This window comes from Segniliparus rotundus DSM 44985 (assembly GCF_000092825.1).
Classification (GTDB): Bacteria; Actinomycetota; Actinomycetes; order Mycobacteriales; family Mycobacteriaceae; genus Segniliparus; species Segniliparus rotundus.
The window spans coordinates 2,986,909-3,042,279 of sequence record NC_014168.1; the positions used below are offsets into that span (position 1 = coordinate 2,986,909).

Here is a 55,371-nt window from a genome sequence, read left to right on the forward strand (position 1 = left end):
CGGACGACTGCAGCAAGGCGAGGGCGATGGCCAAGTACCTCGTGTACTGGGTCATCTTGGTCTGGCCGGTCTGCCCCTCTTTGCGCAACTGCTCGAACCGGGGGATGACCACGGTGAGCAGCTGGACGATGATGCTCGCCGTGATGTAGGGGACCACGCCGATGGCGAACACCGACAACTGCAGCAGGGCGCCGCCGGAGAACAGGTTGATGAGGGAGTAGACGCCTTGGCTGTCGCCCTTGGACACCTGGTCGAGGCATTCGTGGACGTTCTTGTAGTTCACGCCGGGCGACGGGAGGGTCGCGCCGAGCCGGTACAGCACGACTATGCCGATGGAGACAAAAATCTTCCGCCTCAAATCAGGCGTTCGGAGTGCCGAAACGAAGGCGGAAAACAACAATACTCCTGTGTCGTGGTCTTACTGGTCTTCTGGATCAGGCCACGACAATGCTTTGCCATGGCCGGACGGGGGTATTGCCCCGATCCTATCCTAGAACCCAGCCTGTCCTAGATTAGCGCTCGGTGACAGTGCCGCCGGCAGCGAGGATCTTCTCCTTCGCCGAACCGGAGAACTTGTCGGCAGTCACCTGGACGGCGACCGAAAGCTCGCCGTCGCCGAGCACCTTGACCAGCTGGCCCTTGCGCACCGCGCCAGCGGCCACGAATTCCTCGGGGCCGATCTGCCCGCCCTTGGGGAAGAGCTCCGCGATGTCGCCGACATTGACGATCTGGTACTCCACCCGGAACGGGTTCTTGAAGCCCTTGAGCTTCGGCATGCGCATGTGCAGCGGGACGCCGCCGCCTTCGAGCCACTGCGGAACCTGGTACCGAGCCTTGGTTCCCTTAGTGCCACGTCCAGCGGTCTTGCCCTTCGAGCCTTCACCGCGGCCCACACGGGTCTTCGCCTTCTTGGCTCCGGGGGCCGGGCGCAGGTCGTGCAGCTTGATAACGCTCGACTCCTGCTCGCTCATTTCTTCTCCTTGGATGTTTTGCTCGCATCGCTCGCGGGCTTTGCTTTGCTCGCGGGCTTGGCTTTGCTTCCAGAGCCAGCGGGCTCCGCGCCATCGGCAGGCTCCACCACCACAAGGTGGCGCACAACCTGCAGCAGGCCGCGGTTCTGGGCGTCGTCAGGGCGCACCACGCTGTGGCGGATGCGCTTGAGGCCGAGCGTGCGCAACGCCTCGCGCGTCTTGGGCTTGACCCCGATCGTGCTCTTGATCTGAGTGACTTTCAGCTCGCTCATGAGTGCGCGGCCTCCTGCAATGCTCGCTCGCGGGCCCTGAGCAGGCCAGCGGGGGCGACGTCCTCCAACGGAAGGCCGCGACGGGCCGCGACCTCTTCCGGACGCTTCAGGCTCTTGAGCGCGGCGATCGTGGCATGCACCACGTTGATCGCGTTGTCCGTGCCCATGGACTTGGCGAGCACGTCGTGCACGCCAGCGCACTCCAGCACCGCGCGAGCGGCGCCACCGGCGATGACACCGGTACCAGGGCTGGCCGGACGGAGCATCACGACGCCCGCAGCGGCCTCACCCTGGGTGGGGTGCGGGATGGTCGCGCCGATGAGGGGCACGCGGAAGAAGTTCTTCCGCGCCTCCTCGACGCCTTTCGCGATGGCGGCCGGAACCTCTTTCGCCTTGCCGTAGCCCGCGCCGACGTGGCCCTTGCCGTCGCCGACGATCACGAGGGCCGTGAAGCTGAACCGACGACCGCCCTTGACCACCTTGGCGACGCGGTTCACCGCGACGAGGCGCTCGATATGGTCTTTCTTCTCTTTTTCCTGGGGAACCTCGGAGTCCCGCCGTTCCCGACGGTCCCGACGCTCGTTCGAGCCCGAATCGCCGGGCTGCCCGCCCGAGGTGGGGCTCCCACTGCGTGGCCTTCCTGCCATCACGAAACCTTTCCTATGTTGAACGTCTGCGTCATCAGAATTCCAAGCCTCCGGCGCGGGCGGCGTCCGCCAAAGCGGCAACTCGGCCATGGTAGACGTGGCCGCCACGGTCGAAGACCACGGCGTCCACGCCAGCGGCCTTCGCCCGCTGCGCGATGAGCTCGCCGACCTTGGCCGCCTTCGCCTTCTTGTCGCCGTCCACCGCCTGCACGTCCGCCTCGACGGAGGAGGCTGCCGCAAGGGTCACGCCCGCTTTGTCATCGATGAGCTGGACGTGGATGTGGCGGGCAGAACGGTGCACCGCGAGGCGGGGCTGCGACGGAGAGCCTTCGATGCGCTTGCGGATACGGTCGTGGCGCGAAGCGCGCAAGCGGCGACGCTCGGTCGGCCTGCCGACACCGATGACGCCAACAACCTCGACGGCGACCTTCTTCTTCTTGGACCGGATCGGAGCGCCTTTTTTGCCGCCGGCCTTCGATGCGGTCTTCTGTGCCTTAGCCATTACTTCTTCCCTGCCTTACCGGCCTTGCGGCGGACAACCTCGCCCGCGTAGCGAATACCCTTGCCTTTGTACGGCTCTGGCTTCTTGAGCTTGCGGATGTTGGCCGCGACCTCGCCGACCTTCTGCTTGTCGATGCCGGACACCGAGAACTTCGTCGGGCTCTCCACCGCGAAGGTGACGCCCTCCGGGGCCTGCACAGGCACCGAGTGGCTGAACCCGAGGGCGAACTCGAGGTCCTTGCCCTTCTGCTGGACGCGGTAACCGACGCCGACGATCTCCAACTGCTTCGTGTAGCCCTCGGTGACCCCGACGACGAGGTTGTTCACCAGCGTGCGGGACAGGCCGTGCAGGGAGCGGTTGCGCCGCTCGTCGTCCGGGCGGGTGACGGAGAGGACCCCGTCGTCGCCGCGCTCGACTTTGATCGGCTCGACCAGGGTGAGCCCAAGCTCGCCCTTCGGGCCTTTGACCTTGACGTTTTGGCCGTCGATGGTCACGTCCACACCGGGCGGGACCTGAATCGGCGCTCTACCAATACGAGACATCTGCGCTTCCTCCTACCAGACGTAGGCGAGGACTTCCCCGCCCACTCCTTGCTTGGCCGCCTGCTTGTCCGTGAGCAAGCCTGCGGAGGTGGAAATGATCGCGATGCCGAGGCCGCCAAGGACCCTCGGCAGCTGGTTGGACTTGGCGTAGACGCGAAGACCTGGCTTCGACACACGCTTGATGCCCTCAATGCCGCGCTCACGGGAGGGGGTGTACTTGAGATCCACGACAAGACTCTTGCCAGGGGACTTCTCTTCGACCCGGTACCCCGAGATGTAGCCCTCTTTGACGAGGATCTCGGCGATGTTCTCCTTGATCTTCGAGTGCGGCGCGGCCACCTGGTCGTGGTACGCCGTCTGCCCGTTGCGCAACCGCGTCAGGAAGTCCGCGATCGGATCAGTCATGGTCATGCGCTGACCTCTTTGCCTTTCTCACCGCGGTTCCCCTCGGCGGAGGGGCCTTTGGCGATGTTGTTTCTGGTCATAAGTTGTTTCCTGGCGCCCACGTAGCTCGGAGCCTTGGCCCCTCGAAAGAGCGTCCTGCGGTCGATTTGTCTCATCGGCGGCCTCAGCTGTTCGCCTTGAAGGGCATGCCGAGCTCGCGCAGAAGAGCGCGGCCTTCGTCGTTGTTGTTCGCGGTGGTCACGATGGTGATGTCCATACCGCGCGGGCGGTCGATCGAGTCGATGTCGATCTCGTGGAACATCGACTGCTCGTTCAGGCCGAACGTGTAGTTGCCCCGGCCGTCGAACTGCCGGTCCGAAAGACCGCGGAAGTCGCGGATACGCGGGAGGGCGATGGAGATGAGCCGGTCGAGGAACTCCCACATGCGGTCGCCCCGGAGGGTCACCCGAGCGCCGATGGGCATGCCCTCGCGCAGCTTGAACTGCGCGATGGACTTCGTGGCCCGGCGGATCTCCGGCTTCTGGCCGGTGATGAGGGACAGGTCCCGAACAGCGCCGTTGATGAGCTTGCCGTCACGGGCTGCGTCGCCGACGCCCATGTTCACCACGACTTTGGTGACGCCCGGGATGCGCATGACGTTGTCGTAGCCGAACTCCTTGAGGAGCGCGTCGCGGATTTCCTCGCGGTAGCGCAGCTTGAGCCGAGGCTGGATCTTCTCTTGCACAGTGTCCGTCATGGTCAGATGTCCTTTCCGGTCTTGCGCGAGACGCGGACCTTCTTGCCGTCCTCGTCGACGCGCACGCCGACCTTGGTCGGCTTCCCGTCGGAACCGACGACCAGCACGTTGGAAATATGGATCGGCGCCTCCTGGGTCACAATGCCGCCGGAGGAAGCGCCGCGCTCGGTGCGCGAGACAGCGGTGTGCTTCTTGACCCGGTTCACGCCTTCGACAAGGACGCGCTGCTCTGCGGGGTAGGCCTGGAGGACCTTGCCCTTCGCGCCGGCGTCTTTGCCCGCGATCACCAGAACGGTGTCGCCTTTCTGCACTTTCAGCTTCGCAGCCATGGACTACAGCACCTCCGGGGCGAGCGAGACGATCTTCATGAAGCGCTTCTCGCGCAGCTCGCGCCCGACCGGGCCGAAGATGCGGGTGCCGCGCGGCTCGCCGTCGTTCTTCACGATGACGGCGGCGTTCTCGTCGAATTTGATGTAGGAGCCGTCAGCGCGGCGACGCTCCTTGACCGTGCGGACGATGACGGCCTTGACCACATCGCCGCTCTTGACATTGCCGCCGGGAATCGCGTCCTTGACGGTGGCGACAATGGTGTCGCCGATCCCGGCGTACCGGCGGCCGGAGCCGCCGAGCACCCGGATGCACAAGATCTGCTTGGCACCGGTGTTGTCTGCGACGCGCAGCCGGCTCTCTTGTTGAATCACGTACTTCTCTCCTGGACTGTTTTCCATCGAGTGCAGCCCACGCCCCACCCCGTCGAGACGATCGGTGCGAAACATATGGCTTCTGTCGTCATGAACACGCAGGGCCGTGGAACCGGCCGAGGTCTGTTCAAGACAGCTAGGCAAGGCTACCGGATACGTGCTGCGGGCGCAAATCGCGCGCCGTCCGGGCCTCCCAGGGAGAGCGGCCCCGCGCGGGATAGGCGGACGCCGCCCAAACGCTGCCGTGGACACCCGACACTGTGTGCCCCGGCTTTTCGGTGGCGAAAGGCATGGCCCCGACGTGCTGATCGCCAACACTATCGGCGCCACCTCGCATACGCGCTCAACGTGAGCGTCCGAACAGCAGACGACCTGCTCGCGGGAAAGCGGCCCTGGCGCATAGACGAGGTGAAGACCGTCGCGGCCTGGCTCGACATCAGCCCCTCCGAACTCATGTTCCCGCCGAACCCGAAACGTCGCCGCTAGACGCTCACGCCCGTCCGAGCAAAGACGGGCGGCACATTCGTCTTCCTGCACCGGACCAGCACCAGACACGGACACGGCGGCAGCCGGTCTCGACGGGCCGTCCTTCGGGGCGAACCCGAAATGAGATTGCTACTCGCCCAAGGGGCCGCACCATCCACACACCAAGGGGGTGCCAAGGACACCACCAAGGCCACGTTCGCGGCCCTGCGACGACCTGAGAGCCTTTCCCAAGCTCAAAGGCGACACGGGCAGGAGGCAGAATGCAAAGCCCCTATTTCGGGGGTTTGCCAGCAAGGGTGTCGCCGTTGCGGGTGATGATGTCGGCCACGGGATAGCCTGCGCCCAGCCCGTCGCGACCGTAATAGGGGCTCGTGCAATGAATGGCGAACTCATGGTTGTCGTTGATAGCCAACCCCACGCCGTAGCCGTCTTGCGTGATGAAGGAGTCGTCTCGTGGGAAAACTTTTCTCGCATCCAGGTGTTGGGCGTGCGCCGACCAGTACGCGGCGGCTTTGTCGTACAGTTCCTCGACGGGGGGCGAGCCAGGGGGGTATTGCGCCCAGTAGCTCACCGAGAAGGAGTAGAGCTGGTTCGGCGCGTCGTCCCCGAACACCGGCACACTCGCCCCCCCGCTGAATCCCGCGTCGCCGGGCTTGCCGCCCGGCCCGTAATACGCGTAGTAGAAGCCTTCTGGCATGTCTTGCAGCGAGTCCTTGATGATGCTGGCGATGTGCTCTTTCGCCTTGGCCTCCGTCAAGCCGGGGAGGGGCTTCTTGTCCGACATCGCTTCTCCGCTCATCACATACCCAATCTGCTTGTTCGCCCACGCGCAACCGCCCACCGGCAGGACCAGCAGCAGCGCCAACAGAGCGTGTCGCGTTCTCATCGCGCTCACTTCCTCCCTTGGGCGATGATCTTGCCCATTTCTTTCCAAGCGGAGTCCTTGCCAGGGGTCCTGTCCCAATACTCGCTGTGGGCGTGGCCCCCAGGGTGCGGGTCCACGTCAATGATCTGGCTTCGCGGGAGGCCGAAGGCGGGGTCCGTGGGCGCGGGTCCGTGCGCAGGCGCCCCGAACGGGCCGAGGAATCCCCCCCGGAGGAACCGGGATCGGCACCCCGAACGGCCCATGGATGACGGGAACTCCAGCAGTTCTGGGCACCGGGTCGGAGATGTCCGCGGCCGCGAAAATATGCGCTGCCACCTGCTCGCGGCTCACCCCGGTCAGGCTCATGTCGGTCACATGGGCCACATCCGAGCCAGGCGAGCCCGCGTAGATCACCTCGTCCGCATTCAGGGTGTTCCCGTGGGTGGCGGCTTGCCCCACCACGTCTGTGCCGTAGGAGTGGGCGACCACGGTGGTGTGCGAGGGGTCGCCCTCGTGCGTGGCCCGCAGCCCGTCCAGGAAGCTGTCCAACGCCGGAGCCGCGGCCTGCGCCGCCTCGCTGGACGAGGGGTTGTTCTCGGCCACCCAGTCCGGCGCGTCGTACCCGTACCAGTTGATCACCGACGTCTTCTCCCGAGGCGATCCGGCGAACACTGCGGAGTCCTGCATGTCCTCGCAGCGGCCCATGCCGCCGCCGAAGTCGTTCAGGTGCGCCTGGGTCCCCGGCACGTAGACGGTGGTGTTCTTCGCGGTGTCCGGGTTGCCGGTGGCCACGCTCGCGTGCCCCTTACCGTCGTGCATCAACAGGTACCGCTCGCCTCCGGGCATCACGTTCCCCGCGCCGTCGCGCCTCGGCGCGAGTGTGTTGCGGAAGTCCACGTCCTGCTGCAAGCTCTGCTGCGCCGCCTTCACCCGCGCGCTCCACGCCTCCCAGGCGCGCATCTCCCCGACGGTGAGCCTGTCCGGTGCCCGCTCCGCGCTCCAATCCTTGTGCTCGTCTTGGACCCGCTGCAACGCGTGCTGCTTGTCGGCGACCTCGTTGTCGAGAGTGACGCGGTTGTAGTGGTCCTTGTCTGCGGCAGGGATGCCGTCCATGTCGCAGACGTGCGGGTAGCGCCCGAAAATCTTGTCCTTCTCCTCCGGGAGGAGCCTGTCCCACAGCTCTTCCATGGCTTTCGGGTCTTTGGGCAGCGGGATCGTGCCGTCCGCGATGCCCTTGGCCATGTCGTGCGCGTGGGGGCTCGCCGGGAACGGCTGCCCGTGCGAGTCGAGCGCCATGTGGGATACGTCGATGGCCTGCTGGACTTTCGCGCCCCATGTGTTGCCGAGATCTTCGAGCTGGGCGACCGCCCTTTTCACGCCCTCCTCCTCGGTGCCCGCCTCGATCAGCAGCAGGTTGTAGAGGCCAACGGGAGCGCCGGAGGGCAGCGCTCCGGGTTTGACCTGGACGGTGAAGTCGTCCGCGACTGTGAAGGGCTGCCCGCAGTCCCAGTACTTGCCGTCCACCCCGTAGCCCCGGTGCTCCGCCTCGGTCTTCTCGATCTGCGACTGCGCGGCGCGCTTGCCCTCGAAAAGGTAGTCCTTCGCCTGGTCGCAGTCCCTCGCCGCGTCGAGCAGCCGCGTGTGGTCCTCGGCGTACGTCTTCCTGAACCAGTCCGCCCGCGACTGCAAAGCGTCGGAGGCCGAGCCGGTCCACTCGCCGCCGCCTCCGGGGAAGCGCAACCGATGCGAGAATCGCGACTGCTCGGGCTCGATCTTCTGGGCCTGTTCGCGCATCGCCTGCGCCACCGCCCCGAACACGCCAGGGTTGAGCTTGCCCAGCAAGGATCGTGTGAGCTTGCCGCTCATCCGGGGATGCCCAGCTTCTCGATGTCCGCTTTCGCGCTCTCGTCGGTCGCCTCCACCTGGTTCGCCGCAGAGATCACCGCGTCACCGAGCCATTCGTGCTCGTCCGCGAAACGCCGCGCATACGCCCCGTAGACGTCCGCGGCCTCGCGCAGGCTGTCCCCCGCAGAACCGAGCCCTTCCAGGCCGTCCGCAGCCGCCCGCAACGCAGCCGCCACGGGGTTAGAAGCCAGCTCGGAGCCCGCTCGCAACACCTCCCGGCCCGCCTGACGGGCCTTGTCCACATCCAGCCTCACCGCCGACCTCCCCGGATCGCCTTCGCCTCCAAGTCCCGCCGCGCCATCTCCCGCGCCTTCTCGTTCTCGTACACCTTGACCTGCCTCCCGTCCATCTCCACCACACGGTCAGGCTCAATCGGAGGCAGGCTCTGCTGGTACGCCTCCGCGCGTTGCCGCGCCGCCGCGAACTGGTCGGCCTCCTCCACGTCCATGCGGTCCATGTACTCGAAACGCTTCACAGCAGGCCCGACATCCTGATACCCGCGCCACTGCCCGCGATGCACCGCCATACGCCCGTCTCCTCTCCATGCTCGACACCGCCACATGGCGATTCGGCGCTGTTGTGGGCTCGATCATACATGCCCGCTCGGCTTCTGTCACGAATTGTTCAACCATGCATACCAGCCATCCATTTCTGCCGAACATGACGACCATATACAGCCCGCGCAGCATAGAAGCATGGGACCGGACGAAAAGGGCCGCAGCGCGTGAGCCGCCGCGTCTTGCGCGGGTTTCGCCGTCGCGAGCTTGCCAAAGTCCGACTCGGCTACAAGCGCAAAGGCATCAGCAATCACGACCTGGCAAGGCTCTCCGGGGTCGGTGAATCGACGTTGCGGAGATGGCAGAGCGGCGAAGCGCTGCCGTCCATCGACAAGCTGGGAGCGGTCTTGGCCACGCTCGGAGTTCCGATCAGCCGAGTCGTCGTCATCCCCGAAGAGAAGCGCACCTTGGCTGACTTGCGCGTCCTGGCCGGATACACCCAGCCCCAGTTGGCGAAGGCAGCCGGTATGAGCACGACGGCCTTGTCCACCCTGGAACGTGGCGGAGCGCCATTCACCGAGCAGAGGGCGCAAGCCCTCGCCCCGCTGCTCGACGTGAGCATCTCGGAAGTGATTGCTGCGTGGCAGCGGGCAAGGGACCGCCCCCCTGGCACACCGGCCTAGACGACGGGCGATGCCTCGGCCCCATGAACCTCGATGTCGGAACCTCGACGTCGGATTCGCCTTTCATCAGCATGCAGAGCGGCCAGGCCCGCACTTGAGCCGGTACATCGGCTTGCCGCACACCCCGCAGAAGACCACCAGCAGCGAAAGGGACGATGACTTTTCGGGCGGCTCGCCCTGCCTCCCCTGCTCTGCGCGAACCTGTCCCGCTGTCCGGGCCTCCCCGGGACAGCGGCCCTAACCAGGACACGAGAGACGCAGCGCGCCGAAATTCGATCCGGCGAAGCTGCGCCCAGTGTTAGATTGGCGTGATGCCCATCTCCCCCGCCTGCTCAGGGCTGGTGTCACCAGGTTTCGAACCGCTCGCCGCGCTCTTCAGCGGCTCGCTCGGGCGCGGCGGCGGGGCGCTGACCCTGCGCCGCGGCGAACGGGCGCTCGTCGACATCTGCGCCGGATGGGCGGACGCCGCCCAAACGCGGCCGTGGACGCACGACACCGCGGGACTCGGCTTTTCCGTGGCCAAAGGCATGGCCTCGACGGTGCTGCACCGTCTCGCCGACCGAGGTCTGCTGGAATACGACGCCCCCGTGGCCGCGTACTGGCCGGAGTTCGGCCAAGCGGGCAAACAGCGCATCACGGTGCGTCAGCTGATGTCGCACCGCGCAGGGCTCTGGGGGATCCGCCGACTGGTGCTCGAACCCGACGACTGGCTCGACCATCTCCTCATGGAGGAGCGGCTCGCGGCGGCTCCGGCCGTTTCGACGAGCGACGCACCTGGCTACCACGCCGTCTCTTACGGCTGGCTCGCCGCGGGTTTGGCGCGTCGCCTGACCGGGAAAGGCATGCGCCAGCTCGTCCAAGAGGAAATCGCGGCGCCGCTGGGCGCCCGGGGGGCTCGACATCGGCAGACCGGAGACCGACGCGCCGATCGCGGACACCATCGGCGCCATGCCCACGCTCGCCGACACGATCGTCCGGCGCGAGCCGATCTGGTCGAAGTTGCCGTACCAGCCAGCTTTCCTCTCCGCGCTGTACCTCCCTGGGCTCGACCGCCATATCGCCACCGGCCGCATCCTCGACACCGAGATGCCCTCCAGCAATGGCATGGTGACCGCACGCGGGCTCGCCGCCATGTACGCGGCCCTGGCGAACGGCGGCGGCTTCGGCGGCCGCGTCTTGCTGTCGCCGCAACGCGCGCACATGCTCCGCGACGTGCAGACCGCCACACGAGACCGGGTGAGCCTCGGGGCGAAGATGCGCTGGCGCCTGGGCTACCACCAAGCTTCCGGCACGCCGAGCCCCGGCGCGTTCGGGCACGACGGCATCGGCGGATCGACCGCATGGGCCGACCAGGACTCGGGGCTGTCATTCGCGCTGGTGTGGAACGACGTCGGCGACCGGGCCGGGGTGGCCCTTCGAGTCGCGCGCGGCGTGAAGATCTCGCGACTGGCCCACAAACTCGCCCAAGGCAGTTGACCCGAAGGCAGGGGCTCCCGCTCCGCTGCGCGGCGGCCGTTCAGCTCCGCTCGGCGGCGCGCGCGGCGAGGTGTTCGAGCATCAGCCCGGCGACCTGCTCGGCATGCTCGTGGGGGATCCAGTGCCCGGCCCCCGCGATGGTTTCGAACCGGTACGGCGCATCGACGTGGTCGCCGCAAAGCTCGGCCGCTTTGCGGGTGATCGCGTTGTCCTTGTCGCTCCAGACGAACAGGGCTGGGACCGCCACGCGACCGGTCGGGCGGGCCGGGTAGCGCATCGCCCGATACCAGTTGATAGCCCCTCGGGCCGTCCTGGGATCGCGCATCAGGTCGGACATCTGCGCGCGCAGCGGCTCCGGCGTGGACACATACCGCTGCAACGCCGTGAGCAACAGGCTGTTCTCTTTGCGAGCCAACCGCTCGGGCAGCCACGGGATCTGGAAGAAGAGCATGTACCACGAGCGCAGCAGCTGCGTCCCGCGCGCCATTGCGGCTGTGAAAGCGCGCGGGTGCGGCACCGAAAGGGCCGTCACCGCGCGGACCCGGCGCGGGTGGTTCGCGGCGACATGCCATGCGACAGCGGCCCCCCAGTCGTGGCCGAGCAAGTCGAAACGTTCCGCGCCCGCCTGGTCGGCGAGCGCGACGACATCGGCGGCGAGCTTGTCGAGGACGTAGCTCTTGACCGCCTTGGGCCGCGCCTGAGGCGAGTACCCGCGCTGGTCCGGGGCGAGCACGCGGTACCCCGCGGAGGCGAGCAGCGGAGCAACGCCGCGCCACGAGGCGCTGGTCTGCGGAAAGCCGTGCAGCGCGATGACCACCGGCCCGTTTGACGGGCCTTCGTCGCGCACGTCGAAGACCAGGCCGTCGTTCTGGAACTGCGTCATCCGCGCAGGCCGCGCCGGCTCGATCATCGGGCGGCGCGCAAGTACTGGCCGGTCTGTGTGCTCTGGCCGTAGCCCTCGATGAACTCGCCCGCGCGGCACACCACCCTTCCTCCGACTGCGACGACTGGCACCGTGGCGTCGTTGCGCCGGACCATCCGACGCAAGCCGCCGAAGAACTCAGCGGGGGCTTCGTGGTACTCCGCCAGTGAATCGTCCAGCCGTTCGGGGTCCACCACCACGAAATCCGCGCGGTCCCCAAGCCTGAGGCGCCCGGCGTCGAGACCGAAGAAGTCCGCGAGCTCGCCGGTGAGGCGGTGCACCGCCTGCCCCATGGGCAGCACGGGCTTGCCCGCCAGCTGCGCGTCGCGCATCCGCTTGAGGAAGCGCAGATGGAAGTTGTAGAAAGCCATGTTGCGCAGGTGCGCGCCCGCGTCCGAGAAGCCCAAATGCACATTCGGGTCTTTGGCCATCGCGTCGAGCTGGGCAGGGCGGTCGTTCGCGACCACGGTCGTCCACCGGACGTTCTTCTCGCCGTGCTCGACCAACACGTCCAGGAAGGCGTCGAGGTGGCGCAGGGCCCGGCCGTCGCGTTCGGAGCGTTCGCGGGCGATGTCGGCGAAACTCTTGCCGACGAGGCCGCGGTCCGGGCATTCGACGATGACCGCGTCGTTGAAGTCCTTGTGCCACAGCCCCGGCACGCGGCGCTTGATGAGGAATTGGCGGCGGAATGCGCGCCGGTAGCCTTGGTCGGCCAGGAGTTTGTTGCGCTCGAGCTGGTCCCGGATGTGCAGCGCCGCCGTGCCCGCCCCGAATTCCTCGAAGACCGGCAGGTCGATCCCGTCCGAGTACAGCTCGAACGGGACCGGGAGGTGCTGGAAACGCACCTTCGCGTTCAAGAAGAAGTTGCCGAGCCGCGCCACGGTCCGAAACAGCAGGTGCGCGAGGCGCATCGACTTGGCGTCGGCCGCGACCAGCAGGCTCACCGGTACCTGGCGGCGGCCGAACAGGCCGCTGGAGGCGAGGAAGAACATCGGGGCCATGATCGGGTTCTTCGAGTTGGGCGCGCTCTGGAGCATCCGCCCCCGCCGGCGCAGCACGGAGACGAGCCGCCACCGCTCATGCCACCACGCGTACGTGGACGGCAGCGCCCGAGAGCGGTACCGGGTGCCGTCGAGCTTGTCGAGCGGGGCGTCCATCCCCGACATGCCGAGCATCCCCGCGTCCAACGCCTCTTCGAGCAGCTCCGCCATCGTGTCGAGTTCCTTGCGCTTGGGCAGGGTTCGTTTGTTGGTCGCACGGCCGAGGCCCATCGCCGCCGCGCGCAGCTCGGAGTGCCCGACGAAGGAACTGACGTTGGGGCCGAGCGGCATCGCGTCGATGGCCTTCACGTAGCCTTCGGCGTTCTCCCAGGTCCGAAACTCTTGCAGCGCCTTGACGACGTACTCGCGGGGCACCGCTTCGACCCTGCTGAACAGGTCCGCCGCGTCCTCGTTCGAAGCGAAGACGGTCGACATCGAGCAACAGCCGAGGACCGCGGTGGTGACGCCGTGCCGGACCGACTCGCCGAGGCCGGGGTTGAGCAGCACCTCCGCGTCGTAGTGGGTGTGCATGTCGATGAAACCGGGCAGGACCCATTTCCCCGAGGCGTCGATCACCTCTGGGCAACCGTTTTCGTCCAGTTCCACGACGGACACCGCCGCCACCTTCCCGTCGCGCACCCCGAGGTTGGCGCGCGCCGGTTCGGAGCCGGAGCCGTCGAACCACAAGCCGTTTTTGATGATGACGTCAAACCCGGTGGCACTGGACGGAACGGCTTCGGGCATGGGCTGACCTCTTTCTGCGCTGCACCGACCATCCTAAACCATTGTTATGCCACAGGTCACAGAAAATCGATCCATCACAGACGCGCCTCCACTGTGGCGCGCGCTACAACAAGCCGAGCGCTGCCAGGTCGGCGGCGTATTTCAGGATCAGCTCCCGCGTCAGATGCGGAATATCGTGGTCCTTGCCGATCCTCGCCCTCTGCACATCGGCCCGGAACACGGCGTTCCGGAACGGCGAGCCGTCAACAGCCGGATGCGGGAACGAGTACACCTGCGCAAGCGGCAACAGCGACAGCTGGCGTTGTTTTTCCGGGAGGGCGCGGAGCGCGGTCGTGAAACGGGCGAACCATGTCGCGTGGTCTTCGATGCGGGTGATGGGATGTCCGGCTTCGATGAGCCAGTCGACGAACTCGTCCAAGCCGACGCCGTCGTGGTGGGGGTTGAAGACGTTGTAGCTGCGGTGGCCGTTGTTGCCTTCGGCGGCGAGGGCGACGATGGCCTCGGCGGTGAAGTCCACGGGAATGCCGTCGTAGTGGGCCCGTTGCCGTCTGCCTTGGGGGTCGAGTTGGTAGAAGGACTTCGGGGCGAGGCCGGTGGCGAGGAGGCTGAGGATGAGCCGTGTGAATTGGTCGGTGGCGTTGAGCTGGCCGGTGTGTTGCCGGTGGGCGAGGATCATGTCGGAGCGGAAGACGCGCACAGGCAGGCCGGTGCGCTCGTGCGCTTCGCGGAGCAGGACCTCGCCGGCCCATTTGCTGTTGCCGTAGCCGTTGGCGTAGCTGTCGTCGACAGGTCGTTGGGGCACGACTTCGCGGATGTCGCCGTCCTCGTCGAATGCGGCGGGGTCGGCGCCTGCCGCGACGGCGACGGTGGAGAGGTAGGCGACAGGTTTGAGCTTCGAGGCGACGGCGAAGCGGATGATCTCGGCGACGCCGACCACGTTCGACCCGAAGAGCTGGTGGTACGGCAGAACGTGGTTCACCAAGGCGCCGGAGTGCACCACAGCGTCCACCTCGCCCGCAAGCCGGTCCCAGGTGCGATCGTCCAGGCCGAACTTCGGCTCGCCGACGTCGCCGGGAACCACTTCGAGCCGGTCTGCGGCGAGTTCGGCGAACCGGGCCGCGAGCGCCGGGTCGGTGCCGAGCGCTTCTTCGACCCGCGCGCGCGCCGAGGCCGCGTCTTTGCCCCTGACCAAGCAGATCAGCTTCCCGCCGGTGGCTTCGAGCCGCTGAAGCTGCTCGAGCGCGAGAAACCGTCCGAGCCAGCCGTTCGCGCCGGTGAGCAGCACGGTGCGATGGGAGCCGGTGGGCCTGGGCAGGCTCTGCGCAGCTTCGAGCGCCTGCGCGTCCAGGAATTTGTCCAACGTCAGATCGCTCGCGCGGATCACCTCGGCCCCGGCGCCGTGCACCGAGGCCGAGTTCGGCGCCGCCTCGCCCGGGCGACCGCCCAACGCGCGCTCGATGTGCTCGGCGATCCCGGCGAGCGACGCGGTCGGGCCGATGATGATCCGAACGGGCGTCTCGACCCCGAACACGTCCTGCAAAAGGTTCGCGAAACCCAACGCGGAGAGCGAGTCTCCGCCGAGGTCGGCGAAATTCGCGTCAGGCCGAAAGTCCGCGCCGCTGGAGCCCACCACTGCTGCGGCGGCTTTGCGGACTGTGTCGATCACCGGGCGCTCCCCCGCCTGCTCGCGCAACGCGCGCAGTTCATCCGCCTGGCCCTGCGCGATCTGGTCGTAGAGCGCTTCGAGCCGTTCGCCGTACCGCTCCTTGAGCTTCGGGCGCAAAAGCTTGCCGACTTCGGAGAGCAGTCCGTTGCCGGTGGTGAACGGCTCGGTCTCGACGATGAAGTCGCGCGGGACCTCATAGGACTGCAGGCCAGACTCTTTGGCGATCGCGGCGAGCGAGTCCGCGATGAGCGGCTTCACTTCGGCCAGCGCCTGGACGGTGTCGAGCCGGCCGACGAGTTCGGCGTTCGGCACGACCACCGCGAGCAGGAACGAGCGCTCGCTGTTGCCGTAGACGAAGATCTGCTTGACATACGGGCTCGCGCCGAAGGCGGCCTCCAGCTTCGCGACCGCGACGAACTCGCCCTGGGAGAGCTTGAGGACGTTTTTGCTCCGGTCCACGTAGACGAGGCGGTCCGGCGCGATCTCGGCCATCACGTCGCCGGTTTTGTAGTAGCCCTGCTCGTCGAACATCTCCGCTGTCAGCTCGGGGCGCTTGTAGTAGCCGGAGACGAGGCTTTCGGAGCGGATGAGCAGCTCCCCCCGGGGGTGCGGCTTGTCGGTGGTGAAATAGCCGAGCTCGGGCACGTCGACCAGTTTGTAATCGATGACCGGCGGGCGTTGGATCACCCCGTCCCGCATGAGCGACAGCGCCTCGGTCGAACCGTAACCGTCGAGCAAGGGGAAGCCGAGCAGCTCCTCCATGAAGGCCCGCGTCTCGGGCGCCAACGGCGCGGAGCCGCACACCGCCACCAACAGCCGCTCGCCGAGCACCCGTTCGCGCAGTTCAGCGAGGTCCCGCGCCCGACGGCTCTCGTGCAACAGCATCTCGCACACCCTGGGAACCAGCGCGAGGAACGTGGGGCGGGCGAGCGCGATGTCCTCGAAGAGGGTCGAAAGGTCGCTGTGGGCGGTGAAATGCGCGGTCCCGCCAGCGGCGAGCGTCCCGCACAGGACCGCCCGGCCATAGGAGTGGCTGAGGGGCATGTAGTGCAGCGAAATACTCGGGAGTTGGGCGACGACCGGGGTCCTGGGCCAGAACCGGGACACGAGGCGCTGCGAGTACATGGCCCCCTTGGGGGTGCCGGTCGAGCCTGACGTGTAAATCAACAGGGCCAACGGGTCCTCGCCCTCGGCGGGTTCGAACACAGGCGGCTCGGGCAGCGCCGCGCCGCGCGCGACCAGCTCGTCGAGCGTCTCCACGGCCACGGGTCCTCGCGCCTGTTCGGGATTCTGGGGCTGCGCGAGCTTGGCTTTCGCCGCCGCGAGGGCCGCCCGGTGCTCGGGCGAGTCGTCCCGCAGATCGAAGATGACGAGCCGCTGGACGCTCGGGGTCCGCAGCACGCAGTCCACCGCCCCTTCGAGGCTTTCGGCGCTCGCCGCGAAGACCTTCGGCGCGGTTTCTTCGAGGATCGCGGACAGCTGCGCGACAGAAGCTCCTGCCTGCAACGGCACGGACACCAGGCCGGACCTGGTCGCCGCCAAGTCGAGAGCGGTGTAATCGGGGCTCGTGAAGCCGATGGTGGCGACGAAATCTCCGGGTTCGAGGCCATCCGCGCTCCAAGCCGCCGCGATCGCCCCGACGCGCGACCACAGCTCCCCGTAGCTGATCGTCGCGTAACCATCGCCGACCCGGTGGGCGAGGGCGGGGCGGTCCGCATAGCCCCGCATGAGCGTGTCCAGGTAGCGGGTGAACGAGAGCGTGGGATCAGAAACCGCCGCCACGACCTCCTGGTCCGGCACTGCCGCCGCGAACTGGGGGTCCGCCGCGGTCAGCTCCTCGATCTTTTGGAAAAAAAGCTTCGCCCGATCCGCGCCGCTGCCCATTGCTGTCCTTTCATCGTCCTTTTCGTCGGACTCAACTTATTCGGACCCGACCCCGAAGGCCAAGACGAGCGCTTACTCCCACTCTTCTGCAGCCGTGCCCTTGGGGAAACAGGACGGTCAGGGTGCCTTCCGCCCGATGTTACTGGAGACTGCCTCGCACTCGGACGCGCTGATCTTGCCCGTGTAGTACGCGACCTTGTAATCCACAACGGCGAGATCCTCGGCGAGCTGCTGTTGCTCGGCTTGGATCCGCGCGCGCTGCGCGAGCAGCAGCCGCAACCGCTCCGCGTGCGTCTCCTCCCCGCCTTGGAGCAGCTCGATGAACCGGCGCATGTCCTTGACCGGCATCCCGGTGCGGCGCAGCCGCAGCATGAGGACGATGCGCTCCACATCAGATTCGGAGAATCGGCGCTGGCCGCCCGCATTGCGCCGGATGGCGGGGAAAAGGCCCTCGCGTTCGAACCAGCGCAGCGAGTCAATGGAAAGTCCGGTCTCGGCGGAGACTTCGCCAATGGTGAGCTCCCGGCGCTGCGCTGTGGTCATAGCACAAGGCTAAAACCTGGAGCGCGCTCCAGGTCAAGCGCGGCGCGCGCCCAGGAGAGCGGGAAACACCTCGTTGATCTTCGCGAAACGCGCCTCCCGTACATTGCTCCAATGTCCGGCAAGCGGGAAAAACGCTCTTCCTTGTTCCTTCAATTGTCCGCAGCCATCGTCTTGGGCGTCGTGGTCGGATGGCTGTGGCCAGCGCTGGGGGCAGACCTCAAACCGGTCGCGGACGCGTTCATCAAGCTCATCAAGATGCTCATCGCCCCCATAGTGTTCTGCACCGTGGTGCTCGGCGTCGCGAGCGCGGGCGATCTCAAGTCAGTCGGCAGGATCGGCGTCAAAGCCTTGGTCTACTTCGAGGCGGTCACCACGTTCGCCTTGGTGTTCGGCCTGGTGATCGGCAACCTCGCACGGCCAGGCTCCGGCTTCCGCGTCGATCCGGCGGCCCTCGCCGCCGGCGCGGACGTTCTCGCGCAGAAGACCCAGCACAGCCAGCTGCCGCACGCGGTCGAGTTCCTGCTCGGGGTCATACCGGCCTCCGTCATCGGCGCGTTCGCGGAGAACGCCCTGCTGCAGGTGCTCTTTTTCTCAGTGCTGTTCGGCCTGGCGCTCGCGAAGCTCGGCGAGAGCGGCCCGCCGGTCGTTTTGGACCTGGTGGATCAGCTGAGCAAGCTCTTTTTCACGATCATGGGCTGGGTGATGCGCCTTGCCCCTCTCGGCGCTTTCGGCGCGATGGCCTTCATCATCGGCCAGTACGGGATCTCCTCCCTCGGCGGGTACGCCAAGCTCATCGCCTGCTGCTATCTCGCGGCAGCCTTGTTCCTGCTCGTCCTCGCGGCGATCGCGAAATGCGGCGCGGGCGTGAGCCTGTGGCGGTTCGTGGTCTACGCCAAAGACGAGCTGTTCCTGGCGCTGGGCACCGCGTCCACGGAGGTCGTCCTCCCTCGGATCATGGTGAAGCTCGAAGAAGCAGGGTGTTCGCGCGCCACGACTGGCCTGGTGGTCCCCACGGGGTACTCGTTCAACCTGGACGGCGCAACACTGTACCTATCGCTCTGTGTGCTGTTCCTGGCGCAAGCCCTCGGGGTAGACCTCACCCTCGGCGAGCAGATCACGGCCGTGCTGGTCCTCATGCTCACTTCGAAAGGCATGGCGGGCGTGCCCGGCTCCTCCTTCCTCGCGCTCTCGGCCACAGTCGAGGCCATCGGCCATGGCGCGATCCCCGTGGCAGCGGTGGCGCTGCTGTTGGGAGCGGATCGGATCATGGACTCGATGCGGGTGTCGGTCAACCTGCTCGGCAACTGTGTCGCCACGTTCGTGGTGGCGAACTGGGAAGGCCAGCTCGACAAGGAGCACATGCGCTCGACGCTCTCGCGACGCTAGGGCGGCGCTGCGGCGCGTTCACGCGCAAGCGGTCGCCACCAGCTCTTTCGCGACCATGCTGCGCGCACCGCCAAGGAACGCTCGCTGACGGCCGCGCAGGCTGCCAGCTCCTGCTAGTGCCCTCTCACCGCGAGGTCAGGCCGTCCCACGAGCACTGCGGCCATGTTGTAGCCGCTCATCCGCAGCTCGCCGTTGGCCCCGGAGCGCGGGTAATCCGCATGCCCCCGCGCCGCGTCGTGGAACACACCGTCGCCCGGCCCCTCGCCCGCGTGCGTGGACAGCCGCACGACCCACGGGAACGCAGTCGGGAAACCGCCGTACGCGATCATGGGCCCCCAGCCGGGGATGCGCTGGATGGGATCGTCGTCGGATTGGAGCACGAACGCGTGGCCAGGCCCGAGGCCGAGCTGGCCGGCGTTGCCGGTCTCCGTCATGTCGATGCCGGGCGAGCCGTAAAAGACAGCGTTGTCGACGACCCCTTTTGGCAGCTGCTGCAACGCGAGGGAAACGACGAGGGAGCCATAGGAGTGGCCGAGCACGGTGATGTTCGGGCGCATCGCCGAGGAGTCGGGGGCCGGGCGCCACACCGCCGCAAGCCCCTGGCAGAACCGGGCGAAACTCTCCGACCCGCGCCGCGCGCGGGTGTCTTGGCTCAGTTCGAACAGGCCTTTGAGCTCGTCCGCCCAACCGGGGCCGGGGTTGGAGCCCTCCCATTTGAACTGGGGCGGGTCGTAGCCGATCCAAGCGACGGAGGCGACCGATCCGGGGGAGCCTTGTTTGCGCAGGATGGCTTCGCCCTCGCTTTTGAGCTTCGCGGCCTCGTCCACCATGCCGGTCAGGGTCTGCCCCGGCGAGGAATTGATCCCCGGCGTGGTGATCGAGAGGTGCTCGGCGGTGTCCGGGTCGCCAATGGCGATGGCCGCCCGGCCGCGCTCCCCCGCGCCCATGTCCAACAGCAAGAGCTTCGCGTCCGGATGCGCGGCGAGCGCGCGCTGCACCGCCTCGAGGCCTTCGATCTTGCGTTCTGCGGAGAACAGGGCGGCGGCCTTGTCGTTGAAAGCTCCGTGGAACTTGTCGGCGGACAACTCGCGCTGGATGCGGTCGCGCTCGGCCAGCAGCTCGTCTCGGCGCTTGGGGATCAGCGAGCGGTTCGCCTGGTCCCTGGCGCTCGCGGTGACGCCGTCCCGATTCCCGATCAGCTCCGGGTAGCGTTTGGCGAAATCCAACTCGCCGTCCAGCTCTGCGGCTGCCTCATGCACCTGGCCGGTGAGCAGGGGCTCGTTGAGCGGGCTGTTGTCGGAACCGCTCGGGCCCATTGCCGACTGACCGCTCCAGAAGAGTGTCACGACAAGGGCTACGACGACACTCCTCTTGCGGTTGAAAAACTCGCGAGGATGAATCACCCGCATGATCTTACCTTCTCAGCGCCCTCCGTGGCTAGGGAAAAGACAGCCGCACGATAAGAAATGTGGCAATCGCAACAGAGGGGCCGCAGCGCGACGTGCGAGAATACGGTATGCCGACCTCGCAGCCCGACCAGGCTTTCCTGGACGATTTCGCAACACTTTCCACGTTCGGGGCCACCCCCGGCAAGGGGGTGGACCGCCAAGCCGCAACGGCGGCGGACGGGGAGCAACGGCATTGGTTCGCGAACTGGCTCGAGCAGCGCGGTTTCACCGTCCGATACGACAAGATCGGCAACCAGTTCGGCCTGCTCGAAGTGGTTCCAGGCGCGCCGTACGTGCTCGTCGGCTCGCATCTGGACAGCCAGCCCCTCGGCGGGCGGTTCGACGGGGCCTACGGCGTGTTGGCAGGGGCGCACGCCGCGTGGCGGCTCAAGCAGCGGTGGCAGGCGGGGGCAGCGGCCCCGAAACACAACCTCGCCGTGGTGAACTGGTTCAACGAGGAAGGCTGCCGGTTCCGCCCGAGCCTCATGGGATCGGGCGTGCTGACCGGCAAATTCGACCTCGAAGCCACTCTCGCGATCACAGACGAAGCCGGGATCACCGTCGCCCAAGCGCTCGCCGACATCGGGACGATCGACCCGGACGGCGAAGCCCCGGCCGCGGCGGCGTACGCCGAAATCCACATCGAGCAGGGCCCAGAACTCGAACGCGACGGACTGGCCATCGGCGTGGTGGACGCGACCTGGGCGGCGAAGAAATTCGAACTCGTCGTCCGGGGCGAGCAGTCGCACACCGGCTCGACGCCCATGGAGTTCCGCCATGACGCGCTGCTCGGCGCGGCCCTGGTGATCGCGGCGGTGCGCGACCAAGCCGACCAGCACGCCGACGTGCCGTTGCACGCCTGTGTCAGCTACCTGACTTTGGAGCCGAACTCCCCTGTCACCACTGCCCGCGAGGTGCGGCTGCATGTGGACAGCCGCTGCGCGGACGAGCGGGTGCTGGAGCAGGCGAAAGCGGACCTGTTCGCGTCGTTCCGCGAGATCGAGGAGCGCGCCCGGGTGAAGATCGAGCAGGTCGCGGCGCACGAATGGGGCAACCTCGCCTATCAGTCCGAAGGCGTGAAACTCGCGTTGGACGTCGCAGACCAGCTGCACCTGCCCCGACGGACCATCATGACCGTGGCCGGGCACGACTCCACGAACATGAAAGACCTCGTGCCCACAGTCATGCTGTTCGTCCCCAGCGTCGGCGGCGTCTCGCACAACGAGCGCGAACACACCGAGGACCACGATTTGCTGGCCGGACTGGGCGTGCTCACCGAAGTGGTCGGCAGGCTCGCCGCCGGAGAACTCGACTAGGCACCCGGACGCGCCCACAGCCACGCCGCGGCCGCGCAGATGAGCGCGCCGCACGCGCACAGGGTGATCCACGACGGCGCGACATGCCCACGCGGCGCGTCGGAGACGGAACCGGCCAGGGCGACGCCGATGCTCATGCCGAGCTGCCTGCAGGTGGACACCACGCCTGCGGCCGCCCCGGTGTTCGCGCCCATGCCGGTCACCGCCATCCCCGCGACGGGGGCGTTCACCAGGCCTATGCCGACGCCGAACGCGCCCGCGCCCGCGAGGACGCGCCCCGGCGAAGGCGGCTCCTGCGCGAGCATGACGAGCCCTGCGAGCAGGACGCCGACCCCGCCCACGAACAGCGGCGCGCTCGGCCCGAACCGGACCACCGCCCTGCTGCTGAGCGACGAGGAGAGGAACGTGCCGGTCGCCATGAGCAGCAGGTGCGAGCCCGCCAAGGAAGCGGATTCGCCGACGCAGCCCTGCAAGTAGAGCGACACGGTGAAGACGAGCGCCCCCAGCCCCAGGGAGGCGCAGGCGCCGCAGAGGTTCGCGGCGGCGTAAGGCGGGCTGCGGAAAGCGCGCAGGTCGACGAATGGCTGCGGCGACCGGGCCATGCACAGCCCCGCCGCCGCCGCGCACAGGAGGAACAACCCGAAAGCCGCTCCGGTCCACAGCGAGCGGAACCCGAGATTCGGCAGTTGGGTGATGGCCAGCACCAGCAAGAACATGGAGACGACCACGAGCCCTTGGCCGAGGACGTCGAGGCGGCGGCTGCGGTCGCCGAAGGACTCCGGCAGAAACCGCGTCGCCCAGAGGACCACGGCGCAGACCGGGACGTTGACCCAGAAAATAGCCTGCCAGCCGATGTTGTCGACCAAGACCCCGCCGAGGCCGGGGCCGAGCGCCATCGCGACGCCGAGGACCGCGCCCCACACCCCCAGGGCCCGCGCGCGCTTGGCCGGGTCGGTGTACGCGTTGGTGATGATGCCGAGCGCGACCGGGTTCAGCATGGACCCGCCGACCCCTTGCAGCACCCGCGCCGCGAGCAGCACATGGACCGTCGGGGCGAAACCGCACAACAGCGAGCTCGACCCGAACAGCGCGAGCCCGTACCGGAAGAAGCGCCGCCTGCCGCCCCGGTCGGCGAGCACGCCGCTGGAGATCAAAAAACTTCCCAAGGTGAGCGTGTACCCGTCGACGACCCACTGCATGGACTGCGCGCCGGCCTTGAGGTCGCGGCCGATCGCGGGGAGCGCCACATTGACGATGCTCGCGTCGAGGACGACGACGAAAATGCTCGCGCAGCAAATGACGAGGACGAGCCCCGCGCGAACCGGCCCCTGCCCGGTCAGCCCGGTGTGCTCGGCTGCCGCGCGCGTTGTCACGGTTTGACCGCGACGCAGAAGACCCTGCGGAACGGGAACGGCGTCCGCTCGCCCGCTTTCGGATACGCCACGCGCAGCAGACCCGCGTACTCCCGTTCGAAACGCTCGGCCTCCTGCGGGCTGAGCAGGTCGAGCACTGGCCGCAAACCTGTTCCGCGCACCCAATCGAGCACCGGGTTCTCGCCCTCAAGCAGGTGCAGGTAGGTGGTCTCCCACGCGTCCGGGATCAGACCGGAGCCAAGGGCGAGCCGGGCGTATTGCTCTGGGGTGTCGGTGCTGTCCCCGCCGCGCAGCGCGCCGCCCAGCTTCCCTTTCCACGCCGGAGCCTGCGCGAGGGTCCGCATGAGCACATGCGACGGGGCGAGGAAGTTCCCCGGCACCTGCCAGGCGATGGCCCCGCCGGGGCGCAATTGCCCGGCCCAGGCGGTGAGCAGCTCCCGGTGCTGCGGCAGCCATTGCAGCGCAGCGTTGGTGAACACGAGGTCGACCCCTGCTGCCGAAAACTCTGCGATGTCGCCGAGTTCGACGCGCACGTTCGCCGGAAGATCGTGGGGCGCGGCGGCCACCATCGCCGGGGACGAGTCAATGCCTGTCACATGGGCGTCCGGCCAGCGCTCACCGAGCGCTGCGGTGAGCTTGCCGGTGGCGCAGCCGAGGTCCACGATCGTTTTCGGCGCGATGTCCGGGACGCGGCCGAGAAGGTCGAAGTACGCTCGGTCCCGCTGATCGCTGAACCTGTGGTAGACCTTCGGGTCCCAGGAAGTCGCCATGCGTCCATCATGCCCCACGCCGCGGCGAAGGCGCTCTCTCGCCGGGTGGCCTCAAGCACCTTCCAGGGTTTTGCCCTTGGTCTCCCGCACCAGGAACCGCACGAAGAAGAAGGACATGGCGGCGAAGAGCGCGTATCCCGCATACGTGAGCGAGAGGTTCCAGGTGGACAAACTCGGGAATGAGACGGTGACCATCCAGTTCGCGATCCAGCTGCAGGCGGTGGCGAGCGAAATCGCGGCGGCGCGGATGCGGGCGGGGAATATCTCGCCGAGGACCACCCACAAGACCACGCCCCAAGAAATCGCGAAGAAGAACACGAAGACATGCGCCGCGAGCAGCGCCGCGAGGCCCGCGTCGTGCGGGAGGAAGACGTGGCCGTCCTGACGCAGCAGAAAACTGAACGCCCAGGCTTCGACGCCCAGGGCGACGGTCATGCCCGCAGAACCGATCAGCAGCAGCGCCTTTCGGCCGATCTTGTCGATCAGGGCGATGGCGACGAGCGTGCCGACGATGTTGATGACCGAGGTGGAAAAACTGCGCAGCAGCGAATCGGACTGGTTCGAGCCGACGGACTGCCAGAGCGTCGCGGAGTAGTAGAAGACGGCGTTGATGCCGACGAGCTGCTGGAACATCGCCATGCCGATGCCGACCCAGACGACCGGGGGGAAAAGGGACTTGCGGTCGAGCAGGTCTGTCAGACGCGGCTTGCGGTCGCAGGAGAGGGCGGAGCGGACATCGCGGACACAGCCGTCGACGTCGGCGCCGGGGCCTTCGAGTTCGGCGAACACCGCCCGAGCCTGCTCGTCCTGCCCGCTCGCGACGAGGTATCTCGGCGACTCAGGGATGGTGGAGGCGAGCAGGAAGTACAGGACGGCGGGCACGGCGCAGGCTCCCAGCATCCACTGCCACGCCTCAAACCCGGCCATCACGCCGCGGGCGGAGCCGCCCGCGGCGGCCGCGATCAGATAGTTGGCCAATTGCGAGACCGCGAGGCCGACGACGATGGCCAACTGCTGGAGCGAGGAGAGCCTGCCCCGGTACGCGGGCGGCGACACCTCTGCGATGTACAGGGGACCGATCACCGAGGCGAAACCGATGGCCAAGCCGCCGACAGCCCGCCAGAGCGCGAGCATCCAAGGGGCGGAGGGGTACATCGAGCCGATGGCTCCGACCAGGAAGAGCACCGCGGCGACCCGCATGACCGCGCGCCGCCCGAACTGGTCGGCGAGCCAACCGGCGACCATGGCGCCGAACGCGCAACCGAGCAGGGCCACAGAGACGATGAACCCGACTGCGATGTCGCCGATGGCGAAGTAGTCCTTCACGCCTTGGACGGCCCCGTTCATCACTGCTGTGTCGTACCCGAAGAGGAAGCCGCTCATCGCGGCCGAGGCGGAGACAACGACCACCCTGCCGAGTGGGGGCCTGCCTTCTTGCAACACATCCTGCTCGAGTGTGATCTGGCGAACCATTGGTTCAGCATAGGTCACCCGTTTTCACGAGAAATACTGGCCCGGAGACACGCCGACAGCTCGGCGGAACGCAGCGGCGAAAGCGCTGGCTGAGGAGTATCCGATTCGCTCGGCGACGCGCTCGACAGTGGCGCCCTCCGCCAGGAGCGGCAGCGCGGCGCGCAATCGGGCCTGCGCGCGCCACTGGCCGAAGCTGAGCCCGGTCTCGGCGGCCCAAATCCGGGCGAGGGTCCGCTCGGACAGGCCGCACTCGCCCGCGAGATCTCGAAGCGTGGCGGCGCGCGAGGGGTGCGCGACCAACCGTTTCGCGAGCCGCGCCGCCCTGGGCTCGCGCGGCATGGGGGCTCGGACTGGGATCACGGCCATCGGTTCGAGCAGATCGAAGAGCACAGACTCGGCGCGCTCCCGAGCGTCCGCGGCAAGATCGGCGCGCAGCAAATAGCCCAGCAGTTCGCGTAAGAGCGAGCCGACCTTGACCAGCTGCGGAGTCCGCCAATCCAGCGGCGAGCAGGCCCGCGAGGCGTGCTGGGCGGGGCAGAAGACCCCGCGCAGCACCGCGCCGCCCATCGCGCCGGTCCGGTGGACGGTCCCGGCGGGCAGCCACAGCGCCCTGGTCGTGGGCAGCACCCAGCGCGCGCCGCCGACCGCCACCGCGACCACCCCCCGCGCAGCCCACACCAATTGATGGTGGTCCGCATGGACGTGCTCGGGGAACCAATGCCCAGACGGCAACCGCACATCGCCCAGCACCATCGCGCCCCGGCTGGCGGCCAGCAGGTCGTCCACACCGGCTGCACGCGAAGGGATTTGGCTGTTTGCGACATAATTTGTCAGATTATCGCCTTTCGGACAACGGCGGGCTTCGTTACCGTCGAGCGCATGGCTATGAACTGGATACATCAACGCATCTGCAGCTCGAAGCAATGGGCCCGGCTGGTCCGAGAAAGCACGCTGCCGTGGGTGCTCGACGAGGTGGACCTCGGCGAGCGCACGCTGGAAATCGGGCCGGGCTACGGCGCGAACCTCAAGGTGCTGGTCGAGAAGACCCCGGACCTCACCGCCGTGGAGATCGACCCGGCGATGGCCGCGGACCTGCGGCGCGAGCACGGTTCCCGCGCGAAAATCCTCCAGGGCGACGGCGCCTCGCTCGCGCTGCCCGACGAGGAGTTCAGCTCGGTCGTCTGCTTCACGATGCTCCACCACGTCCCCACGGCGGGGGGACAGGACGCGCTTTTCTCCGAAGCGCGCCGCGTCCTGTCCTCGGGCGGGGTCTTCGCCGGATGCGACTCCACGGACAGCCTGCTCATGCGCGCCCTGCACATCGGCGACACCTACAACCCCGTGCCGCCGGAGACTTTGCAGGACCGGCTGGCCGCAGCGGGATTCGAGGAGATCGCCACAGAGCACAAGGGGGGCAAAGTGCGCTGGCGCGCCGTGGCCGTCTGAGCCAGACGCGGCCCGGCCGCCGATGCCGCGAAGAATCCGTTGGGCACAGCGGCACCATCGCCTGCCGCGCAGCAGGATAGGCTGAGCCTATGGAAGAGCTCGGCGAAGACCCGGCCCGCGTCGGAGAAGAACGCGGCGAGGGCTGGAGCGAGACGGGCGAGGACGAGACCGCCAACGAGGACGAGACCGGGGCCCGGCCAGAACGAGCCCGACTGCGCGAGAGGGTCCGAGACCGCCTGCTCGGCGGCGAGCACAAATACAACCGGCGGGAAATCGCTGAGCTCATCGGCGTGGAGCCGTACCGCATCGCGCGGCTGTGGGTCGCTTTCGGGTTCGCCACCGACCCCGACCCCGAGATGAAGATGTTCACCGACGGCGACCTGCAGGCGCTGCGCTTGTTCACCACACTGGTGGACCGGGGCCTGCTCGACCCCGATATGGAATACACGGTGGCCCGCAATTTGGGGCAGAGCTTCGCCCGCATCGCGGAGTGGCAGGCCGAGACCGCCTACGAGCGGATCCGGGCCGAGGCCGTCAAACGCATGCCCGAGGGAGCCGAGGCGGATGTGGTGGCGTTGTCCGGCACGCTCGCGGGCGCGCTCTTGGACGAGGTCCTGCCTGCCTTCGACTTCGTGCAAAGCTATCTTTGGCGGCGGCACCTGGCCGCGAACGCGCAACGGGTCGGCGGCCAGGGCGAGCACAAATTCGCCGTCGGATTCGCCGACATGGTCGGCTACACCCGGCTCACCCGCAGCCTGGACGAGCCCGAACTCGACCGTTTGCTGGAATCATTCGAGTCCACGGCGACCACAGTCATCACCCAGGAAGGCGGCTGGTTGGTGAAAACCCTGGGCGACGAGGTCATGTTCGCCTCGGCTTCCCCGCAGGCCGCGGCCCGGATAGCGCTCACCCTGCTCGACTTCGTGCCCGACGGCGAGGAGGTGCCGGAACTGCGGGTCGGCGTCGCTTACGGGCGAGTGCTCACCCGCTTCGGGGACCTCTACGGGCCGACCGTGAACATCGCCTCGCGTTTGACCACCTCGGCCAAACCCGGCAGCGTCCTCATCGACGCGGGATTGGCCGAGGAGGTCGTCGAGGAGGGCGACCTGCAAATCAAACCCTTGCGCCGTCCGCTGCAAGTCCGCGGCTACCGCAAACTCGACGCCTTCACGTTGCGCTGGCGCCAGCGCAAAGGGTTCCGCTGAGCGTCCGCGCCGAGCGAGGCTCCGGCCGGCCAGGCTGAGAACGCCTACTTGACGGTCACTTCTGCCATATTCACACCCGACACCGTGATCTGCGGTTTCCCGCTGTTGCCCGGCGGCGCGTCATAGGTGGCGGTGATGGTCTGCGTCTCGCCGGGGAGCAATGTGATGTCGTTCTGGTCCCACATGACGGACTGGGCCGCAGGGGCGTCGGCCCGCAAGAAGAACGCGACCGAATCCGAGGAGTTGGTGAGCCGCACCGAGACCTTCCCCGCGGTCGGCGCGCCGACCGTGACCGCCACCTGGGCGGGCGGCAACGAGCGCAACGCCGTGAAATCCGCGTACTGGCGCATCGGGGCGTTGGGGAAATTCACCCGATTGCCGCCGTTCGCGTCCCAATCCACCAATTCCGCAACCGTGGAACGCCAGTACACATTGCGGTCCACCACATCGTCGCCGCGTTTGAGCAGAACTTCCACGAAATACGCGGGGCCTTCGGCGGGAACATTCGGCGACAACAAGCCGTTCCTCACCTCCTGGCTCGCGAGCGGCCCGACTGGGGCCGTCTGGTCGTCGAGCACCTTCCCGTCAACGCCGACCACCTTGGTCTGCACCATCAGGTGGTCTTGGGAGCCGATGCCGAAATTCGCCACCGTGACCGTGTTGTCGTCATAGCTGAGCAGCGCGTGCACCGGCCGATTGGCCTCCGCGGCGCCGAAATACGAGCCCGGCTGGTCCCCGTCCGAACCGTAGAGATTCCACAAAAGCGACGGCCAGCCCTGGTTGATCATGAAATACACGAGGCCCGTCGAAGGGTTCACCGGGTCGGTCGAATACCGGATGAACGCCTCGAACTGCGCGCGGACGCTCTCGTAATTCGCGAGCTGCGCCAACTGCACGTAGCTCTCAAGGTCGGACCACGGCCCGTAGCGATGCGCGAGCGCCGTCGAGAAGTTGTACAGCGTCCCGAACGCGTAGCCGTCGCCCGTAGCGGGCCCATGCAGGTTTTTCCCGCCCCTGGCGGGCTGGAAATTGGTGTGGTACTGGTTGTAGTTCGGGTCGCGCCACAACTTGTCCAGCTCCTCGGGGGACAAGAAACGTTTGAGCGAGGCCAGTGTCGGAATGCTGTCCCCCGCCCCCTGCTCGCTGCCGAAGCCCCTCGACCCGCTGATGTTCGTCAACGTCTCATTGGCCGGCCCCGAATGTCCGTCCTCGTACCAGAAAGACGGCGGAACCCAGTCGTACGGGCCTTCCCGTTCCCCGGACCACTCCAAAGTCGGGGTGTTCTTGTACATGGCCGCGGCGATGACCGGGACGTCGAAATCCGCCTCGTTGAAACCGCGCAAGGTGGCCCGCTCCTGTTTGGGCGTCGGCTCGTTGTCGCTCCACCCGTACGAGATGACGCTCGGATGGTCGCGTTCGCGCTCCCCGATCGAGCGCGACGACTCGTAGATGATCCGCTCGTCCCGGTCGGTGAGGATCGAATCGCTCGGCGGCTGCCACGCGTTGCAGCACATGAACCCGCCGAGCACCAAGATCCCGGCCTTGTCCATCTGCTGATAGAAATCGTCCGGCTCGTCGTGGCCCTCCAACCGGACCGCGTTCAAACCCATATTGCGCACCATCGCCACCAAGCGGGCCGTCTGCGCCTTCGAATACCGCAGGAAGAGATCGGGCGCCGACTCGCCGCCCCGGATCAGCACGTCTTTGCCGTTGACGCTGAACTGGCGCCAACCGCCCGGCGTCTCGGTCGCCTCGCCGACCAACCGGGACTGGACCGTCCTGATCCCGAAACTCTCCTGGTAGGAGTCCGTTGTCACACCGTTCTGGACGACCGTCACGTCGAGGGTGTACAGGGGCTGGTCCCCCATCGAGTACGGCCACCAGACTTTCGGGTGCTGGATCGTCGTCGGGTCGAAGACCACGTCCTTGAAGTTCTGGTCCGCCAGCAGGTCCACCGAGGTCCGCAGTTCGACGGGGGGGCCGCCGTCCGGCGGGGTGATCTTGGCGTGGACCTCGCCGTGCTGCGGCTGGTCGCCGTGCTTGAGCACCCGCGTCTTGACCGTCAGCTCGCTCCTGGAAAGATCCGGCGCGTTCTTCTGCATGACGTGGGTGTTCGTCTGGCCGAGCGCGCCGGTGACCCGCAGGCTGATCGGATACTGCACACCCGTGTTGTTGTCCGGCGGGATCTGGCTCCAATCCGCGCTGGACGTGGTGAACATGCCCGCCGGATCGTTCGGGTACAGCATCAGCGCGAACGAGTTCTTGCCCGGTCGCAAAAGCTCGGTCACATCCAGGACGTGCTTCGCGTACGCGCCGCTGACGACCTCGCGCGTGGCGATCTCTTTCCCGTTCAGCCACACATCCGCCTCGCCCATCACGCCAGGGATCTCGATTTGGGCGCGCTGGCCCGGCGCCAGCCCTGGGCCGATGTCGAAGTCGGTCCGGTACCACCACGGCACGGCGAACCTCGGCGCCTCGACCGGCCCCGGCGCGGTCACATAGCCGAAGCAGTCCCGCATGTTCTGCGAATAAAAGACGTTCGGGCATTCCTTGTTCTGCACAAGAGCGCCGATGAGCGTCCCCGGGGCCCCGGCGTCGTCCGGCTTCACCACCAGCCAGCCCTTGTCCACATGCGCAGCGCTGGAGATCTGCGACGGGCGGTCCTTCGTGTCAGCGCTGCTGCGCACCTGCCAGCCGTCCGCGCCGAGGATTGTCGTTCCGATCCGGCTGCCCTGGATCGGCTGAATCGGCAACTCTTGCGCGGGCGCGTCCTGGGCGGAACGGACCCAGAGAAGGAGCGTGGTGACCGTGGCCGCGACGACGAGGGCCAAGACCAGAATCAGGACAACCGTTCGCCTGGTACGGGCACCTTGCATTCGACGGTCGTTCTTTCACTCAGTCTCGGTTCGGGCGGCACATACCCCCCGGGCGGGCTTCACGCCCACGGCCGCTTGCTGGCAAAACGGGCGCTCGAACTGGGAGCATGCTCTCGCGTCCGCGCACCGGGCGGCGGCAGACGGTTGTCAAGGATAGCCGAAAAACGTGCGCGTTCGCGCCTCGCCGCAGCACCTGTCGCAGTGCTCTCGGTCTCGTCTTTGCTCGTGCGCGCCCGCGGAGGCCTCGTCTCGAGCTGGCGGCGCGCGGCGGCGCGAGCCGGCCGGAAGGCAACACGCGCGGGCTGAAGAGCGCTGCCCCGCCACGAAGAGACAACCGTCTGCCCTGTGCTCAGCGGCTCGCAATCCCTCTTCCGGCACGGGATCGCGCCCCGGGGAGGACCGACGCCGCTCCCCCGCTCCTGACAGCCGCTGCGTGCGGACGCCAGACGGCCTGGAGGTGGCTCACGCCAGCCCAGGGGGACCGTCGGGCTGCGTCTTGGGCAGGATGTCCAAGAGGCGACGCAGGGCTGGCATCGCGGCGGCGAGGGCTCGCTGATCGCTTTCGGGCAGCGCGCCGGTTGCCGCGTTGATGAGCTGAGAGCTGGTCTGGTCGTACCGTTCTAGCAGTTGGCGCGAGCGCTCCGTGAGGGAGACCACAGCAGAGCGGCGGTCTGACGCCACGGTCTCGCGGGTGATGAGCCCTGATTCCGTGAGGGCTTTGAGCAGATTGCTGATGGTCGAAGGCGCCAGTCCCAGACCCTCCGCAAGGTCGGAGGGCTGCGATCTGCCCCGCGCCTCGATTTCACGGAGCAGCTCGATAGACGACTCCGGAAGGTCCGGCAGAGCCGCGTCGGCGCGCGCGGCCCTGAGCACCGTTCTCCGCAGCGGCCCGAGCAGTCGGGAGAGCTCGAAGCCGATATCCATGGCTTGCACTCTATCGGGCAAAGCTGTAGATTTACTTTTGTTTACAAAACAAATCAGCTTTTTGTTCCCAGAACCAATGAGCGAGGAGGCCAACATGCCCGACGACATCACCCCGACCCAAGACCTGTCCGGCATCGTGGGGAAACACATCATCTACACCTACGCGAACGGGTGGAAGTACGAGGTGTACTACAAGAACGAGACCGCGATCGACTACCGCATCCACCACGGCATGGTGGGCGGCAGATGGGTGCGCGACCAAAAGGCGGCCATCGTGCAGTTCGAGCCCGGCGTCTATCTCGTCTCCTGGGACGAGCCCACCGGCACCAACGTCGCGCTGACCGTCGATTTCACCCGTCGCCGCCTGCACGGGGTGATCTTTTTCCCCGCATGGGTGGGCGAGCACCCCGAACGCACGGTTCTGTACCAGAACGACCACTTGGAGCAGATGCGGGCCTACCGGGACGAGGGGCCGACCTACCCGAAACTCGTGATCGAGGAGTTCGCCAAGATCACGTTCCTCGAGGACTGCGGGCGCGACGACCAAACCGTCATCTCCTGCGCCCCCGCCGAACTGCCCTCCGGGTACGCGGACCGCGTGAACTGACCACGCGGCGCGCCTGCACCGCGATCGCGCGCTGCCGGGACTTGCCCGCCGAGGCCGCGGCAGCACGATGCGCTCACCAGGCGCCCCCTGATCTGGTTACGCTTTTCCGGACACTTTGAGTCGGGGCCTCGGGCCTCGGGAAGGGAGTGCGGATGGCCGCGCATCCGGAGGAGTTCCGCCGCAGGGCGACAGAGGCGGCCCGCGCCGCCCGCGAGGGCGGGCGGCCTGTGGCCTGGGCAGCGAAGGAGCTGGGCGTGGACGCGAAGACGTTGCGCAAGTGGCTGGCCCAGGCCGACGGCGTGGAGGGCAAGCGCGTGGTCCGCGAGGGAGGGCACGAGGGGATCGCGGGCGACGAGCGGGCCGAGCTGGTCCGCCTGCGCCGGGAGAACCGGGTGTTGGCGATGGAGGTCGAGATCCTCAAACGGGCCTCGGCGATCTTCGCGAGGGAGAGCCTCCCAACCCCAAAATGATCTTCCGGCTGGTCCACGAGCTGGCCGACGACGGTTTCCCCGTCGCGGCGGCCTGCCGGGTCCTGGGCGTCTCCCGCTCGGGCTATTACGACTGGGCGTCGCGCCCGCCGAGCGTCAGAGAGGTGGCGGACGAGGCGCTGACCGGCGTGATCCGAACCGTCTGGTCGGGCTCGCGGCAGACCTACGGGGTCCGGCGGGTCCATGCGGAGCTGCGCATGGGCCTGGGCCTTCGGGTCGGGCTGCGCCGGGTCGGGCGCCTGATGCGCCTGGCCGGGATCGCCGGGGTCCACCGCCGCAGGCGGCGCGGGAACAAGCCCGCCCAAGCGGTCCACCCGGACCTGGTCGCCCGCAAGTTCACCGCCGACCGCCCGGACAAGCTGTGGGTCACCGACATCACCGAGCACGCCACGGACGAGGGCAAGGTCTACTGCGCCGCGGTCCTGGACGTGTTCTCCCGCCGGGTCGTGGGCTGGTCGATAGCCGACCACCTGCGCGCCGAGCTGGTGGTCGACGCCCTGGACATGGCCCGCTGGCGGCGCAAGCCCCGCGGCACGGTCGTCCATTCGGACAGGGGCGGGCAATATGTGTCGTGGATCTTCGGCCACCGGCTCAGAGAGGCCGGCCTGCTCGGGTCGATGGGAAAAGTCGCCTGCGCCCTGGACAACGCCATGATGGAGTCGTTCTTCTCGTCCATGCAGGTCGAACTCCTCGACCGCAGAGAGTGGGCCACCCGAGCGGAGCTCGCCAACGCCATATTCGAATACATCGAAGCCTGGTACAACCCCCTCAGACGCCACAGCGGCATCGGCTACCACAGCCCCGCCGCCTACGAGAACCTGCCCGCCCTCACCGAGAGCGTGGCATAACCGTCCGGAAAACCGTTGACAGATCATCGTTGCTCGACCCCCGCCCGATCCGCGCCCGCTCCAACGCCTCCGCCCTCTGGCGCATCTGCTCGCGCATCCGGCGCGCTTCCACAGCTCCCATGTCTTCTCCCTTTCATGTTCCGTGCCGTTCGGCACTGCTCGAACATATGCGAACAATTGTTCGACTTCAAGGACGAGCCGGGACTTGAACGAGTGACGCTGGCCGCTCCCCGAAAAAACACGGGCGCGCGGCGCCATCCAGCCGTGCTAGCCCCCTCTCCGCTGCGGCTACGGTGCGCTCAGAAACGAAAAAGCGCGCCAGCCTGGAGCTGGCACGCCTCTATCCACTGGCTTGTCCGCGTCCTTACTGCGGCCCTGCCTCAGTAATCACTTCCGGTAGGTCGAACGTGCCCCTGTCTGCACAGAGTTCGGGGAGCGGCTCGCGCCGCGTGCGATGATGGTAGGGGCGGCCCGCCCGCCGCCTCTGCGCTGCTCCTCGTTCAGCACGGCAGGACGGACGGGCCGCCGTTCAAGGACAGACCCGCCCCCGCGACACCGGAGCCGGAGTGTGTCGCGTGAGGGACCGCGCGGGAGGGTATCGCGCGGTAGGGGCGGGCCGTCCGCTTATGGGGTTGTGGTCATTTCTTCCATTCGTTCTGCAACCAGTGCGCGATGGACTTGGCGACGGTTTGCGTGGTCGTTTCCAGCTCGGATCGCAGGTCCGGGGAGTCTTTCCCTCCGTCTGTGGAACTCGGGTTTGCGGGGTGGTTCTCGCCCCATGCCTGCACTTCGACTAGGACGTTGCTGATGCGGAATTTGATGTGCCGGTCGCTGCCGAGGGCGGTGGATCGCGTCCACCATGAGCGTGCTTCCTCGCCGATTCCCGGCTCGTTTTGCGCCGAGCTGATCGGGTCGAGGGCTTGGGTGGGTTCGATTAGCTCGTGGGCTTGCTTCGCCGAGTCCTTCCGCAGGAGCCCGTTGGTGGAACTGCGGTCGAAATGCACCTCGACGGTGCGGTTTTGCGGTTGTCCGCCCGCGCTGGTCCGACTGTCGTTTTTGCCTTCGGCGAGGCAGGTCATGGTGTCCGTGAGCTGGGTGTGGTCTAAGTCCACGGCCTCGGGTTTCGCAGCCTGGCCGCTCGCTGTGGGGTCGTGGAGCAGCATGCTTCGGCGCGTGACCGTGTAGGCTCCCGCGAACGGCGCGAACGCCTGGCGCAAGGCTGCTTGGACAGCCGGAGCGCTGAGGGCTTCTTCGCAGCTTGCGGGCAGCGACGCGAATTTTCCCGTGTCTCGTTGCGAGAGCCCGCACGCGGGCAGCGCTGTGGTGGCCGCGAACAGCGCGAGGGCTGTTGCGGCTCGTTGCGGCATCATCCTTGGTGCTTTCCGTGAGTTTTGGGCATTGGCTCCCACGTTGCCGCTTCGGTGGCGATGGCGCCGATGTCATCGGGGATTTCGAAGAGCGCGATTTTTTCTTGGACGGCTTTTATCTCGCCGCTGATGCGGGTGAAGTGGTCCACGGTCTCATCGAACAGTTTCCCGAATTCTTTGATGAACTTGTTGAGCGCTTCGGCGGCTTTTCCGACGAACGCTTTGCCGATATCGCCGAGACTTGCTTTGTCGAGGAAGTCGAACGCGAGGCTGGCGGTTGAGCTTTCGAAGTCGACCAGCGCCGTCGCGCAGTTCACGATGTGCGCGACGCCCTCTTTGTAGGAGTCGGTGAGGATTTTCAGCAGTGCGTCCACATGGCCCGCGATGTCGTTCAATGCCGCCGCACCGTCGCCTGAGACGGCGATGTATTTGTTGATCCGGGTTTGCGCGGCGTCGCTTCCCGCTCCGGTCCACGAGCTGGCGAGGTCGTGCGTCGCGCTTTCGAGGTTGTGGGTGGCGTGGTGCAATTGCCCCGCGCTGTTGTTCCGCAAGTCGGTCGCCATGTGCATGAGCGCGTTCGGGTCGCCGACCATCGTCCTGATGATGTTCAGGGTGGTGTCCACGCCCGACACGCCGAGCTTGCGCGCCCATTCGAGCACTTTGTCGGCGGCGGCTTGCGGGAAGAGTTCGATTGCTTGGGTCATTGTCCCCGTCCTGGTCTAGTAGATGTAGCCGAATTCTCGGTAGTATTCTTCGTCTTTGCCCTCGTAGACGTCCGCGACCCCGGCGAGCGCGCTCGCCGCGCCTTGGATCGACCGCTCGCCTTCGCCGAGCCGGTCGGCCAGGACGTCCATTGTCTCGTTGAAGATTCCCGGCAGGACCGTTCCGCCGATGTATCCGAGCGTCTGTATCCCGTGCATCTTCGTGGCCCGCGCGGTGGTTTTCGCCTTCGCCCAGCTTTGCGCCGACTGCTGCAAGGTCGTCGCTTCAGCTCTGAGCACTGCGGGCAGGACTTCGAAGCCGCTCATCGTGTGTTCCTCCTCGTCTTTGCGGGCGTGCGCCGCAAGCTGTGTCGGGTCATGGTTGTTCCGCCAGTTGTTCCGTCAGTTGCTGTTTCACCAGTTGGTTGAACCCGTCATTGATGGCGGACAGGCTGTAGCGGGCGAGCGAGGGAAGGTCGATGTCGCTCGCGTCGTCGGTGAACTCGACCCGGCGCAGCTCGCCCCGCGCGTCGATGGTGATGTTGCCCAGCTCCGCGGCCAGCTCGCCCGGATCTGGCTCGATGGCGCAGAGCAGGGCGAGGCGTCGGCGCTGTTCCCGCTCGGCGTGGTGGGCGGCGAGTTCGCGTTCTTTGTCGCGTTCCAGCTCGCGCAGGTAGGCGTAGATCTCGTCGTATGCGGACATAGGTTGCTCCCGTCTCGTGTCAGTTCCGCTTGAACGCTTTCGGGTACGCGGATTTCACGCGGTCGTACCACTCGACCATCGCGTCGTGCCGCCCCGCGTTCACGGTCTCCATCGTTCCTTCCGCGAGCCGCTGGTACAGGTCGCGGTTCATGCCGCCCTCCCGGTCTTTGAGGTCTTCCTCCGAGCTGTATGTCAGGCTCATCAACACGCCGATGCCGTTGACGACGGCGGTCACTTCGCCCCTGGCGTCCTCGGCCTCGAAACCCTCTTGGGTCATGCCGAGCCGGATTCGTTCGAGGTTGTCGAGGACCGCTGTGATCTGCGATTGGCTTTTGTCCAGGATCGAGCGCAACTCGTCATGGGTGAGGTCTTCGAGCTGGCTCATTGCGCCGCCTCGGTGCTCAGGGTTCTTCGTCTGACCACGGTCACGGTTTTCTCCTCCTCGGGTTGGCGCTGCTCGCCGTTCGGCGGCGTGGTGTTCTCTTCCGTTGGCGTCTGCTCGGCGGGCTTGGACTCGGCGGCGACCGGGGAGCCGAGGACGTCGGCGGCGACCGACTGATCGGGTCCGAGCAGGGCGTCGGTGTTCTTCTGGTTCGACAGGAACGCGGCTGACTTGCGCTCCTTCTCGTCTTTCCTGCCGAGCGGGCCGGGCGTCGCGCCGCCCCCGCCGATCACCGAAGGGCTTGACGCCGCTGGCTTGGCAGCGTTGAAGTTCACGACTGGTTTGCCCACGCCGCCTGTGGCCGGATTCTGCGTCAACGAGCGCTCGCGCTCGCCAGCTCCGAAGCCGCCTGTTCCGGCGAATCCGATTCCGCTGCCGGAAGAGCCGATTCCGCTCGCCGCGCTATTCTCGGCGAGGTCGTCGGTGTCCGGGTCGCCGAACCCGGACGGGCTGGGACCGCCTGGCGGGGGTCCGCCCGGACCCCCGCCGTCAGGACCGGCGCCCGAGCCTTTCCCGCCTGCCCCCTCGCCTGACGGGGCGCCGCCGAGACTGTCGCCTTTGCCGTCCGGTTTCCCGCCGCTCGGGTTTTGCGTCTCTTGCGGGTCGTCGCCGCTCTGCGGGCTGGAACCGGCGAACGCCGAGTCCCCGGCGGCGTGCGGCGCCCCGCCAGTGCCACGGCTGGCCGGTTGGGCGCTGGACGGCCCGCTCGGCGTCGCCCCACGGTCGTGCAGCCCGCTCCGGTCGAACGTGGCGCCCGGATACAGCAGCCCGCCCACTCGGGACGATCCCACCTGGCCGTAGAGGTTCTGCAAAAGCCTCGCGGCTTCCTCCTCTAAGGCGCTGCTCGATGAGAAGATGTTGCTGAGCATGAGTTTTTCGCCTCGCGTCTTGGTCGTCTCAAGGTCTTCGGCGAGGGACCGGATATTCTCTTTCGCGTAGCTCTGCAACTCTTCGCGCTGGTGGTTGGCCTTGTTCTTCCGCTGCAACGACTCATGCCGGGACGCTTCGCCTGCCTCGCCGATCCAAAGGATCGACTCGTGAGCCCTGTGGCCCTCTGCGATGATGTGCGCGAACTTGTCTGACAGCTCGTGCCAATGTCCATTCGTTGTAGCTACTACTTCTGGTTGCAGTCCTTCAATGAGTTCCATGTTCCGAGGGAAGTCATCGACCGCGTTTGACATAAAGTCCTCTTGCCCCACTAGGTAACTCCTTTACTAATCGTTCGATGTTCGCCTAAAGGCTCCATATGGCTATCGGTGTGTTGCCCGAAGGGTTTTTACCGATGTCCATTTGCCACACGTAGCCGGTCAAAGGCTGATCGGTCGGCACGTAATTACTGCTTTCCTCTGGAACTGCTTTGCATGCCATAAGGTAGTTTCTGCCGGTGAAATCCCAATGCAGAGGCTTTCCCTTTCCGATCCACTGGGTGCCGGTTTTATAGATATTGCCGTTAACGTCGTCAGGTTCTGTCGTCCCTGCTGTATCTGCTGTTTCAGCGTACTGCACCTCGTCGCCCTCGCCGAACGTTCGTTCGTCGTACAGTCCATCCGGTGCCTCTACGTATTCGTACCAACCATCCCATTCGGCGCGTGCTTCGGCATCGACCACAATATGGACGGGCAGGGCGATCCATGAGCCGCAATTGCCGTAGGGATCTTTTCCGTCGATTTTCCCGACTTTAGGGGGGGCGTCCAGTTTTTCGGCTTTGCCGGGGGTCACGGTGACGGTGACCCCTCCTTTGCGGAAGGACGCCGAGTCGCCAAGCTTCAACCGCAGTATGGGCTTGTTCGCCGTGTCCGGTGTGACGAGGTTCGGCGGGCTCGCCGCGCTCGGCACAGGGCTTGCGGTGGACGATGCCAATGCGGTGCTCGTCGGGGTGGGCTGCTCGACACCGCGTTGGCAGCTTGCGAGGGCAGCGGCGACGGCGAGCAAGGCGGGGATGGCGAGGCGGTATCTCCGGTTCATGTCAGTGACCGATCCCGTCGATCTGTGCTTTTACTTTGTCGATGTTGATTTTGCTGTCGAAATCGGCGCCGAATATCGCGCGCAACCTCGCCATGTCTGCCGCCAGTGCGGCTTGCTCGGCTTCTAGGGCGTCCTCGTAGACTTTGACATGGATTTCGCCGCGCTCGCTGAATTTTTTTTTCAAATCCTGGCCGTCCACCACGAACCCTGCGCCGTCGCCCCAGTAGTCTAAGTTCACAATTTTAGGGGTAGCCTCCTTAATGAGCGACTTAAGCGCTGTGATGGTGTTCCTGTAGTTGCTGATGATCCGCGCGGCGTCATCCTCGGTGATCTCGACTTTATCGCCCATAATCGTCATGCTCCTTCGTCGTTGAACGGACAGTGCCTATATTGCCGCATGGTTGTTCTCATTGTTGCTCGATGGGGTCGGGGGGCAGGCCGTGGTAGAGGAATGCGTGGTCGTCCTCGAAGATTTTGACGGCGTAGTAGGCGATGTCGTAGATCCATAAGGGGTTGCTTTGTGATGTCCATGCTCGTGTGTGGAGCCATGTTCTCAGGGCGAGCTGGGCGAGGAGCAGGTGATAGTTCACCAGGTACGTTCTCAGGTGGTTGGGCCGGGTGGCCTCGGGCTTGGTCAGGGCGGTTTCCAGCGCCTGCTCCATTCTCACTGCCGCCTCGTGCGCGTCTGCCTCTGCGGCCAAGTGTAGGGGGTCGCTGATGTGCTCGCCCGCGCGGATCGCGGCGGCGGCAGCCTCGTAGCCCTCTTTGCCCCGCGCGCCTGGAGCGCTCATGCAGCGCTCGATCCATCCGGGCACCAGCGAGCGCACTTCTTCGCCGTGGCCGGTTCGCAGGAGCCGGTCCAGGCGCCGGTACAGTTCCGGCTGCGTGAGCGCGAGGGCGTGCCCGGTCTGGTCCGGGGCTGGGACGTGCTGTGCTGTTTGGGCTTGCTCGACCATTGGCGCTTCGATGCTGAGAACGCCTTTGAGGTGGTCGTTCGCCGTCCGGTATTGGGCGTGGATGTCGGGGTTGGCCTCTAGGTTGGTGACGACGCCGATCATGCCGTAGGGGTAGCCGTGCTCGGTGTGCTCGCGGGCGCGGTCTTTGTAGTGCTCCCACGCCGAGGCGAGGGGGTCGGCGCCGTTGAGCATCCTGGCTTTGACGGTCTTGCTCGCCCAGTCCCAGCCCAGTTTCAGATTGTGGGGCAGGCCGATGTCCGGGGGCAGCACGGCGTGCGGGCCGAAGTTCGTGTAGAGCCACCATTCGGGGATGTGGTCGCCCGTCAAAGGATCGTGGCGCAGGTGCAGGGCGACGGCGAATCCGGGCCGTCCGCCGATGGCCAATGCCCGAGCCGCGTCCGGTATGCGGTCGGTCTGGAAACGCAGCCACATGCCGTAGTAGCGCAGCCAGCCGCGCACGTCTAGGTTGGCTCTGGCTGCGGTGAAGGTCTGGCCGAAGAGCATCCCGCCTTTCCACCCGTTGCGGGGCTTCCATTCGCCCGGCTCGGGGCCGCGGAGCGGGAATCCAGCGAAGGCGATGCCCCCGGCGCTGGCCGTGGTCTCGGCGTAGTCGAAATTCATCGTCACGCCCTCTGCCGCGCTGGCGCCTTGGGCGTGGGTGCTGGCCTCGGAGGCAGGGGCGCTGGCGGATTGCGGGCCGGTGGCCGCGTCCGGCCCGGTTTCGGCGTGACGCTCCTCGCCTGTCTCCGGTGCCGCGCGCTCGGGCTCGGCGTGCGCCTGGTGGCTTTGCTGCTCGTGACCGGGCCAGAGATCGGCGTGCGCCGCGAACGGGTCGTGCCCGCTCGACCCTCCCGGTACGCTCTCGCCGTGTTTCGGCGCGTGGGTGCCGTGCCCGCTGTCGTTCGTGCTGTGCCCGTGCAATGCGGCGCTGACAGGGCCGGGGGCGCTGTGCGGGCCGGTCGCCTCGGCAGCGGCGTTGTCGCCGTGGCGGGGCTGGTGCGCTTCCCCGGCGAGCACGGGGGTTTGGGCCGCGCGCTCGCGCGGTTCAGCCGTCGCGCTCGGCGCTGGGGCGTCGAGTTCGGGCAGGCGCAGCGCGGGGCTGTCGGCGAAGCTTTCGGCGATCTCTCGGATCTTCGCTTGGATGCTCGCGACGATGCGGGCTCGGTTCGGCGCGCACGCGCGTCCCTCGCGCTCGGCGTCCCACTGCTTGACGAGCGCTTCGCCCTCTAGCACGGTCTGATCCATCTGAGACTTCGCCCGGTGCAGCTCGGCGGCGACCTCGCCGCACGCGGCGGCGATCCTCTTCGCCTTCTCGGCGAGGTCCGAGAGGTCTCGCGCCCGCGCGGCGTACTCCTGGTGCATTGCGTCCAGCTTGTCGCCGCGCACATGCTCCTTGAGCCTTCGCCGCAAAGCGTCCAGCTCCTCGTCTGCCTTCTCGTCGAGGATGTCCGCCGCCGAGCCCATCAACTGCCGCATCTGCTCCCAGCGGCCCACTGAGTCCACCGGCCAGTGATCCAACAGGAACACGTCCGCGTTCGCGCTCGACGGCCTCACGATGTCTGCGTGCGTCATCAGAACCCGTACCCCCTGCTGTAATCCGGTTGCACGTCGAACCGCGCCGCCGCCAACCAGCGGTCGCGCGCCTCATACATGCCTTCCTCCTCGCGTTCGGGCCATAAGGGCGGCTCGGGGACGTCCAGCAACGAGAGGTCGGTTTGCGCCCCGGCGCCGAGATTGGCGAGCTTGCCGCGCAATGGTTTGACGCGGGCAGCGCGCCATTCCCTGGCCCGGAACCCCGTCCACCGCATCAGCCACCCGAGCTTGAGGGATTCCATTGACGAGAACCCCGAGACGTCGACGCTCGTCACGAGCCCGGTGCCGTCCACCGTCGCGCAGCACGCCCCGCTGCCGCTCGCGTTCGCGATCCAGTGGACCTTGGCGCTCCCGTCCAGATAGGCGTGGAGCTTGGCGACTGCCAGCGCGTGGTCGGCGTGCGAGGAGTCGCCCGCGATCCTAAGCCACTTCTCGAAAATCTCGCGATCCGCCATGAGCGCGTCGCGCATGTCGTCGTCGGGGATCGAGCCCAAGTCGCGCTCATCGGCGCCCTGCTGATCCTTTTCCGCCAGCTCGCCGCGTCGGCGCAGCACCGCGCGCACTCGCCAGTCGCGTTCCGCCCTGGCCTCGCGCTGGCAGGCGATCACCATGTTGGCCGTGCTTGTGCCGGACTGGTGTCCGAGGCTGAGTTTGACCGGGTAGCCTTGCGAGTCCACGGTCAGCCATGCCACAGGGTTCTCCGAGCGCGCCTCGAACTTCGCCATAGCCACGAACCTGCTCGTCTGCTCCGTCTCCAAGGCGTAGCTGTCGAACGCGGCGTGCGCCGCCAGATTCTCTTCGTCACGCCCAGCGTGCCACCCGGCTTTCTCGCGCTCATCGTCGGCCTGTTTGAGCAACGCCTCGCGCACCTGGACCGCTTTCTCAGCTAAGTCGGCCTCGTATGGCTCACGGGCGATGGTCATGCTCGATCCTCCAAATGCCTCGTCGCGCGCCGCACGTCCTCGGCGTTGTCCCGCTCGGTCTCCTCGACGCGGCCCAAGTCCGACACGGCCTCGTCGGAGAATTCGGCGAGCTTTCCCGTGGCCCTGTCCAGCTCGGCGAGGAACGGCGCGAACACGCCCTCCTGCCAGCGGGCCGCTGCGGCGGAAACCAAATCAACCGCGCCTGCCGGGGGATCGGGGACGCGGGCCACCCGTTCGGCGACAGCCTCGCGCGTCTGCCTGGCCAGCTCGCCCGCTTTCGCGAGTTCCAGCCTCGCCGTCTCAGGCTCCACTGTGAGCCAATCCGGGCCGAAGCCCTCGTGCTCGGTCATAGCGCTTCCTCTGTCTGCTCGAAAAATGCCGCGTCTTTGCGTTCGGCGCTGAAAAGGCCGCTGATCTGCGGCCCAATCGGCTTGGTGCAGAACCGTAGACGCCAAGCCGACGCGGCGGGCGAGCGGGGTCACACACGCCGTTTCACGAAAAATATCGCTTTCATAACGAAATCCTGAATCAAGGACGGTATTTAACATTTAAGAAACAAACATGTGCATGGGACGTCCTGGGCTTTCGACGCGAAGGCCAGACCTAAGATAACGAAACGGTAACATAGGCGATCTCGCTCAGCCTAGAGTATCAACGTTTTGTCAATGGTTTATCGGCGTGTTGCACTTAGAATGTGGGCTTTGTCTCATTTTCTACCAAAATCGGGGGGTAGGCGCTTCATGGCCGACCGACATCGTCCACGCGGCCTGCGAATGAGCCCGAAACCGCCCGCCCGGCACACCGGCCTGAGCTGGCCTTTTCAACTTCTCTATCCACAAGCCGCACATCCGCTTGAAGTCGAACCAATGTTCGGATACGGTTCGAGCCCGACCATCTGACAACAACGTCCCGGACCAAGGCGGACCAGGGCGAAGACGGTCGATCAACCTGTGAAGAGAGGAACGCGATGACGCGGCGCCAACTGCCCCCGCAGATCAAGAAAACCACCGTCAAGAATCGCAAGACCGGCAAAGACGAGACCCGCTACGAGGTTGTCGTCGAGACCGGGGCCGACCCCCGCACCGGACGCAGGTCCCAGTCCAAACGACGCTTCGCCACGGAGAAGGAGGCCCGCCAGCACCTCGCCGACACCCAGGCGAAAGTCGCCCAAGGCGCCTACGTCCACAAGAACGAGCTGACCTTCGACCAAGCCTGCGAGGACTTCCTGAACGGCCTGCACGGCCTGAAGCCCACCACGCTCGACGGCTACCGATTCGACCTCGCCGTGCCCCGCCAGCTCCTCGGGCGCCTGTCCGTGCAGCAGCTCGCCAAACAGCACTTCGACAACATCGTCAGGCAAGTGCAGTCGGGCACGCTCACCCGCGCGCACCGCAACCGCAACACCCGCGAAGGCAACCGGAAGAAGTGGGGCGCGCGCAGCGTGAACGGCATGCTCAACACCTGCCAACGGGTCCTGGAGGGCCTGGTCGAGCAGGGCGTCCTCGCCCGCAACCCCGCACAGCTCGTGGGGCGCGTCCCCAACGAGGCCAAAGGCGCCGCAGAGCGCGCCCACACCGTCGAGGAGATGCGCGCGGTCCTCGCCGCCGCCAAAGACGGCCGCGACCGCCACATCTGGCACCTCGCCTACCACGGGCTGCGGCGCGGCGAGATATCCGGCCTGACATGGGGCGACGTGGACTTCGAAGCGCAAGAGGTCGCCGTGCGCTCCAGCAGGGTGTGCGTGGGCGGGAAAGTCATCGAACAGGACAGCCTCAAATCCCGCTCGTCCAAGCGCACGCTGAAAGGCACCCCCGTGCTCATGGCAGAGCTGCGCGCCGCGAAGGCCCGGCAGGCCGCCGAGAGGCTCGCCCACGGCGAGGACTACAATGACGGCGGCTGGGTCGCCTGCGACGAGCGCGGCAACCCCTACCGCCCCGACACCCTCACCCGCAAATTCGCCAAGCTCCAGAAAAGGGCCGGGACGAAGAACGTGATCCGCCTGCACGACGCGCGGCACACCTGCGCCACGATCATGCACTACCAAGGCGTGCCCGCGGCCTCGGTCTGCGCCTGGCTCGGCCACGCCAACCCCGCCATCACCATGCGGATCTACACCCATCCCAGCGCCGGGGCCATCGAACAGGTCGCGGAGAGTTACGGGCGAGTTGTGACATTCTGTGACAACGAGCCTCCCGCGCCGCAAGGACCGGCGGGTGGCGGGCGCAAGGCCGGGTGAGAATCCCAGCAGGAAGCGCCCTGATTCGGGGTGTCAGCCCTGGTGAGCCGAAGGTGGGAATTGAACCCACGACCGCCTGTTTACAAGACAGGTGCTCTGCCTCTGAGCTACTCCGGCACGCCTCCGAGGAGGGACGTCCAGCATAACTGACAGAGCGCCACCGGGTAGAATGGACTGTCGACAGCCTCAAGCGGAGAAAGGCCAAGCATGCCCACGAAGGAATCGAACGTGCTTCCCGAGGAGGAGCTCGACCTCGACGAGGACATCGAGCCCTTGCCCGACGAGACGGCGCTGCAGGCGCGTCGCGTGGTCGCGGCCTACGCGCAAGACGTCGACGAGTGCCGCACCCTGCTGGCGATGCTCGGGATTGGGCCGACGCAGCGCGCCGATGTCTGACGGCACGGCATCGGACGGCGCGGCGCCGCACAGCCCGGCGCCCGCTCTCGACAAGACGGGCGACGGGCAGTTCGTCATCGTCGCCAACCGTTTGCCCGTGGACTGGGAGCGCACGCCCGACGGGTCGGGAAAGTGGCGGCGCAGTCCCGGAGGCCTGGTCACAGCGCTCGAGCCGCTGCTGCGCGAACGCGGCGGCGCGTGGGTGGGCTGGCCCGGCACGACCGACCCGAGGGTGGGCGAGACACCCATCGTGTTCGAGGACGGGCTGTCCATGCGGCCGGTGCGGCTGACAAGCCAGGAAGTCGCCGACTATTACGAGGGCTTCTCGAACGCCACGTTGTGGCCGCTGTACCACAACCTCATCGTGAAACCGGAGTTCCGGCGGCAGTGGTGGCTCTCGTACGTGGAGATCAACCGCCGGTTCGCGCAGATCGCGAGCGAGTCGGCGGCCCCGGGGGCGACGGTCTGGGTGCAGGACTACCAGTTGCAGCTGGTGCCGAAAATGCTGCGGATGCTGCGCCCGGATGTGACCATCGGCTTTTTCCTGCACATCCCCTTTCCTCCGGTGGAGCTGTTCATGCAGCTGCCGTGGCGGCGGGAGATCGTGGAAGGGCTGCTGGGCGCGGACCTCATCGGGTTCCAACGTCCGCAAGCCGCGCAGAACTTCATGTGGCTGGCCAAGGAGCTCACCGGCCAGGAGACGTCGCGCAGCTCCGTGGGCGTGCGCGGCCGCTTCGGCGTGGTCCGAACAGGTTTCCGCTCGGTCAGGGTCGGGGCGTTCCCCATCTCCATCGCCTCCGCGGAGATCGACCAGCAGTCCAAGAGCCGCGCGGTGCGCACCCGCGCCCTCGCGATCCGCGACGAGCTGGGCAACCCGGACCACATCCTGCTGGGCGTGGACCGGCTCGACTACACCAAGGGCATCGATGTGCGCATGCGGGCGGTCGAAGAGCTGCTCAAGGAACGGCGGATCGACCCCGAGCGCACAGTGTTCGTGCAGCTCGCCACCCCGAGCCGGGAACGGGTCGAGAGCTACCAGGCGCTGCGGGCGGAGATCGAGCGCGAGGTGGGCAAGATCAACGGCGAGTACGGCCAGGTGGGCCGCCCGATCGTGCATTATCTGCATCGCCCGGTCGCCAGGGAAGAGCTGCTGGCGTTCTATGTCGCGGCGGACGTCATGCTCGTGACCCCGCTGGCAGACGGCATGAACCTGGTCGCGAAGGAGTACATCGCCTGCCGGAGCGATTTGGGCGGGTCGCTGGTGCTCAGCGAGTTCGCGGGAGCGGCGGCCGAACTGCGGCAGTGCTATCTCGTCAACCCGTTCCATTTGAACGGCGTGAAGGACAACATCGTCGCCGCGATCGAGCAAAGCTCGACGGAGGGCCGCAGACGGATGCGGGCTATGCGCCGCCAAGTGCTCGCGCACGACGTGGGACGCTGGGCGCGCTCATTCCTCGACGCCCTCGCCGGGCAGATCGACGACACCGCCCCCTTCGAGTCCGACGAGCCGTTGGACTGAGCCAGAGCCCGGACCGCGCGGCCAGCGCCGAAGACCCTCGGTCTGGCAGTCAGAGCCTCATCCCCGGCGCCGGCGCCGGGCGCCCCAGGACTCGTGCAAATGGGCGTCCCGGTACCCTCGGCAGTAATCCCAGCTCACATAATCCCTTGGGTCCGGTTGAAACGGCGGCTCATGCGGGGCGGTCGTGCCCGAGCGCAGAAGCTGTGTGAGATTGGACCGGAGCATGTCCCAATCGTGGTAATGCTCCTCATGGCATTCGTCACAGAGAACGACCAAACCCCTCACGCCCCTGGGCCGCAACAACTGCTCGAAGGCCCCCAGATCGAGCAAGTCTTCTTCGATCGCCTCCCGCTCTTGCTCATCAATCGGGGTCAGCACGTCCTCGTCCTCGAATTCCTCCCACCCCGAAGCGCCCAGACGGTGGAACGGCACATCGCGGTCGAACGGGTCCGGGGGCAGGTCTTCTTGCACAGCTACCACACTACCCTTCTTCTTCCACCGATTACCATGAGGAGCGTGAACACCGCACTGCCCGAAGCGCCCACCCGGACCGGCGGAGACGACCCGAACAAGATTGCCATGCTCGGGTTGACCTTCGACGATGTTCTTCTGTTGCCGTCCGAGTCGGACGTGATGCCCGCAGAGGCAGACACTTCGAGTCAATTGACGGCGAAAATCCGGCTGAAAGTGCCGCTGGTGAGCTCGGCGATGGACACCGTGACCGAGGCGAGGATGGCGATCGCGATGGCGCGCGCGGGCGGGTTGGGGGTGCTGCACCGCAATCTCTCCGCCGCGGAGCAGGCTCAGGCGGTGGAGACGGTCAAGCGCTCCGAGGCAGGCATGGTGACCGACCCGGTGACCTGCAGCCCGGACATGACCCTCGCCGAGGTGGACGCGCTCTGCGCCCGGTACCGGATCAGCGGGCTGCCGGTCGTCGCGAGCGACGGCCAGCTCGTGGGCATTATCACCAACCGCGACATGCGCTTCGAGGTGGACCAGGACCGCACCGTCTCGGAAGTGATGACCAAACAGCCGCTCGTCACCGCGCCACAAGGGGTCACAGCGGCGGCCGCGCTCGGGATCTTGCGCAGGCACAAGATCGAGAAACTGCCGGTGGTGTCGGGCAACGGCGCCCTCACGGGCCTCATCACCGTCAAAGATTTCGCGAAGACGGAGCAATACCCGAACGCGACGAAGGACGAGGACGGGCGGCTGCTGGTGGGCGCGGCGGTCGGCGTCGGCGACGAAGCGTGGGAGCGCGCTATGGCGCTGGCGGACGCGGGCGTGGACGTGCTGTTCGTGGACACCGCGCACGGCCACAGCCGCAAGGTGCTCGAAATGGTCGCCAAACTGGTCGCCGAACTCGGCGACCGGGTCGAGGTCATCGGCGGCAACATCGCCACCAGGGAAGCCGCCGCCGCGCTGGTCGCCGCAGGGGCAAAAGCAGTCAAAGTCGGCGTCGGGCCGGGCTCCATCTGCACCACACGCGTGGTCGCCGGCGTCGGGGCTCCGCAGATCAGCGCCATCCTGGAAGCCGCGGCGGCCTGCGCCAAAGCTGGTGTGCCAGTCATCGCGGACGGCGGCCTGCAGTCTTCCGGCGACATCGCGAAGGCGCTCGCGGCAGGCGCCTCCACCGTCATGGTCGGCTCGCTTCTGGCGGGCACGAGCGAATCCCCCGGCGAGGTGATTTTCATCGGCGGCAAACAGTACAAAAGCTACCGGGGCATGGGCTCGCTCGGCGCGATGTCGAGCCGGGGCAAGGCCAGGTCGTACTCCCGCGACCGATATTTCCAAGACGACGAGCTCGCCGAGGACAAACTCGTGCCGGAGGGCGTGGAAGGTAGGGTGCCGTTCAAAGGCCCGCTGCCCAGCGTGATCCACCAGCTGACCGGCGGGCTGCGCGCCGCGATGGGCTACACCGGGGCGAGCACCATCGAAGAGCTCCAACGCGCGAGGTTCGTCCGGATCACCGCCGCCGGGCTGCGCGAAAGCCACCCGCACGACATCACCATGACCGCGGAGGCGCCCAACTACGCGCAGCGGTGAGCGGCGTTCTCCGCGCCGCGGCACAGCGGGGAGCCTACCCCCGGCACAGGTAAGCTACCCGCATGGACCAACTCGTCGAGATCGGCAAGGGCCGAACCGCTCGCCGCACCTATCAGCTCGAAGACATCAGCATCGTGCCGTCTCGTCGGACCAGATCCTCAAAGCATGTGTCCACGTCATGGCGGCTCGACGCCTACGGATTCGAGTTCCCGCTCATGGCGCACCCCACCGACGCCGTGGTCTCCCCCGAGACCGCTGTGCGGCTCGGCGCGCTCGGCGGCCTCGGCGTGCTCAACGGGGAAGGGCTGTGGGCGCGGCACCAGGACGTGGAAAAACTCTTCCAACAGGTGGCCGAAGTCGCGGGCGGCGACGCCGACTCGCGTCAGGCAGTGCGGCTGCTGCAGGAGCTGCACAGCGCGCCGATCCGGCACGACCTGTTGACCCTCGCGGTGAAAACCATCAAGGACTCCGGCGTCATCACCGCCGTGCGGGTCAGCCCGCAGAACGCGCGAGAGCTCACCCCCGTGCTCGTGAGCGCCGGGATCGACCTGCTGGTCATCCAAGGCACGATCATCTCCGCCGAGCATGTCACGCAGGACGCGGCGGAACCGATCAACCTCAAGACGTTCATCGGCGAGCTCGACGTGCCGGTCATCGCGGGCGGCGTGAGCGACTACCGCACCGCCCTGCATCTGATGCGGACCGGAGCAGCCGGGGTGATCGTCGGCTACGGCTCGACCGAAGGCGTCACCACCAGCGAGGACGTCCTCGGCATCAGTGTGCCGATGGCGACTGCTGTCGCGGACGCGGCCGCAGCCCGGCGCGACTACCTCGACGAGACCGGCGGCCGGTATGTGCACGTCATCGCCGACGGCGACATCACCAGCTCCGGCCAACTCGCCAAAGCCATCGCCTGCGGGGCCGACGCCGCCATGCTCGGAGTCCCGTTCGCCGCCGCCGCGCAGGCCCCCGGCCTGGGCTGGTACTGGCCGTCGGCGGTCGCGCACCCGTCGGTGCCGAGGGGCGCGGTCGCTCCGGTCGACGTCGCGGAGCAAGAGGACCGCCCGACGCTCGAACAGGTCCTCTTCGGCCCCTCCGAGGACCCGTTCGGCACAACGAACCTGGTCGGCGGCCTGCGGCGGGCGATGGCGAAATCCGGCTACAGCGACATCAAGGAATTCCAGAAGGTGGGCCTCTCCGTCCGAGTCTGAGCAGGCGTAAGATAGCTCACATGACGACCACAGCCCCGGTTGTCACACCAGCGCGCCCGCCGAAAACGCCGGGCTCCGTGGCGGCGACGCCACCGCGCTGCCGCTGAGCAAGAAAGGCGCCACCAGCCATGCCGGAAAACCGTGATTTCGACGTGCTCGTCATCGGTTCTGGATTCGGAGGCAGCGTCACCGCGCTGCGGCTCGCGGAGAAGGGCTACAGCGTGGCCGTTCTCGAAGCGGGCAGACGGTTCGCCGACAATGAGCTGCCGAAGACGAACTGGAACGTCCGCAAGTTCCTCTGGGCCCCCAAACTCGGCGCGTTCGGCGTGCAACGCATCCACTTCCTGCCCGACTGCACGGTGCTCGCCGGGGCCGGGGTGGGCGGCGGCTCGTTGAACTACGCCAACACGCTGTACGTCCCGAAGGACGCGTTCTTCAACGACCCGCAGTGGGCGCACATCACCGACTGGAAGTCCGAGCTGGCCCCGCATTACGAGCAGGCGAAGAAGATGCTCGGCGTGACGCGCAACCCAAAGCCGACGAACTCGGACCGCCACATGCGGGCCGTGGCCGAGGACATGGGGGTCGGCGACACCTTCGTCCCCACCCCGGTGGGGGTCTTCTTCGACAAGCCGGGCGTCCGCGTGCCCGATCCCTTCTTCGGCGGCGCGGGACCGGAGCGCACCGGCTGCACCGAGTGCGGCTCGTGCATGACCGGCTGCCGTGTCGGCGCGAAGAACACCCTGGTGAAAAACTACCTCGCCCTCGCCGAGCAGGCCGGCGCGAAAGTCTTCCCGCTCACCGAGGTCCGCGAAGTGCGCCAAAGACAGGACGGGACGTGGGAGGCGCGCGCCCGGCATCCTAGCGCGTGGTTCGGCACAGCCACGAGTGTGTTCACCGCGCGCAACGTCGTGGTCGCGGCTGGCACCTGGGGCACCCAGCAGCTCCTGCACCGGATGAAGGCCGAGGGCGTGCTGCCGAAGCTGTCGGACCGTCTCGGCGAGCTCACCCGCAGCAACTCGGAGTCCATCCTGGGCGCGGCGCGGCGCGCGGTGGCCGAGGACGACAACCTCAGCCAGGGCGTGGCGATCACATCCTCCTTCCACCCGGAGGAGAACACGCACATCGAACCGGTCCGCTACGGGAAGGGCGCGAACGCCATGTTCGCGCTCGGCACCCTGCTCACCCACGGCGACGGGCCCGGCCCGCGCTGGCTGACGTTCCTGCGGCAAGCGGCCCGCAGCCCCGGCGCGCTGCTGCGCACGCTGAACCTGCGCCGGATGAGCGAACGGACGATTGTCGTGCTCGTCATGCAGACCCTCGACAACTCGCTCACGACGTTCGTCAAAAAGGGCCTCTTCGGCACGCGGCTGTCCTCCAAGCAAGGCCACGGCCTGCCCAACCCGACCTGGATTCCCGTCGGCAACGAGACCGCGCGGCGGGTCGCGGACAAGATCGGCGGCGACGCGTTCGGGTGCTGGCCGGACGTCTTCAACCTGACCATGACGGCGCACTTCATCGGCGGGGCCGCGATCTCGGACACCCCGCAGCAGGGCGTGATCGACCCCTATCACCGCGTCTGGGGCTATCCGACGCTGTTCGTGACGGACGGAGCCGCCGTCTCGGCGAACCTCGGCGTGAACCCGTCCTTGTCGATCACCGCCCAAGCCGAGCGCGCGGCCTCGCTGTGGCCGAACAAAGGCGAAGAAGACCCCCGCCCCGCCCAGGGCCAGCTCTACCGGCGCGTCGAGCCGGTGGCCCCGAAGAACCCGCAAGTGCCCGCCTGGGCCCCGGCGGCGTTGGGATGGCCGACCGTGCGCCAGGAGGCGTAAAACCGCACGTTCCGCGCCAAAGAACCGTCCGGCGCGCGGCCCGGTGGAACACCCGCCGCCCGCTGGCCGACAGCCCCGTGACTCTGGCCGCAATGGGCGGTGGAACACGGACGCGGCGAGGTGGTTCGAGTACCGTGGTTTTCATGACAGCCCAAGACCTCTCCGCCGAGCTGCGCAAGGCGCTGATCTCCCTGGCCCGCACACCGAGGCTCCTTGTGGCCTGCGATTACGACGGAACGCTCGCGCCGATCGTGCTGCGCCCGGAGGACGCCCGGCCGCTGCCCGAAGGGGCGCGCGCGCTGCGCTCCCTCGCGGAGCTGCCGGCCACGACCGGCGCGCTTATCTCCGGCCGCGCGTTGCGCGACCTCGCGACCCTGTCCCGCATGCCCGCCGAGGTGTACCTGGTGGGCAGCCACGGCTCCGAGTTCGACATTGGTTTCGTCAACGCCGTCGACGACCAGGCTCGGGCGCTTTTGGCCCAGGTCAACGCCGAGATGGAGCGGATCATCCGCGAGAAGCACCCCGAGGCGCGGATCGAGCGCAAGCCCGCAAGCGCCGCGTTCCACGTCCGCGGCATGGCGGACGACGACGCCGCGGACGCGTTGGACCTTGTCCGGCAGGGCCCGGCGACCTGGGAAGGGGTCACCGTGACCGAGGGGAAAGCGGTGATCGAGCTGTCGGTGGTGCACACGGACAAGGGCGAAGCCCTCGATATCCTGCGCCACCAGGTCGGCGCGACCGCCGCGGCGTTCTTCGGCGACGACGTGACCGACGAACGGGCCTTCGTCCGGCTGCACGGCCCCGACGTGGGCGTGAAGGTCGGCGACGCGGACACGGCGGCGAAATTCCGTGTGCGGGACCCCGAGGGGGTCGCCACCGCGCTCGCCTTCCTGTGCGAGGAGCGCAAGCTCTGGCTGCGCGGAGACCACGCCAGCCCCATCGAGCGGCTCAGCATGCTCGCGAATCCGCGCACCGTCGGACTCGTCACCCCGGACGCGACGGTGACGTGGCTGTGCCATCCGGAGCCAGATTCGGGCGCGGTGTTCGCGCACCTGTTGGGCGGCCCGGGCGCGGGGTATTTCAGCGTCGCGCCGACACGGCCCGCCTTGCCGCTCTCGCAACGGTACGTCGACGGCACCATGACCGTGCGGACCCGTTGGGCTTCGCTGCAGGTCACCGACTACCTCGAACACGGCTCCCCGCCAGGGCGCACCGACCTGACCAGGGTGATCGAAGGCTCAGCGAAGGCTGTGGTGCGCTTCGCGCCCCGCCCGGATTTCAGCGCCGCCCGGATCTGGTTGGAGATCGAGCAGGATGGCATCCGCGTCCACGGCACGAACGACCCGTTCGTGCTGCGCTCGCCCGGTGTGGCGTGGGCTTTGGACGAGAGCGGCCCGCAAGCGACCGCCTACGCGGAGGTGGACCCGTCGAACGGGCCTGTGGTGCTCGAACTGCGCTGCGGCTCGGAGGACCTGGGGCCGCACCCCGTGCCGGAGCCGGAGCGGCGGCGAGCTGCGGAAAGCTACTGGCGCGACTGGGCGGAAGGCCTTGCGCTGCCGCCGGTGAAGCGAGACCTGATGAAACGCTCCGCCCTCACCTTGCGGGGCTTGGTGCACGCGGACTCCGGGGCGATCCTCGCCGCCGCGACGACGTCGCTGCCCGAGGAGGTCGGCGGGGTCCGGAACTGGGATTACCGCTACTGCTGGCTGCGCGACGCCGCGATGACCGCGTCAGCGCTGGTCTCCCTGGGCTCCCTGGGCGAAGCTGAGGGGTACCTCGACTGGCTGCACAAGGTGTTGGAGAGCGTGGCGCACCCAGAGCGCCTGCACCCGTTGTACACGATCCACGGCGGCCCGATTCCCGCCGAGGCGGTGATCGACGTGCTGCCGGGGTACGCGGGATCACGGCCGGTGCGAGTGGGCAACGCGGCGGACCACCAGGTGCAGCTGGACGTGTTCGGCCCCGTGGTCGAGCTCGTCGCGGCGCTGGCGGCGGCGCGGGCACGCGCGCGCCCCGGCGGCCAGGCGCTCACGGACACGGATTGGGACCTGGTCGTCGCGATGGTCACGGCGGTCGAAAAGCGCTGGAAAGAACCCGACCAGGGGATCTGGGAGATTCGAGGCAACCCTCGGCACCATGTGTACTCGAAGGTGATGTGCTGGGTGACGGTGGACCGGGCGATCACGCTCGCCGAACAGCATGGCCGCGCGGCGGCAGAGCAATGGCTTCATCTGCGCGAACAGATCCGCGAGGAAGTGCTGCGCGAAGGCTGGAACGAGGCCGTGCAGTCCTACACGGCCGCCTACGACGGGAGCGATCTGGACGCGGCGACTTTGCACATCGGGCTCTCGGGCCTGCTGGACCCGCATGACGAACGGTTCAAGGCGACGGTGGTCGCGACCGAGACGGAGCTGCGCAGCGGCGCGACGGTGTACCGGTACCACCACGACGACGGCCTGCCTGGCGGCGAGGGCGGTTTCCACCTGTGCGCCGCATGGCTGGTCGAGGCGTATCTGCTTGTGGGGCGGCGCGAATCCGCCGAGGCCCTGTTCGACCAATTGGTGCGCTCGGCGGGGCCGACGGGGTTGCTCAGCGAAGAGTACGACCCGCTCGCGGAACGCGCCCTCGGCAACCACCCCCAGGCGTACTCCCACATCGGCTTGTTGCGCTGCGCGCAGCTGCTCAGCCGAGCTGGCTAGCCCAGGCGGTCGCGATGTCGCGGTTGACCGAGCAGGGCGCTTGGTCGCCTCGGACTTCGACAGTCGGCAGCCTGGTCTGCGACTCGTCCAACTCGGTCGCGTCCACTGCTCGGGGCACAAGCCGTTCTTTGGCCATGAGGTACACGGAGCAATGCGCCTTGTCGGACGGCGGACGGTAGGAGCCTGTGGCGGGGTCGAAGGCGCCGCTGTACACCAAGAGCAGTTTGTCGCCGCGTTGGGTGGTCTGCGACTCGGTGATGTTCCACGAGTCGCCTTGCTGGTTCGCGAAGGCGGCAGGGCGCAGTTGCACGTTCAGTTTGACCACGGCGGGCGCGGTCTTCGGGTCCGGACGGGCGGCGGCGGGCCGGTACAAGAAGGCGCACCAGTGCGTCCCGACATCGGTGTCCGAGAAGCCGGCCATGCCGTGCACACGGCGGGCGGGCAGGCACGGGTCCGCTTCGCCGACTCGTGCGAGCGGGTCCGACGGGAGCCATTTGGGGGCGCCTTTGGCGGCGAGGCGGGCGGCTGCGGCAACAGCGACCGCGCGCCCCCGCGCGCAGGCGCCCTCGCTGGAATCCTCCGGCGCGGTGATCTGCGCCTGGAAGTCCGCGAGCCGCTCAGGGGCCCCAGGAAGGTCGGAAATGCCGAGGTTGAAAACGTACAAGCAGGTGCCGGGCTCGGCTGGGGCGTGGCGGCGCACAGTGATCGGACCCACCGAGAATGTTTCGAGGAGCCGCATCGTCGGCGGGTTCTGCGAGATTTTCAACGCCACCACCGACGGTTCGTCCCCGAGGAATTCGAGCGAGCACACCGAAAGGTCGCTGTCGACGCCGTACTGCTGGAAGCCTGGGTCTGCGGCGACCAGCTTCACCGGGTCCACCAAACCGCACGGGTTCAGGCGCCGATGCGCGCGCAGCACGAGCAACTTGCGGCGCATTTTCAGGTCGAGGGGGAATCCGTAGTTCTCAGGCTTGCCGCCGAAGAAATAGTCGGCGGTCTTCTTTTCCGCCGCCGCCGAGGCGCGCGCAGCGGCGGCGGGGTCCGGGGGCTGGCGGCGGAGCGGGCTTCCCGCGGCGACTGCCAGCGAACACACGAGAACGACGACCACGCCCGCAGAGACGATCCGCCGGGTGCG

54 protein-coding genes, 1 tRNA gene and 2 pseudogenes (2 of these 57 cut by a window edge) are annotated in these 55,371 nt (G+C 67.2%); 18 read left to right on the top strand and 39 right to left on the bottom strand.

Annotation, left to right across the window (positions count from 1 at the left end):
- The 10 genes and pseudogenes from secY to rplN form a co-directional block, all read right to left on the bottom strand.
- Positions 1–397 carry the 5' portion of a preprotein translocase subunit SecY gene (gene secY, locus SROT_RS14490; protein ID WP_013139770.1) on the bottom strand. Its footprint begins 917 nt before the window's first position, so 397 of the gene's 1,314 nt are visible here — the first part of the coding sequence; it begins with the start codon at positions 395–397; the stop codon falls past the left edge of the window.
- A gap of 115 nt (positions 398–512) precedes the next feature.
- Positions 513–971, bottom strand: a complete 459-nt coding sequence (gene rplO, locus SROT_RS14495) for a 50S ribosomal protein L15 (RefSeq protein WP_013139771.1) — start codon at positions 969–971, stop codon at positions 513–515.
- Positions 972–1,060: 89 nt separating this feature from the next.
- Positions 1,061–1,243 (bottom strand): annotated as a pseudogene (rpmD, locus tag SROT_RS17220) (50S ribosomal protein L30); the annotation flags it as partial.
- Positions 1,240–1,890: a 30S ribosomal protein S5 gene (rpsE, locus tag SROT_RS14505; protein ID WP_041407388.1), complete on the bottom strand. Its 651-nt coding sequence runs from the start codon at positions 1,888–1,890 to the stop codon at positions 1,240–1,242. The pseudogene rpmD and the gene rpsE, both read right to left, overlap by 4 nt.
- A 34-nt stretch (positions 1,891–1,924) precedes the next feature.
- Entirely contained in the window at positions 1,925–2,392 is a 468-nt protein-coding gene (rplR, locus tag SROT_RS14510) for a 50S ribosomal protein L18 (RefSeq protein WP_013139774.1), read from the bottom strand.
- Positions 2,392–2,934: a 50S ribosomal protein L6 gene (gene rplF, locus SROT_RS14515; protein ID WP_013139775.1), complete on the bottom strand. Its 543-nt coding sequence runs from the start codon at positions 2,932–2,934 to the stop codon at positions 2,392–2,394. Before rplF ends, rplR begins: the two co-directional genes overlap by 1 nt.
- A 12-nt stretch (positions 2,935–2,946) precedes the next feature.
- A complete protein-coding gene (rpsH, locus tag SROT_RS14520; RefSeq protein WP_013139776.1) occupies positions 2,947–3,345 on the bottom strand; it encodes a 30S ribosomal protein S8 in 399 nt (132 codons plus the stop codon).
- A 157-nt stretch (positions 3,346–3,502) separates the two neighbouring features.
- Complete coding sequence (rplE, locus tag SROT_RS14525; RefSeq protein WP_013139778.1) at positions 3,503–4,075, bottom strand: 50S ribosomal protein L5; 573 nt, start codon at positions 4,073–4,075, stop codon at positions 3,503–3,505.
- Positions 4,076–4,077: 2 nt separating this feature from the next.
- On the bottom strand, positions 4,078–4,392 hold the full coding sequence (gene rplX / locus SROT_RS14530) for a 50S ribosomal protein L24 (protein WP_041408119.1): 315 nt from the start codon (positions 4,390–4,392) through the stop codon (positions 4,078–4,080).
- Positions 4,393–4,407: 15 nt separating this feature from the next.
- Positions 4,408–4,776, bottom strand: a complete 369-nt coding sequence (gene rplN / locus SROT_RS14535) for a 50S ribosomal protein L14 (protein WP_013139780.1) — start codon at positions 4,774–4,776, stop codon at positions 4,408–4,410.
- 348 nt (positions 4,777–5,124) lie between these two features.
- Here rplN and SROT_RS14540 point away from each other — a divergent pair, with 348 nt between their 5' ends.
- On the top strand, positions 5,125–5,262 hold the full coding sequence (locus tag SROT_RS14540) for a hypothetical protein (protein ID WP_187288045.1): 138 nt from the start codon (positions 5,125–5,127) through the stop codon (positions 5,260–5,262).
- A 271-nt stretch (positions 5,263–5,533) separates the two neighbouring features.
- Here SROT_RS14540 and SROT_RS14545 read toward each other — a convergent pair whose 3' ends face one another.
- From SROT_RS14545 to SROT_RS14560, 4 genes are all read right to left on the bottom strand, one after another.
- Entirely contained in the window at positions 5,534–6,148 is a 615-nt protein-coding gene (locus SROT_RS14545) for a hypothetical protein (protein WP_013139781.1), read from the bottom strand.
- A gap of 117 nt (positions 6,149–6,265) precedes the next feature.
- The gene (locus SROT_RS15845; protein ID WP_013139782.1) at positions 6,266–7,993 is read right to left on the bottom strand and encodes an alpha/beta hydrolase; all 1,728 of its coding nucleotides are present in this window, start codon (positions 7,991–7,993) and stop codon (positions 6,266–6,268) included.
- Positions 7,990–8,286 (bottom strand): hypothetical protein, encoded by a 297-nt coding sequence (locus SROT_RS14555; RefSeq protein ID WP_041407390.1) that lies wholly within the window; start codon positions 8,284–8,286, stop codon positions 7,990–7,992. The genes SROT_RS15845 and SROT_RS14555 overlap by 4 nt, the downstream gene beginning before the upstream one ends.
- The gene (locus SROT_RS14560; protein WP_013139783.1) at positions 8,283–8,558 is read right to left on the bottom strand and encodes a hypothetical protein; all 276 of its coding nucleotides are present in this window, start codon (positions 8,556–8,558) and stop codon (positions 8,283–8,285) included. Before SROT_RS14560 ends, SROT_RS14555 begins: the two co-directional genes overlap by 4 nt.
- Before the next feature lie 198 nt (positions 8,559–8,756).
- Between SROT_RS14560 and SROT_RS14565 the strand changes: the two genes are divergently transcribed.
- From SROT_RS14565 to SROT_RS14575, 3 genes and pseudogenes are all read left to right on the top strand, one after another.
- A complete protein-coding gene (locus SROT_RS14565) occupies positions 8,757–9,212 on the top strand; it encodes a helix-turn-helix transcriptional regulator (protein ID WP_013139784.1) in 456 nt (151 codons plus the stop codon).
- Positions 9,213–9,523: 311 nt separating this feature from the next.
- Positions 9,524–10,129: pseudogene (locus tag SROT_RS17475) on the top strand (serine hydrolase domain-containing protein); the annotation flags it as partial.
- 31 nt (positions 10,130–10,160) lie between these two features.
- A complete protein-coding gene (locus tag SROT_RS14575; protein WP_041407392.1) occupies positions 10,161–10,688 on the top strand; it encodes a serine hydrolase in 528 nt (175 codons plus the stop codon).
- Positions 10,689–10,728: 40 nt separating this feature from the next.
- On the opposite strand, the gene SROT_RS14580 is transcribed toward SROT_RS14575, so the two are convergent.
- From SROT_RS14580 to SROT_RS14595, 4 genes are all read right to left on the bottom strand, one after another.
- Positions 10,729–11,598, bottom strand: a complete 870-nt coding sequence (locus SROT_RS14580; protein WP_013139785.1) for an alpha/beta fold hydrolase — start codon at positions 11,596–11,598, stop codon at positions 10,729–10,731.
- On the bottom strand, positions 11,595–13,394 hold the full coding sequence (locus tag SROT_RS14585; protein ID WP_013139786.1) for an N-acyl-D-amino-acid deacylase family protein: 1,800 nt from the start codon (positions 13,392–13,394) through the stop codon (positions 11,595–11,597). The genes SROT_RS14580 and SROT_RS14585 overlap by 4 nt, the downstream gene beginning before the upstream one ends.
- Before the next feature lie 103 nt (positions 13,395–13,497).
- Positions 13,498–16,944, bottom strand: a complete 3,447-nt coding sequence (gene car, locus SROT_RS14590; protein ID WP_013139787.1) for a carboxylic acid reductase — start codon at positions 16,942–16,944, stop codon at positions 13,498–13,500.
- Positions 16,945–17,061: 117 nt separating this feature from the next.
- Entirely contained in the window at positions 17,062–17,487 is a 426-nt protein-coding gene (locus SROT_RS14595; RefSeq protein ID WP_013139788.1) for a MerR family transcriptional regulator, read from the bottom strand.
- Positions 17,488–17,598: 111 nt separating this feature from the next.
- Between SROT_RS14595 and dctA the strand changes: the two genes are divergently transcribed.
- A complete protein-coding gene (gene dctA, locus SROT_RS14600) occupies positions 17,599–18,873 on the top strand; it encodes a C4-dicarboxylate transporter DctA (RefSeq protein WP_013139789.1) in 1,275 nt (424 codons plus the stop codon).
- Between the two features lie 113 nt (positions 18,874–18,986).
- Here dctA and SROT_RS14605 read toward each other — a convergent pair whose 3' ends face one another.
- The gene (locus SROT_RS14605) at positions 18,987–20,189 is read right to left on the bottom strand and encodes an alpha/beta hydrolase (RefSeq protein WP_148223463.1); all 1,203 of its coding nucleotides are present in this window, start codon (positions 20,187–20,189) and stop codon (positions 18,987–18,989) included.
- A 200-nt stretch (positions 20,190–20,389) separates the two neighbouring features.
- Between SROT_RS14605 and SROT_RS14610 the strand changes: the two genes are divergently transcribed.
- On the top strand, positions 20,390–21,637 hold the full coding sequence (locus SROT_RS14610) for a M20 family metallo-hydrolase (RefSeq protein ID WP_013139791.1): 1,248 nt from the start codon (positions 20,390–20,392) through the stop codon (positions 21,635–21,637).
- Here SROT_RS14610 and SROT_RS14615 read toward each other — a convergent pair.
- Genes SROT_RS14615 through SROT_RS14630 form a run of 4 tightly spaced genes read right to left on the bottom strand, consistent with a single transcriptional unit; the run spans position 21,634 to position 26,039 of the window.
- Positions 21,634–23,010, bottom strand: a complete 1,377-nt coding sequence (locus SROT_RS14615; protein WP_013139792.1) for an MFS transporter — start codon at positions 23,008–23,010, stop codon at positions 21,634–21,636. The two genes, SROT_RS14610 and SROT_RS14615, sit on opposite strands and share 4 nt — an antisense overlap.
- Entirely contained in the window at positions 23,007–23,780 is a 774-nt protein-coding gene (locus tag SROT_RS14620; protein ID WP_013139793.1) for a methyltransferase domain-containing protein, read from the bottom strand. The genes SROT_RS14615 and SROT_RS14620 overlap by 4 nt, the downstream gene beginning before the upstream one ends.
- A gap of 51 nt (positions 23,781–23,831) precedes the next feature.
- Positions 23,832–25,253: a sugar porter family MFS transporter gene (locus tag SROT_RS14625; RefSeq protein WP_013139794.1), complete on the bottom strand. Its 1,422-nt coding sequence runs from the start codon at positions 25,251–25,253 to the stop codon at positions 23,832–23,834.
- Between the two features lie 24 nt (positions 25,254–25,277).
- Complete coding sequence (locus SROT_RS14630) at positions 25,278–26,039, bottom strand: helix-turn-helix transcriptional regulator (RefSeq protein ID WP_013139795.1); 762 nt, start codon at positions 26,037–26,039, stop codon at positions 25,278–25,280.
- A gap of 93 nt (positions 26,040–26,132) precedes the next feature.
- Between SROT_RS14630 and SROT_RS14635 the strand changes: the two genes are divergently transcribed.
- Positions 26,133–26,699: a class I SAM-dependent methyltransferase gene (locus SROT_RS14635; RefSeq protein WP_148223464.1), complete on the top strand. Its 567-nt coding sequence runs from the start codon at positions 26,133–26,135 to the stop codon at positions 26,697–26,699.
- 89 nt (positions 26,700–26,788) lie between these two features.
- A complete protein-coding gene (locus tag SROT_RS14640) occupies positions 26,789–27,904 on the top strand; it encodes an adenylate/guanylate cyclase domain-containing protein (protein ID WP_013139797.1) in 1,116 nt (371 codons plus the stop codon).
- Positions 27,905–27,948: 44 nt separating this feature from the next.
- On the opposite strand, the gene SROT_RS14645 is transcribed toward SROT_RS14640, so the two are convergent.
- Positions 27,949–30,780 (bottom strand): glycoside hydrolase family 2 protein, encoded by a 2,832-nt coding sequence (locus SROT_RS14645; protein WP_013139798.1) that lies wholly within the window; start codon positions 30,778–30,780, stop codon positions 27,949–27,951.
- 462 nt (positions 30,781–31,242) lie between these two features.
- On the bottom strand, positions 31,243–31,704 hold the full coding sequence (locus SROT_RS14650) for a MarR family winged helix-turn-helix transcriptional regulator (RefSeq protein WP_013139799.1): 462 nt from the start codon (positions 31,702–31,704) through the stop codon (positions 31,243–31,245).
- Between the two features lie 94 nt (positions 31,705–31,798).
- Between SROT_RS14650 and SROT_RS14655 the strand changes: the two genes are divergently transcribed.
- The 3 genes from SROT_RS14655 to SROT_RS14665 all read left to right on the top strand — a co-directional run bounded on the left by SROT_RS14655 (position 31,799) and on the right by SROT_RS14665 (position 33,647).
- Positions 31,799–32,311: a phenolic acid decarboxylase gene (locus SROT_RS14655; protein WP_013139800.1), complete on the top strand. Its 513-nt coding sequence runs from the start codon at positions 31,799–31,801 to the stop codon at positions 32,309–32,311.
- Between the two features lie 152 nt (positions 32,312–32,463).
- A complete protein-coding gene (locus tag SROT_RS14660) occupies positions 32,464–32,781 on the top strand; it encodes a transposase (protein WP_013138085.1) in 318 nt (105 codons plus the stop codon).
- Positions 32,778–33,647, top strand: coding sequence for an IS3 family transposase (locus tag SROT_RS14665; protein ID WP_013138084.1), 870 nt, complete (start codon positions 32,778–32,780; stop codon positions 33,645–33,647). The genes SROT_RS14660 and SROT_RS14665 overlap by 4 nt, the downstream gene beginning before the upstream one ends.
- A gap of 638 nt (positions 33,648–34,285) precedes the next feature.
- On the opposite strand, the gene SROT_RS14670 is transcribed toward SROT_RS14665, so the two are convergent.
- The 11 genes from SROT_RS14670 to SROT_RS14720 form a co-directional block, all read right to left on the bottom strand.
- Entirely contained in the window at positions 34,286–35,017 is a 732-nt protein-coding gene (locus SROT_RS14670; protein ID WP_148223466.1) for a hypothetical protein, read from the bottom strand.
- Entirely contained in the window at positions 35,014–35,718 is a 705-nt protein-coding gene (locus tag SROT_RS14675) for a WXG100 family type VII secretion target (RefSeq protein ID WP_013139802.1), read from the bottom strand. The genes SROT_RS14670 and SROT_RS14675 overlap by 4 nt, the downstream gene beginning before the upstream one ends.
- Positions 35,719–35,733: 15 nt before the next feature.
- The gene (locus SROT_RS14680) at positions 35,734–36,042 is read right to left on the bottom strand and encodes a hypothetical protein (RefSeq protein WP_013139803.1); all 309 of its coding nucleotides are present in this window, start codon (positions 36,040–36,042) and stop codon (positions 35,734–35,736) included.
- Between the two features lie 49 nt (positions 36,043–36,091).
- Positions 36,092–36,418 carry a hypothetical protein gene (locus SROT_RS14685; protein ID WP_013139804.1) on the bottom strand — a complete coding sequence of 109 codons (327 nt, stop codon included), beginning with the start codon at positions 36,416–36,418 and terminating at the stop codon, positions 36,092–36,094.
- Positions 36,419–36,437: 19 nt separating this feature from the next.
- Positions 36,438–36,803, bottom strand: a complete 366-nt coding sequence (locus tag SROT_RS14690) for a hypothetical protein (protein ID WP_013139805.1) — start codon at positions 36,801–36,803, stop codon at positions 36,438–36,440.
- Positions 36,800–38,008, bottom strand: coding sequence for a hypothetical protein (locus SROT_RS14695; RefSeq protein ID WP_148223467.1), 1,209 nt, complete (start codon positions 38,006–38,008; stop codon positions 36,800–36,802). Before SROT_RS14695 ends, SROT_RS14690 begins: the two co-directional genes overlap by 4 nt.
- 85 nt (positions 38,009–38,093) lie before the next feature.
- A complete protein-coding gene (locus SROT_RS14700; protein ID WP_013139807.1) occupies positions 38,094–38,825 on the bottom strand; it encodes a hypothetical protein in 732 nt (243 codons plus the stop codon).
- Between the two features lies 1 nt (position 38,826).
- Entirely contained in the window at positions 38,827–39,183 is a 357-nt protein-coding gene (locus SROT_RS14705; protein ID WP_187288046.1) for a hypothetical protein, read from the bottom strand.
- A gap of 49 nt (positions 39,184–39,232) precedes the next feature.
- Positions 39,233–41,353, bottom strand: coding sequence for a coiled-coil domain-containing protein (locus SROT_RS14710; RefSeq protein ID WP_013139809.1), 2,121 nt, complete (start codon positions 41,351–41,353; stop codon positions 39,233–39,235).
- Entirely contained in the window at positions 41,353–42,297 is a 945-nt protein-coding gene (locus tag SROT_RS14715) for a hypothetical protein (RefSeq protein WP_013139810.1), read from the bottom strand. Before SROT_RS14715 ends, SROT_RS14710 begins: the two co-directional genes overlap by 1 nt.
- The gene (locus SROT_RS14720) at positions 42,294–42,647 is read right to left on the bottom strand and encodes a hypothetical protein (RefSeq protein ID WP_013139811.1); all 354 of its coding nucleotides are present in this window, start codon (positions 42,645–42,647) and stop codon (positions 42,294–42,296) included. The genes SROT_RS14715 and SROT_RS14720 overlap by 4 nt, the downstream gene beginning before the upstream one ends.
- A gap of 617 nt (positions 42,648–43,264) precedes the next feature.
- On the opposite strand from SROT_RS14720, the gene SROT_RS14725 reads away from it, so the two are divergent.
- Positions 43,265–44,533, top strand: a complete 1,269-nt coding sequence (locus SROT_RS14725) for a tyrosine-type recombinase/integrase (protein ID WP_013139812.1) — start codon at positions 43,265–43,267, stop codon at positions 44,531–44,533.
- Positions 44,534–44,578: 45 nt separating this feature from the next.
- Here the strand turns inward: SROT_RS14725 and SROT_RS14730 are convergent.
- A tRNA-Thr gene (locus SROT_RS14730) sits at positions 44,579–44,650 on the bottom strand.
- Between the two features lie 90 nt (positions 44,651–44,740).
- On the opposite strand from SROT_RS14730, the gene SROT_RS14735 reads away from it, so the two are divergent.
- Both SROT_RS14735 and SROT_RS14740 read left to right on the top strand, forming a co-directional pair.
- The gene (locus tag SROT_RS14735) at positions 44,741–44,929 is read left to right on the top strand and encodes a hypothetical protein (protein WP_013139813.1); all 189 of its coding nucleotides are present in this window, start codon (positions 44,741–44,743) and stop codon (positions 44,927–44,929) included.
- Positions 44,922–46,448 carry an alpha,alpha-trehalose-phosphate synthase (UDP-forming) gene (locus SROT_RS14740; RefSeq protein ID WP_013139814.1) on the top strand — a complete coding sequence of 509 codons (1,527 nt, stop codon included), beginning with the start codon at positions 44,922–44,924 and terminating at the stop codon, positions 46,446–46,448. The genes SROT_RS14735 and SROT_RS14740 overlap by 8 nt, the downstream gene beginning before the upstream one ends.
- Positions 46,449–46,505: 57 nt before the next feature.
- Here SROT_RS14740 and SROT_RS14745 read toward each other — a convergent pair whose 3' ends face one another.
- Positions 46,506–46,928 carry a DUF5319 family protein gene (locus SROT_RS14745; protein ID WP_041407398.1) on the bottom strand — a complete coding sequence of 141 codons (423 nt, stop codon included), beginning with the start codon at positions 46,926–46,928 and terminating at the stop codon, positions 46,506–46,508.
- A 27-nt stretch (positions 46,929–46,955) separates the two neighbouring features.
- Here SROT_RS14745 and guaB point away from each other — a divergent pair, with 27 nt between their 5' ends.
- The 4 genes from guaB (at position 46,956) to otsB (ending at position 54,236) form a co-directional block, all read left to right on the top strand.
- Positions 46,956–48,494, top strand: coding sequence for an IMP dehydrogenase (gene guaB, locus SROT_RS14750; RefSeq protein WP_013139816.1), 1,539 nt, complete (start codon positions 46,956–46,958; stop codon positions 48,492–48,494).
- Between the two features lie 62 nt (positions 48,495–48,556).
- Positions 48,557–49,705, top strand: a complete 1,149-nt coding sequence (locus tag SROT_RS14755) for a GuaB3 family IMP dehydrogenase-related protein (RefSeq protein ID WP_013139817.1) — start codon at positions 48,557–48,559, stop codon at positions 49,703–49,705.
- A gap of 128 nt (positions 49,706–49,833) precedes the next feature.
- On the top strand, positions 49,834–51,537 hold the full coding sequence (locus SROT_RS14760; RefSeq protein ID WP_013139818.1) for an FAD-dependent oxidoreductase: 1,704 nt from the start codon (positions 49,834–49,836) through the stop codon (positions 51,535–51,537).
- A gap of 143 nt (positions 51,538–51,680) precedes the next feature.
- Complete coding sequence (gene otsB, locus SROT_RS14765; RefSeq protein WP_041408129.1) at positions 51,681–54,236, top strand: trehalose-phosphatase; 2,556 nt, start codon at positions 51,681–51,683, stop codon at positions 54,234–54,236.
- Here the strand turns inward: otsB and SROT_RS14770 are convergent.
- On the bottom strand, positions 54,220–55,371 hold the 3' portion of the coding sequence (locus SROT_RS14770) for a hypothetical protein (protein ID WP_013139820.1). Its footprint extends 30 nt past the window's final position; 1,152 of the gene's 1,182 nt are visible here — the last part of the coding sequence; the start codon falls outside the window, past its right edge — the gene reads right to left on this strand; it ends in the stop codon at positions 54,220–54,222. The genes otsB and SROT_RS14770 overlap by 17 nt on opposite strands.

Coding starts and splice junctions, on each gene's coding strand:
- rplO (WP_013139771.1), bottom strand. CDS start 971: ATGAGCGAGCAGGAGTCGAGCGTTATCAAGCTGCACGACCTGCGCCCG.
- SROT_RS14655 (WP_013139800.1), top strand. CDS start 31,799: ATGCCCGACGACATCACCCCGACCCAAGACCTGTCCGGCATCGTGGGG.
- car (WP_013139787.1), bottom strand. CDS start 16,944: ATGGGCAGCGGCGCGGATCGGGCGAAGCTTTTTTTCCAAAAGATCGAG.
- SROT_RS14625 (WP_013139794.1), bottom strand. CDS start 25,253: ATGGTTCGCCAGATCACACTCGAGCAGGATGTGTTGCAAGAAGGCAGG.
- SROT_RS14580 (WP_013139785.1), bottom strand. CDS start 11,598: ATGATCGAGCCGGCGCGGCCTGCGCGGATGACGCAGTTCCAGAACGAC.
- SROT_RS14710 (WP_013139809.1), bottom strand. CDS start 41,353: ATGACGCACGCAGACATCGTGAGGCCGTCGAGCGCGAACGCGGACGTG.
- rplE (WP_013139778.1), bottom strand. CDS start 4,075: ATGACGGACACTGTGCAAGAGAAGATCCAGCCTCGGCTCAAGCTGCGC.
- SROT_RS14595 (WP_013139788.1), bottom strand. CDS start 17,487: ATGACCACAGCGCAGCGCCGGGAGCTCACCATTGGCGAAGTCTCCGCC.
- SROT_RS14725 (WP_013139812.1), top strand. CDS start 43,265: ATGACGCGGCGCCAACTGCCCCCGCAGATCAAGAAAACCACCGTCAAG.
- SROT_RS14755 (WP_013139817.1), top strand. CDS start 48,557: ATGGACCAACTCGTCGAGATCGGCAAGGGCCGAACCGCTCGCCGCACC.
- guaB (WP_013139816.1), top strand. CDS start 46,956: ATGAGGAGCGTGAACACCGCACTGCCCGAAGCGCCCACCCGGACCGGC.
- SROT_RS14545 (WP_013139781.1), bottom strand. CDS start 6,148: ATGAGAACGCGACACGCTCTGTTGGCGCTGCTGCTGGTCCTGCCGGTG.
- SROT_RS14640 (WP_013139797.1), top strand. CDS start 26,789: ATGGAAGAGCTCGGCGAAGACCCGGCCCGCGTCGGAGAAGAACGCGGC.
- otsB (WP_041408129.1), top strand. CDS start 51,681: ATGACAGCCCAAGACCTCTCCGCCGAGCTGCGCAAGGCGCTGATCTCC.
- SROT_RS14675 (WP_013139802.1), bottom strand. CDS start 35,718: ATGACCCAAGCAATCGAACTCTTCCCGCAAGCCGCCGCCGACAAAGTG.
- SROT_RS14660 (WP_013138085.1), top strand. CDS start 32,464: ATGGCCGCGCATCCGGAGGAGTTCCGCCGCAGGGCGACAGAGGCGGCC.
- SROT_RS14560 (WP_013139783.1), bottom strand. CDS start 8,558: ATGGCGGTGCATCGCGGGCAGTGGCGCGGGTATCAGGATGTCGGGCCT.
- SROT_RS14635 (WP_148223464.1), top strand. CDS start 26,133: ATGGCTATGAACTGGATACATCAACGCATCTGCAGCTCGAAGCAATGG.
- SROT_RS14705 (WP_187288046.1), bottom strand. CDS start 39,183: ATGACGATTATGGGCGATAAAGTCGAGATCACCGAGGATGACGCCGCG.
- SROT_RS15845 (WP_013139782.1), bottom strand. CDS start 7,993: ATGAGCGGCAAGCTCACACGATCCTTGCTGGGCAAGCTCAACCCTGGC.
- SROT_RS14680 (WP_013139803.1), bottom strand. CDS start 36,042: ATGAGCGGCTTCGAAGTCCTGCCCGCAGTGCTCAGAGCTGAAGCGACG.
- SROT_RS14645 (WP_013139798.1), bottom strand. CDS start 30,780: ATGCAAGGTGCCCGTACCAGGCGAACGGTTGTCCTGATTCTGGTCTTG.
- SROT_RS14740 (WP_013139814.1), top strand. CDS start 44,922: ATGTCTGACGGCACGGCATCGGACGGCGCGGCGCCGCACAGCCCGGCG.
- rpsE (WP_041407388.1), bottom strand. CDS start 1,890: ATGGCAGGAAGGCCACGCAGTGGGAGCCCCACCTCGGGCGGGCAGCCC.
- SROT_RS14575 (WP_041407392.1), top strand. CDS start 10,161: ATGCCCACGCTCGCCGACACGATCGTCCGGCGCGAGCCGATCTGGTCG.
- SROT_RS14605 (WP_148223463.1), bottom strand. CDS start 20,189: ATGGGCCCGAGCGGTTCCGACAACAGCCCGCTCAACGAGCCCCTGCTC.
- rpsH (WP_013139776.1), bottom strand. CDS start 3,345: ATGACCATGACTGATCCGATCGCGGACTTCCTGACGCGGTTGCGCAAC.
- SROT_RS14685 (WP_013139804.1), bottom strand. CDS start 36,418: ATGTCCGCATACGACGAGATCTACGCCTACCTGCGCGAGCTGGAACGC.
- SROT_RS14760 (WP_013139818.1), top strand. CDS start 49,834: ATGCCGGAAAACCGTGATTTCGACGTGCTCGTCATCGGTTCTGGATTC.
- SROT_RS14720 (WP_013139811.1), bottom strand. CDS start 42,647: ATGACCGAGCACGAGGGCTTCGGCCCGGATTGGCTCACAGTGGAGCCT.
- SROT_RS14695 (WP_148223467.1), bottom strand. CDS start 38,008: ATGGAACTCATTGAAGGACTGCAACCAGAAGTAGTAGCTACAACGAAT.
- SROT_RS14665 (WP_013138084.1), top strand. CDS start 32,778: ATGATCTTCCGGCTGGTCCACGAGCTGGCCGACGACGGTTTCCCCGTC.
- SROT_RS14700 (WP_013139807.1), bottom strand. CDS start 38,825: ATGAACCGGAGATACCGCCTCGCCATCCCCGCCTTGCTCGCCGTCGCC.
- SROT_RS14690 (WP_013139805.1), bottom strand. CDS start 36,803: ATGAGCCAGCTCGAAGACCTCACCCATGACGAGTTGCGCTCGATCCTG.
- SROT_RS14585 (WP_013139786.1), bottom strand. CDS start 13,394: ATGCCCGAAGCCGTTCCGTCCAGTGCCACCGGGTTTGACGTCATCATC.
- SROT_RS14650 (WP_013139799.1), bottom strand. CDS start 31,704: ATGGATATCGGCTTCGAGCTCTCCCGACTGCTCGGGCCGCTGCGGAGA.
- rplF (WP_013139775.1), bottom strand. CDS start 2,934: ATGTCTCGTATTGGTAGAGCGCCGATTCAGGTCCCGCCCGGTGTGGAC.
- dctA (WP_013139789.1), top strand. CDS start 17,599: ATGTCCGGCAAGCGGGAAAAACGCTCTTCCTTGTTCCTTCAATTGTCC.
- SROT_RS14715 (WP_013139810.1), bottom strand. CDS start 42,297: ATGACCATCGCCCGTGAGCCATACGAGGCCGACTTAGCTGAGAAAGCG.
- SROT_RS14735 (WP_013139813.1), top strand. CDS start 44,741: ATGCCCACGAAGGAATCGAACGTGCTTCCCGAGGAGGAGCTCGACCTC.
- rplR (WP_013139774.1), bottom strand. CDS start 2,392: ATGGCTAAGGCACAGAAGACCGCATCGAAGGCCGGCGGCAAAAAAGGC.
- SROT_RS14620 (WP_013139793.1), bottom strand. CDS start 23,780: ATGGCGACTTCCTGGGACCCGAAGGTCTACCACAGGTTCAGCGATCAG.
- SROT_RS14670 (WP_148223466.1), bottom strand. CDS start 35,017: ATGATGCCGCAACGAGCCGCAACAGCCCTCGCGCTGTTCGCGGCCACC.
- SROT_RS14610 (WP_013139791.1), top strand. CDS start 20,390: ATGCCGACCTCGCAGCCCGACCAGGCTTTCCTGGACGATTTCGCAACA.